Below are 55,029 nucleotides of genomic sequence, written 5' to 3'. Positions count from 1 at the left end.
CCTGAAGGGAGTCGCCGGGCCGGACGTGGAGGACACGGCGGGTGCCGGCGTGGGCCGGGGCGGCCGCCGCGAGGGCGAGTCCCGCACCGGCGGCCATGAAGGTCCGTCTGCGCATCTCAGCACGTCTCCTTCCACGGCTGCCAGTCGCCGAGGTAGGTTTCCCGGGTCGCGGACTCGGCCTGCTCGCTGGTGAGTTGGGGCCGGTTCTCCGGGACGGTGATCCGGGCGCCGGGGCCGGTGTCGCGGTACTCGGCGAAGCGCTGGTTCTGCCAGGGGAAGGCGTCCGACATGTTGGTGTAGGGAGCGGCCGCGTCGATACCGGGGCCCAGCCAGGTGTCCCGCACCACGAGCGAGGGCCGGGCGGTGGTGTCGGAGCTCGGGACCCACGGGCGGGCCAGCTTGTAGAAGGCGTCGGGTGCTTCGCTGCTGACACGGCTCCTGGTCACGAGGTGTCCGCGCGGGTTGGCGCCCGCCGTGGAGGGCGCGAAGACGAAGCCGTACGGAGCAGCGGCCAGGTCGGTCCGGTTCAGGGTCCGGAAGTGGCAGTGCTCGTGGACGGCCGTGGCCCGGCCGAACACGAAGTCGACGTCTCCCTCGGTGTAGCAGTGCGAGAAGTACTGGCGGGCGAAGGAGGTGAGGGCGATCGAGTCGGCGTAGAGGGTGTCCTGGTGGCCGAGGAAGCGGCAGTGGTGGAAGGCGGAGCGGTCGCCCTGGACCTTGAGGGCGACGGCCTGGGTGCCGGTGATGTCGGGGTGGTCGGCGCGCAGCCAGTCGTTGGCGAAGGTGATCCAGCGGGCGGTGAAGCCGTCGGCCTGGACCGTGGTGGTGGCGGAGCCGGTGGTGCCGTAGGTGCCGCCGCCGGGCTTGGGGGTGCCGGCCGCGTTGTCGTACACGATCACGACGTCCCGTGGGTCCTCGGAGGCGCCGATCCAGGTGGCCTCGGTGCGGGTGACGTCGACGGCGACGGTCTCCCGGTAGGTGCCGGGGGCGAGGACCAGGGTCCGGCCGCTGCCGGTGGCCGCGGTCACGGCGTCCCTCACGGTGGTGTGGTCGCCCCGGCCCCGGGAGTCGACGTAGAGGGTCCCCGGGGTGAGCCGGGCGGCGGGTGATCCGAAGCGGCCGAAGGGGCGCCTGCCGGCGGCGGTCTGGGCCCGCGCGGGGGCCGGGGACACGGCGAGCGCGGCTGCCGCCGCGGTGCCGGCGAGCAGGAACCCCCTTCTGGACAGGGGGAGTCGGGTGTCGTGCGAGGACATGCGGGTGCTCCTTGGAAACGCGGCTCAGGGGTGGGTTCCTCGCGTGGGGGGTGAGGTGGCCGGGGCGGCCGCTGGATTCCGCCCCGGCCGGTCAGGGGGTGGCCTCAGCAGACGTTGCCGGCGCCCGCGCCCCGGTCGACGATCCCCGGCACCTTCTTGGCCGGGTCGACCTTCGTGCGCAGGGTGGGTGTCCAGCCCGCGCCGGATTGCAGGGTCTCGGCGGGGATCTCGGCGTTGTGGACGGCGATCAGGTCGGTGAGCTCGCCGTTGACGTAGTTGTCGGCGGCGGTGAGCGGGGAGACGTTCCACCGCTTGAGCACCTTGGCCGCGCTGACTCCCTGCGGCAGCGTGAACGCGTTGTGCTCGGCGACCAGTTGGGACTCCTTGCCGATGCCGAAGCTGTAGGCGTAGTCGTCGTTCGCCATGAAGTGGTTGTTGTAGGAGTCGACCTGTCCGAAGCGCACGCGGGGTGCGCGCTCGACGAGGTTCGAGAACAGGTTGTGGTGGAAGGTGACCTTGAGCTTGCCCCGGTCCCCGGCCGCCGTGGACTCGCTGTCGCTGTTGCCGATCAGGATCGTCTTGTCGTGCTCGGTGAAGACGTTCCAGGAGGCCGTGACGTAGTTCGCCCCGCGGACGATGTCGAGTTCGCCGTCGTGCTGCTGGTAGAGCATGCCGAAGTAGGCCGGCGCGGCGCTGTCGGGGTGGCTGCCGTCGGTGAAGGTGTTGTGGTCCAGCCAGACATGGGTGGAGCCGTAGACGACGGCGGTGTCGTACTCGGAGTTCCAGTTGCCCTTGTCGCCGTCCGTCGGGTCCCACTGCGGGAAGCAGTCGATGGGGCTCTCGAAGGTGAGGTTGCGGACGATGACGTTGTCGACGGCCTTGATCTGGAGGCTGGCGCCCTTGAACCCGGCGTTCTTGCCGACGCCGACGATCGTGGTGTTGGCGGGGACGTTCGCCTTGATGGTCTGGTCCTGCTGGGCGGCGGAGGCGCGGCGCAGGCCCTCGGGGCTGTCGTCGGGCTCGGCGCTCAGGTCGGTGTCCAGGCCCCAGGCCTCGGGCGAGTACTTCGCCAGGTAGGCGTCGAAGTCGTACCCGGGCGCGGCGAGCGAGTCACAGCCCTCGGAGACCGCGTCGATGGTCCCCTTCACCTTGATGATCTTCGGGGCGGTCCCGCCCGCGGCGAGGGCACCCTTGAAGCCGGCCCAGTCGGTGACGGTGTACACGTGCGCGGCGTCGGCGGCCGCGCCGCCCGTGGTGCCGGTGCCGTCGGAGGCCCAGCCGTCGCCGGCGGCGAGGGTCTCGCGGGCCGTGTCGTGTCCCTTGGCCTGGGCGGTGGTGCCGGTGACCGCGAGGACCAGGGCGGCGCAGCCCGCCACCGCCATCACCTTGGTAATGACATGATCATGACATTGACGTGCGTTCATTGTGCGGCTCTCTTCTGGAAGACGGGGAGGGTCAGGCGGTGGCCGAGGACGGCCAGGTGATCCAGGACTCCGGGATCCGTTCGTCGAGCCGGCGCACGTCCCGGGGCGCCAGCACGCGGTGCCGCAGCAGTTCACCGGCGACCAGACGCGCCACCGCGATGGCACCGGGCGGATTGAAGTGCGTGTTGTCCTGCTCGGTCGCGGTCCAGTTGAAGTACTTCTTGGTCTCCTCGACGCCGAGCCTCTGCCACAGAGCGAGCGACAGGGCCTGGATGTCGAGCAGGGCGACGCGTTCGTCCTGGGCGAGGGCACGCATGGCGGCCGGATACTCGCCGTGACTGGTGACGGCGTTTCCCTGCGCGTCGAACCGCCGCCGCTCGACGGGCGTGGCCAGCACGGGCCGGGCACCCTTGGCGCGGGCTCCGTCGAGGTACCGGCGCAGGTAGTCCTGGTACGTCGTCCACGGCTCGGTGTACCGCGTCGGATCCTCGGACTTCTCGTCGTTGTGCGCGAACTGGACGAGAAGGACGTCTCCGGGCCTGATCAGCCCGAGAATCACGTCGAGCCGCCCTTCGTCGACGAAGCTCTTCGAACTCCGTCCGTTCACCGCGTGATTGGCGACCGGCAGGTCCTTGCACAGAAAGAAGGGCAGTGCCATACCCCACCCGGTCTCGGGAGCGGCGTCGGCGTATTTCTGGGCGGCGGTGGAATCACCGGCGATGTAGAGGGTGCGCTGTTCCTTGGCTTGAGCGGTACCGGTCGCACAGAAGGCAACAGGCACGGCGGCAAGCGCCGCCACGGTTACCTGTCTACGAGTGAGTGACAACGTACGTGACCTTTCCTACTGGGGGCGCGGGGAACTGCGCGACCAGCCACGACGGACCCGCAGCTCCCCACGACAACAACCACCCGAGTTCTCAGCCGTTCTGTTCCTTCCACTCCGCCTGGGCCTTGTTCAGCTGGTCGGCCATGGTGTTCAGGAAGTCCTTGGCGCTCATGTCGCCCAGCAGCACCTTCTGGAAGTTGGGCTCGTTGTCCGCCTTGGAGATGGTGTTCCAGTCGGGCAGGTAGTACGGCAACTGCACGATGGTCGTGGAACCGTCGGTCAGCGCGGCCGCCGCCAGCTTCGTGGGCTCCGCCTCGGAGACCCACGCGTCCCCCGCCGCCTCGTTGTTGGACGGCACCTGCCCGGCGGCCTTGTTGAACTTCGAGTTCTCCGCGTGCGAGGTGGCGAACTCGATGAACTTCCAGGCGGCGTCCTTGTTCTTCGAGCTCTTGAACACCCCGAGCCCGTCGACGGGGTTGGACACCTGCACCCGCTTGCCCGCGGCACCGATCGGCTGCGGAATGCCCCGGAACTTGTCGACCCCGAGCGCCTTCACATGGTCCTGGTACGACCCCAGGTTGTGGTTCAGCATGCCGATCGTGCCGGAGTCCCACTGCGCGACCATCTTGGTGAAGTCGTTGTTGAGGTCGGCCGCGGGGGTGTCCTTCTTGTACAGCGCCGCGTACTTCTCCAGCGCCGCCACGTTCTTCGGGTCGTTGACCGTGGTCTTGTCGCCGTTCCAGAACGAGGTGATCCCGCTCTGCCCGTACATCGCGTCCAGGGCCTGCGCGATGGACCCGGCACCGCCGCGGATGGTGTAACCGAACTCGTTCTTCTTGGCCGCGGTGAGCTTCTGGGCGGCCTCGTAGAACTTGTCCCAGGTCGTCGGCTCGTCCAGGCCGGCCTTCTTGAACAGGTCGGTCCGGTAGTACAGCACCCCGTTGTTGGCGGAGGTCGGGACCGAGTACAGGGTTCCGTCACCGCCCCCGGCCGCCTTCAGCGAGGCGACCATGTCCTCGTTGAGCTTGCCGCTCAGCGAGGACTTGGCGAGCCGGTCGTCCAGCGGCTCCAGCGCCTTCTGCGCGGAGAACCCGGCGAGCATGGCGGCCCCGACACCACCGACGTCCGGCAGGCCGCCGCCCTGGATGGCGGTGTCGACCTTGGACTGGTACTCGGTGGACGCGATGCCGACGTACTCGACCTTGACGTCGGGGTTCGCCTTCTGGAAGTCGGCGATGATCTCCTTCCAGATGTCGGTGCGCACACCGCCGTTGTTGTCCCAGAAGACGATCTTGCCCTTGCCGCTGCCCTCGCCGCCCTTGTCACCGCCGGCGCCACTGCCGTCGTCACCGCAGGCGGTGGCGGTCAGCGCCAGGACGGATCCGAGGGCGACGGCTATGGCCGCGCGCCTGCTTCTGCGGATACTGATCTTCATTGATCGGCTCTCTTCTTCTTCTGATTCCAGCGGAGACATGAAGTCGTGGGGGGAAGTCAGTGGCGGGCGTGGGGGGCCCAGCCGTCCGTGCCCTTGAGGTAGTTCGCGACGGTGTACGTCCGCGCGTCGGCGGCGTCGAGCTGCGGCCGGTCGGCGCTCGGGGCCGCGCCCGGCCCGGCGTTGCGGTACTCGGCGAACCGCGCGTCCCTCCAGGAGAACCCGCTCATGTCGGTCCACGGCGAGCTCTTCACCGCGGCCGGCAGTACGGTGTCGCGGATCACCACCTGGGCCACGGCGGCGGGTTCGCCGCCCGGGTGCCACGGCCGCCCCAGGTGGAAGGTCCGGTCGGGGGCGTCGCTCACGATCTTCGACCGGGTGATCAGGAACCCGTACGGGTTGCCCGTCCAGGTCGAAGCGGCCGTGATGTAGCCGTTGTTGGAGTCCGAGCCCCGGCTCAGCGCCCGGATCACGGACCGCTCGATCACGGTCGTCGCCCGGCCGTAGACGAAGTCGACATCGCCCTCGATGTACGCGTCGCGGAGGTAGACCCGGCTGATGACGTCCAGCTTGGGGCTGTCGGTCATCAGGGTGTCCTGGTTGCCCAGGAAGGCGGTGTCCTCGAAGACGATCCGGTCGCCGGTCGTCTTCATCGCGAGGGCCTGCTCCCCCTTCAGCTCGACCGCGGCCTCGTCGAAGTCGTTGCTGAAGGTGAGGTGGCGGGCGGTGACGTCGTTCGCGGCGATCCGGACCGTCGCGCTGCCCGTCGAACCGCCGTACTCGGCGGGGGTGTCGTAGACGATGACGGTGTCGGACCGGTCCTGTCCAGTCCCCTGGAGCACGATCTTCGGCTTGGTCGCCGGGATGTACACCTTGGCGCGGTAGGTACCCGGCGCGACGGCGATCGTCACCGGCAGGGCGTTCCCGTCGGGCACGGCGTCCACGGCGGCCTGCACGGCCGGGTAGTCGCCGGGGACGTGCAGGGTCACCCCGATCCGCTGCTGCGGGCCGGAGAACCTCGACACCAGCGAGGGCACCGCGCCGGCCGGGTCCAGCCGGTAGGCGTAGAAGGACCGCGGGTCGAATGCCGTACCCCACTCGTCCGTTCGCCCGGTCGTGTTCTTCAGGACGGACCCGCGCTGCACCAACTCAGCGGTGGTGTCCGCCTGGTAGGGATGCCGGACCCCGTCGTAGTAGCTGCTCTCGATGACCATCTTCGTCCGGCCGCGCGACCAGTTCCCGTACGTCCACACCGGGTCCCCGTCGGCCACCTGCGCCGAGAGGTAGTTGTTGTAGAGGTGGGCGTAGGCGCAGTTGTCGGCGGACGGGTTGCGCTGCTTGGTCCCGGTGAACCAGTTGTGGTCGATGGTGATCTGGGTCAGCGCATTGGTGGTCCAGCCGATCCCGAATGCCTTGTTGTGGTTGCGGAACTGGTTGTACGAGACGGTGATGTACTGGCTGTCCTTGCGGATGTCGAGCAGCCCGTCGCCCATGTGCTCGAAGCGGTTGTGGTCGATCCAGACGTGGTCGGCCGTGTCCATCTGGATCGCGTCGAAGTCGGTCGTCTTGCCGTCCCAGTCGCCCTCGACGTACGAGTCGCGGATGGTCAGGTTGCGGATGATCACGTTGTGCGTGCCGGGGTCGAGATGCAGCTCGCCGTGGACGATCTCGCCGGTGTCGCCGACGCCGATGATCGTCTTGTCGGAGCCGACCACGATGTCCGAGCCGAAGGGCTGGACGGCGATCGCGCCTGAGACCCGTATGACGTACGGCTCCTCGGCCGCCGCGTAGGCGGCCAGCGAGGCCTGGTCGGTGACGGTGACGACCTTGCCGCCGGCCCCTCCGGTGGTGCCGCCGGCGAGGGAGGCGAAGCCGTGGGCCGCGTCGCTCCAGCGGTCGACCGGGGCCTTCTCGGCGGCGACGGCCTTGGCCTGCCCGATCACTCCGAGGCTCAGCGCGGCCACCAGGCCGAGCACAGCGGCCAGGACCGTGCCGTGTCCCGGTCTCTGCAAGCGCTTGCTATGGAGGTGCTGCGTCATTGCGGCTCCCAACAGGCTTACGGGTGCGGTGCGTTACAGGGGGTCGATCCTGAAGTGCGAGAAGGTTGCCGCGCCGGCGTGTCCTCCTCCGACGGGCGCGAGCGCGAACAGTCCGAGCAGGGCTCCGACCCAGCGCCAGGGGGTGGCGGCGAAGACGGGTCCGGAGGGCCGCGGGCCGTCGCCGAGGTCGTGGAGGAACCGGCAGCGCGCGCCCGCGCCGATCTCGATCCGCAGCCGTACCTTTTCGGCGGGGGCGGGTCGCGGATGCTCGGCGTCCCGTTCCCGCTCGGCGACGCCCTCGGCGAACCGGTGCACGAGCTGGACGCTCCCGTCGGCCCCGCGCTGGAGCCCGATCCAGCTGAAGGCGTCCCCGAGGACGGCGAGACCGGCCCGCGCCCCCGGTTCCTCGCTGTGCAGTCGCAGCTCCACCTCGACCGCCGAGGGCGTGCCGGGCAGCCGCTGGGTGAGGACGTTCGGCAGTGTGCGCAGGTCGTGCGCGTCGGCCGAGCGGACGCAGGTGAGCCGCAGTCCGTCCCCGGAGTGGTGGGTGGCCCAACCGGGCTGCGGATTGGCGGTCCACTGCCACTGGCGGCCGAAGCGTCCGCCGGGGAAGTCGTCGCCGGTGGCGGGCGCGGCCTGCGACTGCGGTGGCAGATCGGGCTTCTCGTGCACGGCGACGGGGGCGCCCTCATCGCCGAGCACCGGCCAGCCGTCCTCCCCCCAGCGCATCGGCTGGAGGTGGACGACCCTGCCGTAGGCGCCCTTCTGCTGGAAGTGCAGGAACCAGTCCTGGCCGGCCGGCGTGCGCACCCAGCCGCCCTGGTGCGGGCCGTTGACGTCGGTGTCCTGCTGCTCCAGGACGGCCTTCTCCTCGTACGGGCCGAAGAACCCGCGCGAGCGGAAGGCGCCCTGCCAGCCGGTCTCCACGCCCCCGGCGGGCGCGAAGATCCAGAACCAGCCGTCGTGCCGGTACAGCTTGGGGCCTTCGAGGGTGAACCAGCCCGGTATCCGGTCGCCGTCGATGATCACCTTGCCCTCGTCGAGGAGTTCGCGGCCGTCGAGGTCCATCCGGTGCCCGGTGAGGCGGTTCTTGACGCCCGAGCGGGACTTGGCCCAGGCGTGCACGAGGTAGGCCTCGCCGCTCTCCTCGTCCCACAGGGGGCACGGGTCGATCAGGCCCTTGCCGGACTTGAGGAGGTGCGGGCGGGTCCAAGGGCCCCTGATCCCGGGGGCGTTGATCTGGACGATGCCCTGGTCGGGGTCGCCCCAGAAGATCCAGAACCGCTCGTCGTGGTACCGGAGAGACGGTGCCCAGACCCCGCAGTCGTGCCGCGGCTTGGTGAACTCCCCGGCCGGTTCCAGGCGTTCGAGGGCGTGGCCGATCAGGGTCCAGTTGACGAGGTCGCGGGAGTGCAGCAGCGGCAGGCCGGGGACCCGCCCGAAGCTGGAGGCGGTGAGGTAGAAGTCGTCGCCGACGCGGACGACATCGGGGTCGGACCAGTCGGCGTTCAGGACGGGGTTCGTGTACGTCACTGGCTGACCGCCTTCCGTACCAGGGCCGCCACTTCGAGCCGGGACAGCCGCCCGTCGGCGACGACGGTGACGATCCGCCGTACGACGGTCTCGCCGGGCGGGATCGGCAGCCTCGCGTCGTGGGCGAGCGAGGAGCCGACCCCCGGGTACTCCTCGGCGCGCACGAACCACGGGTCACGGCGGGTCCGGTCGGTGGCGCCGGCGAAGACGAGGGTCCAGCCGGCGCCGGAGAGGGCGACCCAGGCGGCGCGGGTGCCGTGGACCGCGGCCTCGCCCTCGCGGTCGACGGTGAAGACGTCCGGCGTGTGCTGTTCCTTGCGGGCCCGCCAGAAGAAGCCGCCGTAGGCCGCGCCCGGGCGGCCGTTGGTGGCCGGGCTGCCGATCGACAGGGGTTCCCGGGTCACGTTGGTGAGGGAGAAGGTGAAGTCCAACGCCCAGGCCGAGCCGGTCAGTTCGGTGGCCGCGACCGTGCGTCGCTCGCGCAGCAGCTCAGCTCCCGAGGCTACCCAGCGCAACTCCTCCACGAAGCCGTCCGGGTCGCGGAGCTGGAAGGAGTGGTGGCGCTGGGCGCCGTGGTTGTCGAGCTCGGTCGGGCCCCGGTCGCGCACATGGGTGCGGCCGCCCCAGAAGTTGTGCCCCTCGACGTCGGGAACAGCGACACCGACGCCGAGGTGGTGGATGTGGTCGGCGGGGCCGAGTTCGGTGACCGCGGTGCCGGCCAGGGTGGTGACAGGGTGCAGATAGGGGCGCGGGGAGAGCCGGGCGGGCAGCTCGGGCCGGGTGACGTAGCGGCCGACCGGGCGGCCCGCGACACGCAGGACCGGGGAATCGGGGGTCGTCATGTACTCACCTCGTTCGCGACGTGTGGCCGGGCCCAGTCGGCGCCCAGCTCGGAGTAGAGGGCGAGGTTGTCGGCGGCGGCCGCGACGAGTCCGTCGATGCCGGGGACGACCCTGCGCTCCTCGTCGGGCAGCAGGTGCCAGGCCGTGGCCGGGAGCGGGGTCGGGTCCGGGGCCAGCCGGATCGCCTCGACGACCTTCATGAAGGCGCCCGTCACCTCCGGGACCACCAGCAGGTCGTCGCCGTCGGTGACGTGGTCGACCAGGTTCTCCAGCAGGTCGGTACGGCCGTACTCGTACTCCTCGGGGCCGTGGCCGGCCCGCTGGAGCAGCACGCGGTCCTGCTTGTACCAGTAGGTGATCCGGCCGTGGCTGCCGTGCGCGACGACATACGGCTCGTCGGGGTCCTCGGCGCACAGGGTCGCGGCGACGACGACCGGGATGCCGTTCGCGGTGGTGAGGCGGACGCAGGAGGTGTCGTCGGACTCGATGTCGTTGGCGCGCAGCAGCTCGGTCTCGATACGGCTGACGTCCTGGGCGCGGGTGGTGCCGTTCAGGGCGAGCGCGGTGGCGACGGCGTGCGCGAGGGGGTTGGTCAGCACGCCGTCGATCACGTCGACGCCGTTCATCCGCCGCTTGCCCGCCCAGGGCGCCCGCCGGTAGTACGCCTCGGCGCGCGCCCAGGCACCGGCCCCGCCGATCCCGGTCACCTCGCCGATCGCGCCCTCCTCGACCAGCTCACGGATCGCGGGCACCGCGTGCGAGCCCAGCGACTGGAAGCCGATCTGGCAGGCGACCCCGGCCGCGGCGACCCCGTCGGCCATCCGGCTGAACTCGGCGTACGAGGGCGCCGGGGGCTTCTCCAGCAGGATGTGCACGCCCCGCCGGGCCGCTTCGAGCGCGAGGTCCGTATGGGTCGGGATCGGGGTGCAGATCACCGCGATCCGGGCGCCCGTGGAGTCGAGGAGCGCGCCGAAGTCGGCGGACTGCTCGGGTGCGCCCAGGCCTTCGGGGATCTCGTCGCCGGTCAGCGGGGTCAGCTCGCAGATCCCCGCCAGCCGTACGATCCCCTTGTCCTGCAGCCGACGGATGTTCTCCAGGTGCCAGCGGCCGTGGCCGCGCGCGCCCGCCAGGACGATGTCTGCGGTGCTCATGGGATCCTCCCTGCGCCCGCGCCGCGCGCCACCTGTCGGTCGGCCGCCTCGGCGCTGTCGATCTTTGTGTGCAGGGTAGGCGGCCGGTCGGCGTCCGCCGCGAGGTCACGCTCGCTGCCGAGGGTGCCGCTCTGGTGCGGGGCACTGCTGTTCCAGCTCTTGATCGGCTCCCGACCACCCACGCCGGACGCGGAGACCGACGGCTCCCGACCACCCACGCCGGACGCGGAGACCGACGGCTCCCGACCACCCACGCCGGAACCGAAGACAGGCTGGATCCGATCACCCCCGCCGGGGGTTGAGACGGACGGCTCCCGGCCACTCACACTGGACGCTGGGACAGGGTGGACCCGACCACCCCCGCCGGAACCGGCGACGTGCCCCTCCCGGGGACCCGCGTCGGACGCGGTGACGCGCTGTTCCCGCGCGCCCGCGGAACGCCCGGCGGCCGTCTCGGTGCGAGCCCGGCCGGCCGCCGCGGCAGGGGTACCGGACACCCCGGCGTCGTTCTTCCTCAGGAGCACACGGCCCACGGCCCGCCCCTCGGCCCGCACGACGACACCCACCAGGCCCAGCACCGCGCCCCCCATCGCGATCCGACGGATTCTCACTTCGACGTCACCTCCCCGCCGGACACGACGGCCGAGGCGCGCCAGGGGAGGATCGGGCCCCGGCAGACCGACGCGACGCCCCGACCGATGTCAGCGGCCCACGGCCACCGACCGGCGACCGAGCGGGCGCGGAATCCCATGGCCCCATGACCGGCCCCGAGCCCCTTCCCGCTCCACGTGCACCGCCGGCCTCGTGCCCCGGCGCCGGTCCACCCTGGCGCGGCGCTCACCGGCGCGGCCCCGGACGGTCCCGGCACCCCGGTCCGGCAGGCAACCGTGTGGACATGGCCGTCACCCGTCGGCCCAGGGGCGCCCGACGCGTTCGTTCCGCTGATCCGACGGAGTCTCATCCCTTCACCGCCCCCGCGCTGAAGCCCGTGATCAGCCACTTCTGGATGAAGGCGAACACGATCACGACGGGTACCGCCGCGATGATGCCGCCGGCGGCCAGCGCGCCGAGGTCGACGCTGTCGGCGCTCATCAGGGTGTTGAGACCGACCGGGATCGTCTGCTTGTCCTGGTTGTTGAGGAACATCAGGGCGAACAGGAAGTGGTTCCAGGAGTGCACGAAGGCGAAGGAGCCGACGGCGATCAGGCCGGGACGGAGCAGCGGAAGGACGACGATCCTGAAGGCCGTCATCCGGTTGCAGCCGTCGACCCAGGCCGCCTCCTCCAGGGAGTACGGCACGTTCTTGATGAAGTTGCTGATCAGGATCATCGACAGCGGCAGCTGGAAGACCGTCTCGGCGATGATGACACTGCCCAGCGAGTTGATCATCTTCAGCTCGGCGAAGATCTCGAACAACGGCACCAGCAGCAGCGCACCCGGCACGAACTGCGAGCACAGCAGCGCCAGCATGAACGCGTTCTTGACCTTGAAGTCGAACCGGGCCAGGGCGTAGCCGCCGGCCAGCGCGACGAGGGTCGTCATCACCAGGGTGGCGAGGCCGACGTACACGCTGTTCTCGAAGTAGGTGCCGAAGGCCCGCTCCGTCCACACCTTCTCGAAGTGGTCGAAGGTGATCGGCCAGGGCACGAGCGAGGTCGAGCCGGCCGGGCGCAGCGCGAAGAGGAGGATCCAGTAGAAGGGGATGAGCGTGAAGACGAGGTAGATCGACAGCGGCAGGTAGATGTGCCGGCGCGGGACCTCGTCCCAGGAGCGGCGGCGCTTGGCGGGACGCGGCGGCTCCGGCTCGTGGCGCACGGGTGCGGGCGCGGTCTCGGTGGCTTCCTCGGTGATCACTTGGAACCGCCTCCGAACTTGCTCAGCCGCAGATACACCATCGAGCAGAAGAGCAGGATCACGAACGCGACCGTGGTCAGGGCGGACGCGTAGCCGAAGTTGTGGGCGTCGACGCTGGTGTTGGCGATATAGAGCGGGAGGGTGGTCGTCTCCCCCGCGGGTCCGCCGCCCGTCAGGGTGTAGAGCAGGTCGACGTTGTTGAACTCCCACACCGCGCGCAGCAGGGTGGACAGGATGATCGCGTCCTTCAGATGGGGCAGCGTGATGTGCCAGAACTGCTTGATCCGGCTGGCCCCGTCGACCTCGGCGGCCTCGTACAGGTCCTTCGAGACGGACTGGAGGTCGGCGAGGATGAGGATCGCGAAGAAGGGGACACCGCGCCACAGGTCGGCGACGACCGCCGCCGAGAAGACGGTGGAGGTGTCCGACAGCCAGCTGGTGCCGTAGGAGCCGATGCCCATGTCGGCGAGGTAACGGGTGACGCCGGTCTGGGAGTTGTAGAGCAGCACCCAGATCGCGGAGGTCAGCACGCCGGAGACGGCCCACGGGGAGAAGACGAGCGCGCGGCCCACCGCCCGGCCCACGAAGGTCTGGTTGACGATCAGCGCGAGCGCCAGGCCGAAGAGCAGCTGGAGGCCGACCTCGACGAAGACCCACTTGGCGCTGAAGGTCAGCGTGTCCCAGAACTGGGGGTCCTTGGTGAAGATCTGGACGAAGTTGTCGAAGCCCGCGTAGCCGTTCCGCCATGGCTTGGTGGGGTTGTAGTTCTGGAGGCTGTAGTAGAAGACGCTGATCACCGGGTAGGCGATGAAGCCCAGCATCAGCAGGGCCGCCGGCGCGATCAGCAGGTACGGCAGCCTGCGCGGCGTGGCGGAGGCACGGCGCCGCCGCCGGGGTGGCGCGGGCGGTTTCGCCACGGCTGCGGCTTGGGCCATGACAGGGTCTCCGTTCTCGGTACGGCTTGCGTTCGTGGTTCGGTAAGCGCTTTCTCGCTATGCGTGGGATACCACTTGCTGTTTGCGTGGCTGGTGCGGGTGCGTTGTGGCTTGTCGCGCAGTTCCCCGCGCCCCTAAAGGTGGGTCAAGTCACCCTGCGTAAGGGTCTGGGACCTTGCCCTGCCCGGCCAGGAAATCGAAGTCACAGCCGGTGTTCGCCTGGGTGATCTGGTCGTTGTAGAGGGCGCCGTAGCCGCGCTCGTAGCGGGTGGGCGGCGCCGTCCACTCCGTGCGTCGGCGTTCCAACTCCTCGTCGTCGACGTTGAGTCGGAGGGAGCGTGCCTCGACGTCGAGGGTGATGCTGTCCCCCGTCCGGACGAGGGCCAGCGGGCCGCCGACGTACGACTCGGGCGCCACGTGCAGCACGCATGTGCCGTAGCTCGTGCCGCTCATCCGGGCGTCGGAGATGCGGACCATGTCGCGTACACCCTGCTTGAGCAGGTGGTCGGGGATGGGGAGCATGCCGTACTCGGGCATGCCGGGGCCACCCTTGGGCCCGGCGTTGCGCAGCACCAGCACGCTGTCCGCGGTGATGTTCAACTCCGGGTCGTTGATGGTGCGTTGCATGGACTTGTAGTCGTCGAAGACGACCGCGGGACCGGTGTGCTTGAGCAGGTGCGGTTCGGCGGAGATGTGCTTGATGACGGCGCCGTCCGGGCAGAGGTTGCCGCGCAGGACGGCGACCCCGCCCTCGCCCGCGACCGGGTTGTCGCGGGTGCGGACGACGTCGTCGTTGTGGACGACCGCACCCTCCAACTGCTCGCCCAGGGTGCCGTTCACGGTCGGCCGGTCCAGATGGAGCAGGTCGGTGATCCGGGAGAGGAAGCCGGGCAGGCCGCCGGCGAAGTGGAAGTCCTCCATGAGGTACGTCTGTCCGCCGGGCCGCACGTTCGCCAGCACCGGAACCGTGCGGGCGATGCGGTCGAAGTCGTCGAGGGTGAGCGTGACCCCGCAGCGTCCCGCCATCGCGATCAGGTGGATGACCGCGTTGGTGGAGCCGCCGAGTCCGAGCACCGTGGTGACGGCGTCCTCGAAGGCCTCGCGGGTGAGGATCTCGGACGGCCTGAGCCCGGTCCAGGCGAGCTCCACCGCGCGGCGCCCGGAGGCCGCGGCCATCCGCTCGTGCGCGGAGTCGACGGCCGGGATCGAGGAGGCACCCGGCAGGGTCATGCCGAGGGTCTCCGCCGCGGCGGTCATCGTGGACGCGGTCCCCATGGTCATGCAGTGGCCCGGAGAACGCGCCAACCCGCCCTGGAGATCCCGCAGTTCACAGTCCGTCAGGTTGCCGGCGCGGTGCTCGTCCCAGTACTTCCACATGTCGGTGCCGGACCCGAGGGTCTCGCCGCGCCAGTGCCCCGGCAGCATCGGCCCCGCGGGCACGAAGAGCGAGGCGACATCGGCCGAGGCCGCGCCCATGAGCAGCGCCGGCGTCGACTTGTCGCAGCCGCCGAGCAGCACCGCCGCGTCGATGGGGTACGACCGCAGCAGCTCCTCCGTCTCCATCGCGAGCAGGTTGCGGTAGAGCATGGGGGTGGGCTTCTGGTAGGTCTCCGAGAGGGTGGCGACCGGGAATTCCAGCGGGAAGCCGCCGGCCTGCCACACTCCCCGCTTGACCGCCTCCGCGCGCTCGCGCAGATGGACGTGGCAGGGGTTGATGTCGGACCAGGTGTTGAGGACGGCGATCACCGGGCGGCCCTGGTACTCCTCGGCCTCGTAACCGAGCTGGCGCATCCGGGCGTTGTGCGACCAGGTGCGCAACTGGCCCTCGGTGCCGTACCACTGGTGGCTCCGCAGGTCCTTGGGCCGCATGCGCTCTCTGTCCGTCATATCGACCACCCGGCGGCTATCGCGGCGACCTCGGCACGCTCGGTCTCGGGCAGCTCGCGGCTCGGCGGGCGTACGTCACGGCGGCACAGACCGAGGGAGGCGAGGGCCTCCTTGACGACGGTGACGTTGTCGGCGGAGCCGTTGGCCGCGCGGAGTTCCTCGAAGCGGCGGATCTGCTCCCAGACCTTCATGGCGGCGGGGTAGTCGCCGGATCGAAGCGCTTCGATCATGTTCAGCGAGACGGCGGGGGCGACGTTCACGAGCCCGGAGGTGAAGCCGGTGGCGCCCGCCGAGAAGTAGGAGGGCGCGTAGGGCTCGGCGAGCCCGGCGACCCACACGAAGCGTTCGAGGCCCGCGTCCCGGGCGAAGGCGGCGAACTTGGCCGCGTCCGGGACGGCGTACTTCACGCCGATCACGTTCGGGCAGGCGTCGGCGAGTTCGGCGAGGCGGTCACCGCTGAGCTGGGCGTTGCGGATGTACGGGACGACCCCGAGTTCCGGGACGGCCGTGGCGATCGTGCGGTGGTAGTCGATCCAGCCGCCCTGCGAGACATAGGGGTGGACGGGCTGGTGGACCATGACCATCCCGGCACCGAGCTCGCGGGCGTGGCGGGCGGAGGCCACGGCGGTGGGGACGTCGTGGCCGACGCCGACGAGGACGTTCGCCCGCTCCCCGGCCTCCTCGACGGTCAACTCCGTGATCAGGCGCCGCTCTTCGGGGCTCAGGGCGTAGAACTCGCCGGTGTTCCCGTTGGGGGTGAGGGTGGTGATCCCTCCGTCGAGCAGCCGACGCAGCAGGGCCCGGTGGGTGTCCTGGTCGACGGTGCCGTCCTCGGCGAACGGGGTCACCGGGATCGCCACCACGTCGGCCAGGGCAGCCCGCCGGGTCTCGAACGTCTCGCTGCTCATTCCTGGCCTTCCTCGTCCAGCACTCCGGGGAACGCTCGTTCCACGAAGGACGCGATGTGGGCGTGCAGGGCGCGGGCCGCTCCGTCCGCGTCGCCCTCCAGGGCGAGCCGCAAAATCTCCCGGTGCTCGCCGGCCTCCCGGTCCCAGGAGGGCGAGGCGGCCCAGGCGACCGCGGAGACCAGGGCGGCCTGGTCGCGGACCTCGTCGAGCATCCGGCCGAGCAGCGGATTGCCGCAGGGCAGGTAGAGGGCGCGGTGGAACTCCCGGTTGGCGAGGGAGCGTTCGGCGGTGTCGGTGGCGTCGTCGGCCTTGGTCAGGGCGTCGCGTGCGGCGTCGAGGGAGGCCCCGCGCCGTACGGACCGCTTCAGCGCCTCGGGTTCGAGGAGCAGCCGGACGTCGTAGACCTCGCGCGCCATGTCCGCGTCCACCATGCGCACCGTGACGCCCTTGTACTGGCTCATCACGACGAGCCCGGTCCCGGCCAGGGTCTTGAGCGCCTCGCGCACCGGGGTCTTGGAGACCCCGAACTGTGCGGCGAGTTCGGTCTCGACCAGGGCCTGACCAGGCGTCAGGCGCCCGGTGAGGATGCGGCGTTTGATCTCTTCCAGCACGTACTGCGTGCGGGAGGGGATCGGCGTGGGCACAGAGGTCATGCGCGCCTCTCGGATCTCGCGTATCGGATCTTGCGTATCTGATCTCGCGTATCGCGTCTCATATATGACGTACGAAGTACGACGCGTTGAAGGTAGGGAGGGCCGCAATGTTTCGTCAATGCTTCTGGCAAAGGAAGTTGAAGTTGCGGTGAGGACGAGCGTCAGACGAGCCGGGTGGCACCCTCGAAGGCCGTACTGGTGCGCCCGGCGAACGCGGCGGCCGCACGTGTGGTCGCCGCCTCCCTGGTGAGCGTGGGTCCGACGTGGGTGACGAGCAGCTCGCGCGCCCCGGCCTTGCGGGCGATGTCGCCGGCGTCCTCGGGGGTCAGATGGACCTGTTCGCCTTCGCGATGCCGGTCGATGTCCGCCTCGCACAGGAACACGTCGGATTCCGCGGCGAGTTCGACGAGGGCGGCGCAGGGTCCGCTGTCCCCGGAGTACGCGAGCACGCGTCCGGCGCACTCGGCGCGCAGCCCGTACGCCTCGACGTCGTGCGCCACGGTCCGCGCGGCGAGCCGCAGGTTCCAGTGCCGGACCTCGTGGCCGTCGTACAGGGGATGGAAGGCGAGGATGCCGTCGAGGAAGCGCACGTCGGACCGGCCGAAGAACCCGGCGAGCCGGTGGGCGCAGCCGGGCGGCGCGTACACCGGGATCGGGGCCGGCGGGGTGAGTCCGCCGAACGCGAAGGCGTAGACGGCGGACAGCAGGTCAGCGCTGTGGTCGGCGTGCAGGTGGGAGATCCAGATCGCCGTGAGCCGGGAGGGGTCCGTGTGCCGCTGCAATTCCGCGAAGGTGCCGGGCCCGGCGTCCACCCACACCTCGGCGCCCCCGCCGCGCAGCAGATAGCCGGAGCAGGGGCGGCCCGGCGCCGGGTGCGGGGAGGCGGTACCGAGGACGGTGAGACTGAGGGGCGGCATGGTCGGGAGCGTACGGTCCGGGCCTGCCGCCCGCCGCCCTTTTCCGTGCCTCTACGGCACTCTCGTACCGGCGTCTACGGAGTCCAGCCCGGGTTCCGCCCGCTCAGGCCCAGGGCCCGGTCCAGCAGCGACGCGTCCTCGGGCACCGGGACGATCGGGCCGAAGATGGCGTCCCGGCTCGGGTCCTCGGCGGAGGCATGGAGGAAGTCGTACGACGCCCGGAGCGCGGCGGGGTCCGGGTCGTACGGCTGTCCGGTGCCGCGGGCCAGGTCCCAGCCGTGGATGACCAGTTCGTCCACGGCGACGGCGGCGGCGATCTCTGCGGGCAGGTCCACACCGCCCGCGCGGGTCATGCCGGTCCAGGCGGCCGGGTCGCGCCAGGCTTCGGCGAGTTCGTCGAGGACCTTCGGGAGTTCCTCGCGCCGGCCGGGGCCGATGTCCGGGACGGAGTCGGTCGGCGGGGTGTCGGTCGTCGCGCCGAGGTCCTTGCGGGCGGCGTCACGGAACGCGGTGGCGAGGCCGAGCAGGTGGCCGAGCATGTTGCGCACCGCGTACTCCGGACACGGGGTGGCGTTCTCCAGCTGGTCGTCGGTGACGGCTTCGGCCAGCCGGGCGATGACCTGGGTCTGCGGTCCGAAGTCCAGGGGCGGGACAGTCATGCGGTGCTCCTAGGGGTTCGCGATGTCGTGAAGGGTGGACCGTCGCCGCTGCGAAAACTCATCGCTCGACATCGCTCGACATCACTCGACATCGCTCGACAAGTAGGGAACCTGCCCCATCCCACCGCGGGGGCCTTAGACCCACGATGTCCAGGCATGACGAAGACATGGGCGGTGCTCCACGACCGCAACGCGAGGCTGTGTCTCACGGGAGTGCTCGTCTCCGGCCTCGGCACCTCGGCCCTGTGGCTGGTGTCCGGCGTCTGGGTCAAGGACCTCACCGGCTCGAACGGCCTTGCGGCGCTGTGCATGCTCGCGATGTGGGCACCGACCCTGGCGGGCCCGCTGCTCGGCACGATCGCCGACCGGCTCCGCCGCAAGCCGCTGCTCACCTCCTGCAACCTGCTGCTGGCGGCCCTGCTGCCGGTTCTCCTCACCGAGCGGGTCGCGGTCGTCCTCACGGTCCTCTTCGTGTACGGCGCCGTGGGCGTGGTCCAGGACGCGGCGGAGTCGGCCCTGGTCGCCGGCGCCGTCGCCCCGGCCCTGCTCGGCGACTTCAACGGGCTGCGGACCGCGCTCACCGAGGGCATGAAGCTGGTGGCACCGCTGGCCGGAGCGGGCCTCTACGCCCTCTACGGCGGCCCCGCCGTGGCACTCCTGGACGCGGCCACGTTCGTGCTCGCCGCGCTGGTCTCCTGCGCTCTGCGCGTCCGGGAGGACGGCCCCGAGCCGTCCCGCCGCACCCCGTTCGTCGAAGGCGCCCGCCACCTGTGGGCCCACCCCGCGCTCCGCCCCCTGATCCTGGCCGGCGGCACCACCATGCTGCTCGCCGGGCTCAACGGCGCGCTTCTGTACGCCGTGATCGACGGCCTCGGCCACTCCCCCGCCTACGCCGGTGCGCTGTACGCCGTCCAGGGCGCCGGTTCCGTGGCGGTGGGGCTGGTCTCCGGGCCCGCCCTGCGCCGACTGGGCGAGCGCCGGTTCGCCACGTACGGCATCGCCCTGACGGCCGTGGCCGCCGGACTGCGGGCGATCCCCTCCGACCCGCTGGCCCTGGCCTGCAGCGCGGCCGTCGGCGCGGGTCTGCCCTGTGTGCTGATCGCCGCGCTCACCGCCGTGCAGCGCGCGACCCCGGACTCGCTGCTGGGCCGTACGGTCGCCACCGCCAACACCCTGGTGTACACCCCGAACGTGCTCGGTCTCGCGGCGGGCGCGGCGCTGGTCGGACCGGTCGACCAGCGGCCGCTGTCGGCCGTCCTCGGCGTGGTCTGGCTCGCCGCGGCGGTCCCGCTGTTTCAGAGGCCGGTCAGCGCCGAGCGGATCGCCTCCAGGTCGCCGTCCGACGCCAACCCGGCGTGATACAGCCGGACTTCGCTCGCCCCGGACTCCTTCGCGCGGGCCACGTCCGCGGTGAGCGTGCCCGGGCTGCCGCCCATCGCCGAGACGACGGGGAAGTTGGCGGCGACGACCGCGTCCGCACGGGCCCGGGCGAAGGGCGTGAGCAGGTCGGGTCCGCCCGCGCAGGGCACGACGACACCGTCCGCGACGGACAGGATGTGCTCGGGGTCGACGCCCGGATTGGCCCCGACGTGATACGTCACGGGGTCGGCGTGCAGCAGGATCTGGAAGCCCTCGGGAGCGGCCGCGCGGACCGCCCGCACCGCCGTCTCCTGGAGCGTGCGGGCGGTGTCGTCACGCCACGCGCGCGTGGCCGCCGCCGTCCCGGCGCCGAGCAGCTTCTCGACCCCGGCCCAGCCCCCGTCGTCCGGCGCGCCCCGCCACAGCGGCTCCAGCGCGGCCCGTACGGCGGCGGCGAGCGCGTCGGGGTCCAGCCCCTGGTCGCCGTACCCCTCGCGGCACGTCCCGCAGAAGCAGAGCGCCATGAGGTACATCCCGGCGTCGCCGAGCGGGACCCCGCCGGTCTTGTCGTGGGCGTGCAGGTGCTGGAGGCCGTACCAGCCGAGGGACTCCAGCTCGGTGCCGGCCGCGCCCGGGCGCAGTGCCGCCTCGACGGCGAGGTCGACGAGGTACGCGCGCGTGGCGGGCTGTGCGATGCACGGGGCCCACGGGTAGCGGTCGCCGTAGGCGTTGACGACGGAGGTGTCCGGCTGCTCGGCGCCCAGGCGGGAGTTGTGCGCGAGGACGACCCAGGTGTGCACTTCGAGGCCCGCCCCCGTCAGGGCCTCGGCCGCCTCGCCGAAGGCGTCGCCGGGCGCCCAGTCGCCGGCCGCGTAGGGGCGCAGCGCACGCCCGTCCCAACGGGAGTCCGTCGGGTACAGCACGGCCGCGTGCTCGGCGGTGACGATGCGGTGGCGCGGGTGGCGGGGGGTCAGGGCGCGTGTGGAGTGGTAGGCGGCGGCGAGGGTCGCCTGCTGCACGCTGAGCCCCGCGATACGGGCCGCGGCCTCCGGGTCCCCGTTGACGTCCCAGGGGTAGACGAACGTCGACGCCTTCACTGTGCCTCCTCCAGCAGCGCGTGTCCGCGCTCGATGATCTCCGCGAGCTGCTTCACATGATCCCCGTCCGGCTCGTGCAGCGGCGGCCGGACCTCCCCCACGTCGAGGCCGCGCATCCGGACACCGGCCTTGACGAGGGAGACGGCGTACCCGCGGCCCCGCGCGCGCAGTTCGACGAAGGGACGGTAGAAGCCGTCGAGCAGACGGTCGGCCGTCGCCCGGTCGCCGTCGCTGAGCGCGCGGTGGAAGGCGAGGGCGATCTCGGGGGCGAAGCAGAAGACGGCGGACGAGTACAGGGGGACGCCGATGGCCTGGTAGGCGAGCTGGGTCTGCTCGGCGGTCGGCAGTCCGTTGAAATAGAGGAAGTCTCCGAGTCCCTCGGTGCGCACCGCGCTGACGATCCGCTGCATGAGGTCGAGGTCGCCGAGGCCGTCCTTGAGGCCGATGATCCCCTCGCTGCGGGCCAGTTCGACGACGGTCTCCGGGGTGAAGACGGCGTTGTCGCGCTGGTAGACGATCACCGGGAGCGTGGTCGCGGCGGCCACCTCGCGGTAGTGCCGCAGCAGCCCCTCCTGCGCGGCCACGACGAGGTAGGGCGGCATGGCGAGCAGCCCGTCGGCGCCGGCCGCCTCGGCGAGCCGTGCGTACCGTACGGCGAGCGCGGTGCCGTATCCGGCGCCCGCGACCACCGGGACGCGCCCCGCCGTCTCCTCGACGGCCGCCCGGACGCAGTCCTCGAACTCCTCGGGCGTGAGCGCGTGGAACTCCCCGGTGCCGCAGCACGCGAACACGGCCGCGGCCCCGGCGTCCACGCCCCGGCGTACGTGCGCGCGATACACGGCAAGGTCGACGGATCCGTCCGGGCCGTAGGCGGTGACGGGGAAGAACAGCGGCCCGCTGGGGATGCCGAGTCGATGGGCGAGGTCGGCGGACGGCGTCACAGGCTCTCCCTAGAGTGGCATGCAGAATACTGATCAGAGTTTATATTTATGAACTCTCATCGCGCCACCCTTGACGAAGCCAAGACACGATCCCTAACTTGTCCACGAATGTGAATACCGTACTCATGAGGCCCTTCAAGGAGACCCACGGATGCCCGCTCCCCGTACCGTTCTGCTCACCGGTGCCGCCGGCGGGCTCGGCACCCTGATGCGGGATCTGCTCCCGGCCTACGGCTACGACCTGCGCCTGCTCGATCTGCGCCCCGTCGAGGGCGAGCCGGACGCGATCGTCGCCGACCTCGCCGACAAGGACGCGGTACGCGAGGCGGTACGAGGTGTCGACGCGATCATCCACCTGGCGGGCATCTCCCTGGAAGCCCCCTTCGAGAAGATCCTCAAGGCGAACATCGAGGGCACCTACCACCTGTACGAGGCCGCGCACGCGGAGGGCGTCGGACGGATCGTCTTCGCCTCCTCCAACCACGCCGTCGGCTACACCCCGCGACCCCTGGGCGACGACCCGCTCATCCCGATCGACACCCCGCGCCGCCCGGACACCTTCTACGGCCTGTCCAAGTCCTTCGGCGAGGACCTCGCGCAGTTCTACTGGGACAAGCACGGCCTGGAGACCGTCTCGGTGCGCATCGGCTCGTGCTTCCCCGAGCCCACCAGCGTGCGCATGCTCTCGGTGTGGATGAGCCCGGCCGACGGCGCCCGTCTCTTCCACGCGGCCCTGACCGCCGAGCAGGTCGGCCACACCGTGGTCTACGGCTCCTCGGCCAACACCCGCCTGTGGTGGGACCTGACCACCGCCCGCGCCCTCGGCTACGACCCGCAGGACGACTCGGAACCGTACGCGGAGAAGCTGATCGCCGAGCAGGGTGAGCTCCAGGAGGGCAACGAGGGGCACGCCTACCTGGGCGGCCAGTTCGTGACGGACCCGCCGATCTGGCCGCACTGAGAGACCCCTGACAACGGCGGGCGGGCACCGAACGGGCCCGCCCGCGGGTGCATCCGGGCACGGGGAGATCTCTGAGTGCAGGCGCGACAGCGCCGCACTCAGGGGCGCGGGGAACTGCGCGACCAGCCACATCGCACCCGCGGCCGCCACACAACCGCACCACCCGAACTCATGGGCCCGCCCCGCCCGAACGGGCACACGCGGGCACTATCACTCCCGTAACAGACCTGGTCACCACACCCCACCCGCTGTAGAACTTCCCCCAGACGGCCCGAACGGGCAGACAGCACAGCAAGGCGGGTGACCGAATGACCAGTACCGCGGAAGAACGCCAGCGGGAGATCGTACGGACCGCCCGCACCACCGGCTCCGTCGACGTCAACGCCCTCGCCACCCAACTCGGCGTGGCGAAGGAAACCGTGCGCCGAGACCTCCGTGCCCTGGAGGACCACGGTCTGGTCCGCCGTACGCACGGCGGGGCCTACCCCGTGGAGAGCGCGGGGTTCGAGACCACGCTCGCCTTCCGGGCCACCAGCCATGTGCCCGAGAAACGACGGGTCGCGGCCGCCGCGGCCGAGCTGCTCGGGGACGCCGAGACGGTCTTCGTCGACGAGGGCTTCACCCCGCAGCTCATCGCCGAGGCCCTGCCCCGGGACCGGCCGCTGACCGTGGTCACCGCGTCCCTTCCGGTCGCCGGCGCCCTCGCCGAGGCCGAGAACACCTCCGTCCTGCTGCTCGGGGGCCGGGTCCGCCCCGGCACCCTCGCGACCGTCGACCACTGGACGACCAAGATGCTGGCCGGCTTCGTCCTCGACCTCGCCTACATCGGCGCCAACGGCATCTCCCGCGAGCACGGCCTCACCACCCCCGACCCCGCCGTCAGCGAGGTCAAGGCGCAGGCCGTCCGGGCCGCGCGCCGCACGGTCTTCGCCGGTGTGCACACCAAGTTCGGCGCGGTCAGCTTCTGCCGGTTCGCGGAGATCGGCGCGCTGGAGGCGATCGTGACGAGCACCCTGCTGCCCTCTTCCGAGGCGCACCGGTACTCACTGCTGGGACCACAGGTCATCCGGGTCTGACGTCCCGACCGACCTGATCCGTGGGCCTTTTCGCCGCAAGGCGCCCTTTATATCCCTCTATGTCCAGGAGCGATCCATGCGAACCCAGAGCCGACGACGGCCACCGCGAGCCACGCTCGCCATGGCCGCCGCAGGGACGCTGCTCGCCCCGCTGCTCTCCGGCTGCTGGGTCGGAGCGGGCGGGGCGGGGTCGGGCGGTGACGCCATCAACGTCCTGATGGTCAACAACCCCCAGATGACCGAGCTGCAGAAGCTGACCAGGGCCCACTTCACCAAGGAGACCGGGATCAAGGTCAACTTCACCGTCCTGCCCGAGAACGACGTCCGCGACAAGATCAGCCAGGACTTCGCCAACCAGGCCGGCCAGTACGACGTGGCGACCCTGTCGAACTACGAGATCCCGATCTACGCCCGCAACGGCTGGCTGCACGGGATGGACGCGTACGTGGCCAAGGACCCGTCGTACGACGAGAAGGACGTCCTGGCGCCGATGCGCCAGTCGCTGACCGGCGACGACGGCAAGCTCTACGGTCAGCCCTTCTACGGCGAGTCGTCCTTCCTGATGTACCGCAAGGACGTCTTCGAGCAGAAGGGCCTGACGATGCCGGCCCGTCCCACCTGGCAGCAGGTGGCCGACCTGGCGGCGAAGGCCGACGGGGCGCAGCCCGGCATGAAGGGCATCTGTCTGCGCGGCCTGCCGGGCTGGGGCGAGGTCATGGCCCCGCTCACCACGGTCGTGAACACCTTCGGCGGCACCTGGTTCGACAAGAGCTGGAAGGCCCGGCTCGACTCGCCCGCCTTCGAGAAGGCCACGAAGTTCTACGTCGACCTCGTGCGCGAGCACGGTGAGTCCGGCGCCGCCCAGTCCGGGTTCGCCGAGTGCCTCAACAACATGACCCAGGGCAAGGTCGCCATGTGGTATGACGCCACCTCAGCGGCCGGTTCCCTGGAGGCGAAGGGCTCCCCGGTCAAGGGCAAGGTGGGGTACGCCCCCGCTCCCGTCCAGGAGACCCGGTCCTCCGGCTGGCTCTACACCTGGGCCTGGGGCATCCAGGACGCCTCCCGCAACCCCGACAAGGCCTGGAAGTTCGTCTCCTGGGCCTCCAGCAAGGAGTACGAGCAGCTGGTCGGCGACCGGATCGGCTGGTCCAACGTTCCGGCGGGCAAGCGGGCGTCGACGTACACGAATCCGGCGTACGTCAAGGAGGCCGCCGCCTTCCAGGAGATGACCAAGCAGGCCATCGAGCAGGCCCGGCCGAACGACCCGGGTGTGCAGCCGCGCCCGGCGCCCGGCATCCAGTTCGTCGGCATCCCCGAGTTCACCGATCTCGGCACCAGGGTCTCCCAGGAGATCAGCGCGGCCATCGCCGGACGCCAGTCCGTGGAGTCGGCCCTGAAGAAGTCCCAGCAGATCGCCGAGAAGATCTCCGAGGAGTACGAGGGACGATGACCACGACCACCACGGCCCCGCTGGCCACCACTCCCGTACGCACCGCGCGGCAGCCCTCGGGCCGACTGCGCGCCTGGGCCACCCGCGCCCCGTTGCTCCCCGCCCTGATCTTCATGATCGTGGTCACCCAACTGCCCTTCGTGGCCACGGTGGTGATCTCCTTCTTCGACTGGAACTCCCTCTATCCCAAGGCCCGTCACTTCACCGGCGTCGACAACTACCGGGACGTCCTCACCGACGCCGACCTGCGCCACTCGGTGTGGACGACGGTCCTGCTGACGGTGACGGTGGTCCTGGTCAGCCTGGTCCTCGGACTGCTCCTGGCCCTGCTCCTCGACCGTCGCTTCAAGGGCCGGGGCGTGGTCCGCACCCTGCTGATCGCCCCCTTCCTGGTGGTCCCGGTGGCAGCGGCGCTGCTCTGGAAACACGTGCTCTACAACCCTGAATACGGCCTGCTCAATGGGTTGTTGCACTATGTGGGCGGCCCACAGCCGGACTGGATATCCAACACCCCGCTGCTCGCGGTCGAGGCGTCCCTGGTCTGGCAGTGGACCCCGTTCATGATGCTCATCCTGCTGGCCGGCCTCCAGAGCCGCGACCAGCAGCAGATGGAGGCCGCGCGGGTGGACGGCGCGAGCGACTGGCAGATCTTCCGCTATCTGACACTCCCGCATCTGCGCAGGTATCTGGAGCTGGGCGCTCTGCTGGGCTCGATCTACATCGTCCAGAACTTCGACGCCGTCTTCACGATCACCTCCGGCGGCCTCGGGACCGCCAACCTTCCCTACACCGTCTACCAGAGCTTCTACCAGGCCCACGAGAACGGCCTCGCCTCGGCCGCCGGCGTCCTGGTCGTCATCGGCTCGATCATCATCGCGACCTTCGCCCTGCGCGTGGTGTCGTCCCTGTTCCGTGAGGAGGTCGGCCGCGCATGAGCAGCACCATCGCCGTGAAACGCAAGGGACTTGGCCTGGGTCTGGTGGCCTGGCTGCTGGGGATCGTCTTCTTCCTGCCGATCGCGTGGATGGCCCTGACGTCCTTCCACTCGGAGACGGACGCGGCCACCAACCCGCCCTCCTTCGGCGCCGCCCTCACCCTGGACGGCTACCGCGAGTTCTTCGGCACGGGCGGCGGCGCGAGCCCCTGGCCGGCGCTGATCAACTCGACGGTCGCCTCGCTGGCCTCGACCCTCTTCGTCCTGCTCCTGGCCCTCCCGGCGGCGTACGCGCTCTCCATCCGCCCGGTCAGGAAGTGGACGGACGTCCTGTTCTTCTTCCTGTCCACCAAGATGCTCCCGGTGGTGGCGGGCCTGCTGCCCATCTACCTGTTCGCGAAGAACACGGACATGCTCGACAACATCTGGCTGCTGGTCATCCTCTACACGTCGATGAACCTGCCGATCGCGGTCTGGATGATGCAGTCCTTCCTCGCCGAGGTCCCGGTCGCGGTGATCGAGGCCGCGCGCGTGGACGGCGCCCGCCTGCCGACGATCCTCGCGCGCGTGGTCGCCCCGATCGCCCTGCCCGGCATCGCCGCCACGGCCCTGATCTGCTTCATCTTCAGCTGGAACGAGCTGCTGTTCGCGAGAGTGCTCACCGGGGTGGTGGCCGAGACCGCCCCCGTCTTCCTGACCGGCTTCATCACCAGCCAGGGTCTGTTCCTGGCGAAGGTGTGCGCCGCGTCGCTCGTCATCTCCCTGCCGGTGCTCGCCGCGGGGTTCGCCGCCCAGGACAAACTGGTCCAGGGCCTGTCCCTTGGAGCCGTGAAATGAAGGCCGCCGTCATCGAGTCCGTGGGCCGTGCCGTCGTCGCCGAGGTCCCCGACCCGACGCCGGGTCCGCGCGAGGTCGTCGTCGAGGTCGCCGCGTGCGGCCTGTGCGGCACCGACCTGCACATCCTCCAGGGCGAGTTCGCCCCGAAGCTGCCCATCGTGCCGGGCCACGAGTTCGCGGGCGAGGTGGTCGGGGTCGGCTCCCGGGTCACCGAGCTCGCGGTCGGCGACCGGGTGGCAGTGGACCCGTCCCTGTACTGCCACGAGTGCCGGTACTGCCGTACGGGCCACAACAACCTCTGCGAACGCTGGGCCGCGATCGGCGTGACCACGGCAGGAGGCGCGGCGCAGTTCGCCGTCGCACCCGTGGCCAACTGCGTACGGCTGCCCGAACACGTCCGCACCCAGGACGCGGCACTGGTGGAGCCCTTGTCCTGCGCGGTCCGGGGTTACGACGTCCTCCAGTCCCGCCTGGGCGCCCATGTGCTGATCTACGGCTCGGGGACCATGGGCCTGATGATGCTGGAGCTGGCCAAGCGGACCGGCGCGGCGAGCGTGGACATGGTCGACGTGAACCCGGCCCGACTGGAGACGGCCCGCAAGCTCGGCGTCTCGGCCTCGGCCGCGAACCCGGACGAGCTGGACCGTCCGCAGGGCTGGGACCTGGTCATCGACGCGACGGGCAACGCGGCGGCGATCCAGGACGGCTTGGACCGGGTGGCCAAGGCGGGCACCTTCCTCCAGTTCGGTGTGGCCGACTACGCGACGCGGGTGACGATCGACCCCTACCGCATCTACAACCAGGAGATCACCATCACCGGCTCCATGGCGGTCCTGCACAGCTTCGAGCGGGCGGCCGAACTGTTCGCGACGGGGGTACTGGACCCCGGCGTCTTCATCAGCGACCGCCTGCCGCTGGACCGGTATCCGCAGGCGCTGGACCAGTTCGCGGCGGGGGTGGGCCGCAAGATCGTGGTGGTGCCGTAGGCCCTGCGGAACGGGGGGCGGCCGACTCGCCCCCCATTTGGCCCTCGGGTAAGGGAACGGCAAAGTGGGCCCGATCGTTCACGGAGCATGACAGCTATGACCCCCGGCTCGAACATCCCCCTCTCCGCCGCCCGCGTGACGGTGGACGTCGCCGCGCCCGTGCGGCTCGACGTATCGGGCCTGCTGCTCACCGCCGACGGCAAGGTGCGCTCCGACGACGACTTCATCTTCTACAACCAGCCCTCCGGCCCGGGGGTGACGTACCGCTCGGGCGGCGGTACGGCCCCCGACGCGATCACCGTCGACACGTCGGCCGTGCCGCCCGGCATCGAGAAGATCGTCGTCACCGCGAGCCCGGACGCCGCGGGCCAGACCTTCCAGGGCATCGAGCCGACGGCCACGATCCGCAACGCGGACGACAACAGCGTGCTGGCCACGTTCACCCCGCCGCAGCTCGGCAGCGAGACGGCCCTGGTGATCGTGGAGGTCTACCTGCGCAACGGCGCCTGGAAGGCCCGGGCCGTGGGACAGGGATACGCCAACGGGCTGGCGGGCATCGCGACGGACTTCGGTGTGACGGTGGAGGAACCGGCGGCCACGCCCGCCCCGGCGCCCGTGGCCGCGCCGGTCCCGCCCCCCGTGCAGACGCCGGTGGCCCCACCCGCCCCGGCCATGGACCCCCGGATCGCCGTGCCGCCGGCGCCCCCCGCTCCCCCGGCCCCGCCCGCTCCCGGTGCCGGCAAGATCAACCTCGACAAGGGCCGGGTCAGCCTCCAGAAGAACCAGACCGTGTCTCTGGTCAAGGGCGGGCGTCCGCTGCTCTCCCAGGTCAAGATGGGTCTCGGCTGGGAGCCCGCGTACCGCGGCAAGGACATCGACCTCGACGCGTCGGTCATCGCCTACGGCCCGCAGCGCAACCACATCGACAGCTGCTACTTCGGCAAACTGTCCATCGTCGGCGGCGCGATCAAGCACTCCGGCGACAACCTCACGGGTGAGGGCGGGGGTGACGACGAGGTGATCGTCGTGGACCTCGGCCGGCTCCCCCAGGAGGTCACCGGCCTCGTCTTCACGGTCAACTCCTTCTCCGGCCAGAAGTTCACGGAGGTGGCCAAGGCGTACTGCCGCCTCATCGACGCCGCGAGCGGAGAGGAACTGGTCCGCTTCGACCTCACCAACGCGGAGGCGCAGACGGGCGTGATGATGGCCAAGCTGATCAAGCAGTTCTCCGGCGAGTGGGAGATGACCGCGATCGGCGACTTCGTGAAGTCCCGCACGGTGCGGGGGATGGTGAAGCCGGCGGCGCAGGCGCTGTAGCTGTGAGCGGCCGGGGGGTAGTCGGTCGGCTGCGGGCCGGTGGGGGCTGGTCGCGCAGTTCCCCACGCCCCTGAGCGGGTGCGGTCAGGGCATGCCCAGCTGTACCCGCCTAGGGGCGCGGGGCTGTGACATCAGCGGCTCCGCCGCGGGGCGCGACCAGCCACGACGCTCCTGCGGCCGCAAACGCCCTACCCCCGCAGCCCCTCCGTCAGCAGCGTCAGATACCGCCGGATGGACTCGCCCCCACCGTCGGCCAACTCCGCCGCCCCCGCCACGCCATGGGCCAGCCGAAGCAGCTCGATCGGCTCGACATCACCCCGCAGCGAGCCTTCCTCCCGCGCCGCCGACACCAACCGCTCCGCCGCCCCCCGCACATGCGTCCCGCAGACCGTGAGCACCGCGTTGCTCCCGTCCGTGACGGCGGAACCCAGCAGCGTCTTCATGCCCCGCACCTGAATCGTCCCGACACACAGCTCGTACAACCACTCCGTCAGCGCCCGCCCCGGCGGCAGCTCCCGCGCGAGCTCGTCGGCGCGCCGCGCGAACCCCTCGACGCGGTCCACGTACGCCGCCTCCAGCAGGGCCTGCCGGGTCGGGAAGTGCCGGTAGAGCGTCCCGGACCCCACCCCCGCCCGCTTGGCGATGTCGTCGAGGGACGCACCCTCCCCATGCTCGGCGAACGCCTCCGCGGCCACCTTCAGCAGCCGCTCATAGTTGCGCCGAGCGTCCGCGCGCATGGGCCTGACCTGCGTCATCCAGATACTCCTTGCGAACCGGGGACTCTCTCCGTATGTTATCGAACACTAAACGGAGACAGTCCCCGCTTATCGTGCCCAGCCGTCGCCACGGGTCGTTCCGTGCTGCCCGCGCACCTGGGACGAGGGGCGGCGCGAGCGGGGACGCGAGAACGGGAGAACTCCATGTCCACCCCGTCCACGACCGCCGCCTCACCCTCCGCTCCACCGGACCGCTCCGCCCGCCTCGGCGCGACCCTCCTCGTCGTCGTGACCGCCTACCTGATGGTCGGCGTCGACTCCACGGTCGTCAACGTAGCGCTCCCCGACATCCAGCGGGACCTCGGATTCACACCGACCGGGCTGTCCTGGGTCCTCAACTCCTACACCCTCGCCTTCGGCGGGCTGCTGCTGCTCGGCGGCCGCGTCGGAGACATCGTCGGCCGCCGCCGTACGCTCATGACCGGCGCCCTCCTCTTCGCCGGCTCCTCCCTGCTCGGCGGACTGGCCACCGACAGCGCATGGCTGCTAGCCGCCCGCGCGCTCCAGGGCGTCGGCGCCGCCCTCACCGCTCCCAGCACCCTCGCCCTGATCACCACCAGCTTTCCCGAAGGCCCGCGCCGGCACCACGCGCTGAGCGTCTACTCCTCCATGGCCGGCATCGGAGCCTCGGTCGGTTTGGTGCTCGGCGGGATGCTCACCGACTGGGCGTCCTGGCGCTGGGCCCTGCTCATCAACGTGCCGATCGGCATCGCGGTGGCCGTCGCCCTGCCCCGCTTCGTCGCCGAGACCCCGCGCCACGCCGGCCGGTTCGACGTGGCGGGCGCGCTCACCGGCACGGCCGGGACGACCTCGCTGGTGTACGCGTTCATCCGGGTGTCGGAGGCCGGCTGGAGCGATGCCCGGACGCTGCTCGGCTTCAGTACGGCGGCCGCGCTGCTGACCGGCTTCACGCTGGTCGAGTCCCGGGCCGGGCAACCGGTCCTCCCGCTGCGGCTGTTCGCCGACCGCGACCGGGCCGGGGCGTACGCGGGGGTCATGCTGCTACCCGCGGGCATGTTCGGCGCGTTCTACTTCCTCACGCTGATCAGTCAACAGGTCCTGGAGTACAGCCCGTTGCGCGCGGGCCTGGCCTTCCTGCCGATGACTCTGGCCATGTTCAGCACCGTGCGTCTGGTGCCCCGGCTGCTCCGACGCCTGGGCGCCAAACCGGTGTTGCTCACCGGAACGGTCCTGGTGGTCGGCGCCTCCGTGTGGCTGTGGCGTCTCGACGCGGATGCCGGCTACCTCTCCGGCCTGCTCGGCCCGCTGCTCCTGCTGGGGGTCGGGATCGGCCTGAGCCTCATGCCGCTCAACGCGACGATCCTCGCCCACGTCCAGCCCCGCGAGGCCGGCGCCGCCTCCGGGCTGCTCCAGACCCTCCAGTGGCTCGGCGGCACCCTCGGCCTGTCCGTCCTGGTCACGGTGTACGGCACGGCCACCCGGTACGCCACCGGGTCACCGTCCGAGATCCTGGTCCACGGCGCGGCCCGCGCGTTCGGCGTCGGCGCCCTGATCGCCGTGACCGCGCTGCTGGTGTGCGGGACGGTGATCAGGGGCAACCGGCCGAAGCGGCCCGCCTGAAGACCGCCGACCGTGACACCGCGCGCGGCTAGAACAGCGCGCTGTACCCGTTGAGCGCCGGCTGCCCGCCGAGGTGGGCGTAGAGCACCGTGGAGTCGGCGCCGATCTCCCCGCGCCGGACGAGGTCGATCATCCCGGCCATGGACTTGCCCTCGTACACGGGGTCGGTGACCATCCCCTCGGTGCGGGCGGCGAGGCGCATCGCCTCCAGCGTGGTCTCGTCGGGGATGCCGTAGATCCCGGCGTGGTACCGCTCGTCCAGCTCCACGTCCTCCTCGGTCAACTCCTTCTGCACACCAATGAGTTGACCAGTGCTGTGGGCGATTCGCGCGATCTGCTCCCGGGTCGTGACGGGCTTGGCCGAGGCATCGATGCCGAGGACACGTCGAGGCCGGCCGCCCGCCTCCTGAAGCGCCCGGAACCCGGCGACCATGCCGGCCTGGGTGGAGCCGGTCACCGAGCAGACCACGACGGTGTCGAAGAAGACACCCAACTCCCGCTCCTGGTCGGCGACTTCGTACGCCCACGCGGCGAAGCCCAGCCCGCCGAGCGGGTGGTCGGAGGCGCCGGCCGGGATGGCGTACGGCTTCCCGCCCGACTCCTCGACATCCCTGAGCGCCTGCTCCCAGCTCTCCTTGAACCCGATCCCGAACCCGGCCTTCACCAGCCGTACGTCGGCCCCGGCGAGCCGGCTGATCAGGATGTTGCCGACCTTGTCGTACACGGCGTCCGGCCAGTCCACCCAACTCTCCTGGACCAGCACGCACTTGAGCCCGGCCCGGGCGGCGCAGGCCGCGACCTGGCGGGTGTGGTTGGACTGGACGCCGCCGATCGAGACGAGGGTGTCGCAGCCCTTCGCGAGCGCGTCGGCGATCAGGTACTCCAGCTTGCGGGTCTTGTTGCCGCCGTACGCGATCCCGGAATTGCAGTCCTCGCGCTTGGCCCACAGGGCGGCGCCGCCGAGGTGTGCGGTGAGGCGTTCCAGGCGGTGGACGGGGGACGGCCCGAAGAGGAGGGGGTAGCGGTCGTAGGACGAAAGGGGCATGAGGACCTCCCGGGTGGGTCGCTGTGGGCTCAGTCGCTGTCGGCGAGTTCGGCCAGTCCCCGCCAGATCTCCGCCGTGACCCGGACCGCCTCGTCCACGTCACCGGCCGCGCAGGCCGCGATCAGCCGGTCGTGCAGGCCTGCCGAGCGGCAGTTGCCGCCCTCGCCGAAGCGCCGGCGCTCCAGGCGGCGGATGAGCGGGGTGTAGCGGGCGGTGGTGGCGGCGGCCGCGCGGTTGCCGCTGACGCGGACGAGGACGTCGTGGAGTTGGTCGTCGGCGCGCAGGGCCTCGTCCACGTCACCGGCGGTGACGGCGGCCGCGAAGCGTTCGTTGGCCGCGCGCATGGTCTCGATGTCGGCGGCGAACAGCCGGGGCACCGCGACCCGTGTGACCAGTTCGTGCATGGCCCCGACCACGGCGGCGGCGTCCCGCACGTCGGCGGCGACGACCTGGGTCACCCGGGTGTAGCTCTGCGGCTTGCTCTCCAGCAGTCCCTCGTCGACGAGACGCGCGAAGGCCTCCCGCACCGGCGCCCGCGACAGCCCGAGCCGCTCGGCGAGCTCGCCGTCCCGCACCACCGCCCCGGGCTCGATCTCCCCGACCACGATGGCGTCCCGGATGGACGCGTACGCACGGTCCCGGAGCAGGATGCGGGCGAGCGGGCGTATGGCTTCCATGGACTGAAATGTTAGATGTCAGTCAGGGACGCGGGCAAGGGCGTGACCCGCACCCTCGTGCGGTGCGGGCCACGCTCGGGGCTCGGACGGCCCGGGGCCAGTCGGCGTCCCGGGACGCGTTCAGCCGCGCTTCTGCCGCTTCCACGGCCCCGTGATCGCCAGCATGATCCCCGGAGTCTGGATGTTGGCGTACAGCGTCCTGCCGTCGGGTGAGAAAGTGACGCCGGTGAACTCGCTGTACTCCGGCTCCTCTTCGGTGCCCTGGTTCAGTTCGTTGCGGGCGATCGGGTAGGTGCGGCCGCTCTCCGTCGCGCCGAACAGGTGCTGGACACCCTCGCCGTCCTCGGCGATGACGAGGCCGCCGTACGGGGAGACGGTGATGTTGTCCGGGCCGTCGAAGGCGCCGTCCTTGGACGGGTCCGGGTTCACGCCGAGGAGGACCTTGAGCGTGAGGGTGCGGCGCTTGGGGTCGTAGAACCAGACCTGGCCGTCGTGCTGGACGGGGCTCTCCTCACGGGCGTACGAGGAGACGACGTATGCGCCGCCGTCGCCCCACCACATGCCCTCGAGCTTGCGGGCGCGGGTGACCTGGCCGTCGGTGAACTGCTTGCGGACGGACACCGTCTTGGCGTCGCGGTCGGGCACGTCGACCCAGTCGACGCCGTACACCGTGCCGATCTTCGTGGCGCGGGAGAGGTCGTCGACGAACTTGCCGCCGGAGTCGAAGCATTTGAAGGCCTGCAGGACCCCCGCGTTGTCCGCGAGGGTGCGCAGCTTGCCGCGGCCGTGGTGGAAGCCGGCCGGCGGGGTCCAGCGGAAGAGCAGGCCGTTGGGGCCGGAAGCGTCCTCGGTCAGGTAGGCGTGGCCGCGCTTGGGGTCGATGACGACCGCCTCGTGGGCGTACCGGCCGAACGCCTTGACGGGCTTGGGGTCGCGGTTGGCGCGGCGGTCCTCGGGGTCGACCTCGAAGATGTAGCCGTGGTCCTTGGTCATGCCGTTCTGGCCGGCCTTGTCCTCGGTCTCCTCGCCGGTGAGCCAGGTGCCCCAAGGGGTGCTGCCGCCCGCGCAGTTGGTGGAGGTGCCGGCGATGCCCACCCACTCGGCGACATGCCCGTGGCGGACCTCGACGACCGTGCAACCGCCGGAGGCGGCGGGGTCGTAGACGAGGCCCTCGGTGAGCGGCACGGGGTGCGGCCAGTTGGCACGCGGGCCCTTGAGCTCGTGGTTGTTGACCAGGAGGGTCGCGCCGCGGGGGCCGCAGAAGGTGGCCGTACCGTCGTGGTTGGACGGGGTGAACTCGCCGGACTCCAGCTTGGTCCTGCCGCTGTAGGTGATGACCTTGTACGTGAACCCGGCGGGCAGCGCGAGCAGGCCCTCGGGGTCGGGGATCAGCGGCCCGTAGCCGACGCCGCCGTGGGCGCCTGCGGTCTCCGCGTCCGCGCTCTCGACATCGGTGGACGCAAGGGCGTTCGGCGCGGTGGCAAGGGCGCCTACAGTGCCCGCCAGCGCCACACCGGCTCCGGTGAGCGCGGATTTCGCGGCAAAGTCCCTACGGGTGAGCGACATGGTGTCTCCTGAGACGGTGGGTATGCCGTGGAGGGTGGGGGACCTCGGGTCGGCGCTACGGTCCCGCCCACATCTGAACACCGGTTGAACGCCAGGAGACTTCAGCGCACCCGGTTCCATGAATCAACAAAGGGCCAGGAAAGCGCCCCTTTAGGGGCGCGGGGAACGGCGCGACCAGCCACGGCGGGCCCGCACCCGCCAAACCGCCTCAACCCCCCTGCTGCGACCGCGCCTTGAACGCGGCCTTCCGCGCCTTTTTGGCCACCTTCTTGTCGGGATGCAACCGCCCCATCGCCTCCAGCACATCGGCCGTGGCGGGGTGATCGACCTTCCAGGCAGCCGCGAAGAAACCCCCGTGCTGCTGGGCCAGCCCCTCCACCAGTCCCTGAAGTTCCTCGGAGTTCCCTTCGGCGGCCAGTTGCGCGGCGATCGTGTCGACGGTCAGCCAGAACACCATGTCCTCGGAGGGCGCGGGCACATCCCCGAACCCCCGCTCGACGAGCCAGACCCGGGCGAGTCCACCCAGCTCCGGATCGTCCAGCACCTCCCGCAGCGCCTGCTCCGCGACGACACCGACCAGCGACAGAGCCTGCTGACACCGCAGCCTGCGCAGCGGCGCCCCCGTGTCGCTCCCCCGCGCCGCCGCCAGCAACTCCCGTGCCGCCGCGAGGGGTTCGCGCCGATCCAGCCACTGCTCGGTCTCGGCCTGGGCGGCAGCGGGAGGGAACGCCGAGGTTCCGTCCAGCAGCGCGTCCGCCCCCTTGTCGGCGAGGTCGCCGACGGCCGGTGCCGCGATTCCCGCCTCCAGCAGCCGCGACCGCAGCCCGTACAGGCCGAGCGGGGTCAGCCGCACCATGCCGTACCGGGAGACGTCGGTCTCGTCGACGACCGCGGCGGGCTCCTCGTCGGCGTCGGCCATCAGCGCCTCGTCGACGGGCCGGTACTCGACGATCCCCACCGGCTCCAGGATCCGGAACTGGTCGTCCAGCCGCATCATCGCGTCGGACACCTGCTCCAGGACGTCGTTGGTCGGCTCGCCCATGTCGCTCGGCACGATCATCGACGCGGCGAGGGCGGGCAGCGGCACGGGTCCGTCGCCGGGACCGTCCTCGCTGACCGTGAGCAGGTAGAGGTTGCCGAGCACCCCGTCGAGGAACTCCTGCTCGGCCTCCGGGTCCCAGTCCAGGGAGGCGAAGTCGATCTGGCCCCCGTCGTCCATGGCGTCGACGAGGTCGTCCAGATCCGGCACGCTCGCGTCGGCCAGCGCCGTCTCCAGGGCCGTCAGCCATACGCCGAGCACGTCCTGCGGGGATCCGGACAGCAGGGCGATGTCCTCGCCCGTGGCGACGGTGCCCTCCTCCTCGTCGACGATCTCGACGAGCCCGGTGTCGACGGCGACCCGCCAGGCCTCGCTCGCGTGGGCCGCCGCCTCGTCCCCGGTCAGTCCGAGGTGCGCGGCCGCCGCGGGCAGCTGCTCCTCGACGAGTCCGCCCCCGGCGTCGACGCGCGTGTCCTCGCCGGCCCAGCGGGCGAGCCGGGCGGCCCGGGCGAGCAGCGGCGTGGACAGGGCGTCGCGCGCCAGCTCCGCTTCGGGGTGCAGCCGCACCGGCGGCAGGGAGGAGCTGTCTGACATCGGCTGGTTCTCCTAGGACGCCTCTGAAGGCCGTACCACCGAGTACGGCCGAAGAACGACGGCGGGCCGTACGGCCATCCGGACGCCGTACGACTCCTTCGCTCAGCCTAGACGGATATCCACCCATGCCGCCCGGTTCATCTCCCCGACCGCTTCCGTCCATGGCTGAAACCTTGACAACTGGACTGACCAGGCAGGAGATTGACGCGCGTAGAAATCCGGCGGACATCTGTTCACTGTATTTTCTACGCGCGTCGCCACCGCCCCACAGGTCGCGGCTCCCACCGTTCCACGTTCACCCTCGTCCCGGCGCCTACGTTCGTCCCCGGAGGGATCCCGTTGCCGAGCAAGAAGTCCGCGCGTCTCGCCGCGCTCACCGTCGCCGCCCTGTCGGCGGCCTCCACCGTCGTCCTCGTCTCGCCCGCGCACGCGGCCGCCGTGAGCATCCACGACATCCAGGGCGCGACCCGGATATCCCCGTACGCCGGTCAGAAGGTCACGGATGTGGCCGGAATCGTCACCGGTGTGCGCACCTACGGCTCCTCCAAGGGTTTCTGGATCCAGGATCCGAACCCCGATGCCGACCCGGCCACCAGTGAGGGCGTCTTCGTCTTCACCAGCTCCGCCCCGAAGGTCGCCGTCGGTGACGCCGTCACGGTCACCGGCACCGTCTCGGAGTACGTCCCGGGCGGCACGTCGTCCGGCAACCAGTCGGTGACCGAGATCACCAAGCCGACGGTCACGGTCGTCTCCAGCGGCAACGCGGTCCCGGCGGCCACGGTGATCGACGCGAAGTCGGTGCCGGCGGCCTACGCCCCGGCGGGCGACCCGGCCGCGGGCAACTCGGTCAACGGCCTGACGCTGGAGCCGAAGAAGTACGCCCTGGACTTCTACGAGTCCCTGGAGGGCATGAACGTCAAGGTCGCCGACACCCGTGTGGTCGGCGCGACCGACCCGTACACCGAGCTGTGGGTGACGGTGAAGCCGCGCGAGAACGCCACCGGGCGCGGCGGCACGCTCTACGGCTCGTACGGCTCGCAGAACACCGGCCGGCTCCAGATCCAGTCGCTGGGTGCGACCGCCGCCTTCCCCGTCGCGAACGTCGGTGACGTGCTCACCGGCTCCACCGCGGGCCCGCTGGACTTCAACCAGTTCGGCGGTTACACGCTGGTCGCGGGCGAGATCGGCACCCTGAAGGGCGCCGGTCTCGAGCGGGAGACCACGCAGAAGCAGAAGAACGGCGAGCTCGCGGTCGCGACCTACAACGTCGAGAACCTCGACCCGTCCGACGCCACCTTCGAGGAGCACGCCTCCGCGATCGTGAACAACCTGAAGTCGCCCGACATCGTGTCCCTGGAGGAGATCCAGGACAACAACGGCGCGAAGGACGACGGCACGACCGCCGCCGACGTCACGGTGACCAAGCTGATCGACGCGATCGTCGCGGCGGGCGGCCCGAAGTACGACTGGCGCTCGATCGACCCGGCCAACGACACCGACGGCGGCGAGCCGGGCGGCAACATCCGCCAGGTGTTCCTCTTCAACCCGGAGCGGGTCTCCTTCACCGACCGCGCGGGCGGCGACGCCACCACGGCGGTGGGTGTCACCAAGGTCCACGGCAAGGCGCAGCTCACGGCCTCCCCGGGCCGCATCGCCCCCACCGACGACGCCTGGAAGTCCAGCCGCAAGCCGCTGGCCGGCGAGTTCGTCTTCCGTGGCCGCACGGTCTTCGTGATCGCCAACCACTTCAACTCCAAGGGCGGCGACTACGGTCTGACCTCGGCGACCCAGCCGGTGCCGCGCAGCTCGGAGATCCAGCGGCACCAGCAGGCGACCCTGGTCAACGCCTTCGTCAAGGACATCCTCGGCACCCAGAAGAACGCGGACGTCATCGCGCTCGGTGACATCAACGACTTCGAGTTCTCCGACACGGCGAAGATCCTGGAGGGTGACGGCGAGCTCTGGTCGGCGATCAAGTCGCTGCCCAGGAGCGAGCGTTACACCTACGACTACCAGGGCAACCAGCAGGTCCTGGACCAGATCCTGGTCAGCCCGTCGATCCGGCGCGGCTGCGACTTCGAGTACGACAGCGTGCACATCAACTCGGAGTTCCACGACCAGATCAGCGACCACGACCCGCAGGTGCTGCGCTTCAAGCCGTAACCGGCGGTGGGTCAGGCCTGGTCGAACACGCCGTTCAGCCAGGCCTGCCACTCGCTCTCGCACTGCTTGATGTCGGAGTCGGGGGCGAAGTCGTGCAGGGAGATGCCGACCGGGTGGCCCCAGTGGTTGCGCCCGAAGACGCGGGTGAGGCCCCGGTCGGTGCGCAGTCCGATGAAGTAGGGGTTGCGGAAGTCGACGACGGCCTCGAAGGTGTCGGGCCCGTGGACCGTCACGCGCGTGCCCGCGGCCACGTCCTCGCCGACGCCGAGCGCCTGGCCTACGACGGCGAGGGCGTCCGGTGCCTTGGACGCCTCGGGTCCGTCGAAGGTCGCGAAGGCGGCCGGGCGGGGCGCGAAGTGGGTCAGGTACTCGCGCAGGGTGTGCAGATAGAAGTCGGTGTGCTTGGCGGCGCCGTCGTACTGGTTGTCCCAGTCGTCGACGAAGATCCCGCTGTGGACGTAGCGCACCCAGGCGCGTCGGCCCTCGTCACGGGGTTCGACGGTGTAGTCGAGCTGGTTCAGGGTCTGCTGGGAGATGCCCTCGACGTCCTCGACGCGGTTGGTGTACCGGTGCGGTGGGTCCCAGGCGACCACCTTGGACCCGAAGGGGCCGGTGCCGCCGACGCGGGGCTCGGGCGGCTCCATCGGCCACAGATAGCCGCCGGTTCCGGTGGTGATCGCCTCCCACACCTGCTCGGGGGTGGCGTCGACCTCGAACTCGCGGGCGATCTCGAATTCCTTGGACATCGTTCTACTCCAACTCGGTCCGGGTGGGGGCGGGTTCGGTCTCTTTGAGGGTCGGATGGACCGCCAGGACGATCCGGTGGTCACGACCGCCCTCGGTGTCCGGGGCGTCGTACTTGCGGATCAGGGCGGTGACCCCCGCTGTCAACTCCTGGATGAACGCGGCCCGTTCGGCGGCGGAGGCGAAGCGCACCTCGCCGTCCAGCGCGTAGGTCGCCAGCCGTTTGCGGGCCTTCGCCGCGCCGGTGATCAACTGGCCGACGTCCCGCACCAGCCGGGCCCCCAGCGCCAGCAGCCAGCGCGCGGAGAGCTGGTCGCGGAAGCGGTCGGGGTCGGGCTGCACGGCGGCGAGGGCGAGCGGCGAGATCACGTACGACGCCGCGGTCGCCCGCATCAGCCGCTCGGTGACATTGCCCTTGCGGCGCTCCCCCGCGAGCTCGACCAGGCCGTGCCGCTCCAGGGCCTTGAGGTGGTAGTTCACCTTCTGCCGGGGCAGCCCGACATGGCCGGCCAGCATGGCGGCCGACGCGGGGCCCGCCGCCAGCTCGGCCAGCAGCCTCGCCCTTATGGGGTCCAGGGAGACGGCTGCGGCCTCGGGGTCCTCGATGACGGTGACATCCAGCATGGGTCCACCGTCTCACCGAACACTTTTTTTGTCCAGACGGTTCGAGTTTTCGGTAGAGGCGGGCGCGGGCTCAGTCGGGAACGAGGCCCAGGGCATGGTCGTACCGGCTGACCACGCTGCTCTTCAGCCCCGGCCAGGTCTGCACGCGCTCCCAGCGGTCCGAGGCCGAGCCGATCCCGTCCCCCGGCGCGGCGAGCGCGTCAAGGTGGGCCTGGGCGCTCTCCCACTCGGCGTAGTTGAGGACACGGGTGCCGTCGGTGCTGAGGTGGAAGTGGCCGCTGATGCCACCGGGGTGCGGGTTCGGCTCGCTGTCCAGCGCTTCGAGGACGGCGTCCGTCCAGGCCCGCTGCCGGTCGGGGTCGGGGCCCTCGAACTCGATGTCGACGACCACGATGCAGCCAGGAACCCGCTGGTCACCGTCCCGGACCGCGCTGCGGTAGTGCCGGTAGCGGCCGAGCCCCGACCGCTCGATGTGGGGCACGGCGGTGTCGATCTCGTCGACCCGCTCCAGCCGCTGTGTCCGCGCGAAGGCCTCGTACGCCTGCTCGTCGGTCCACTGCGAGTAGTGCAGGAGGCCGGCGGTGTCGTGTCCGGTGTAGACGTGGTAACCGAGCAGTCCGTCGGCGGGCCACGGCCGGCGTTCCCAGGCGTCGGCGATGGCGTCGACGGTCTGCCGCTGCCGCAGCGGGTTGCCCACCCGCCAGGTGCTGAAGAGGGACGCACCCACCTCGGGCCGGGTGAGGTCGGGATGGATGTCGGTACGGCGGGTCATACGAGGCCTCCTCGGATCGCTGCTCGATGCGCTCGTCAGCCACCCTCCGACCTCAACCACGATTCAGGTCAAGTGGGCGGTTCGGGCGGTGGTTTCGGGAGACCCGCATCGGCATGGAATCGCAGGCCGACGACCAGCCCAGCAGCCCCTCCAAGTTGCCCGCGCGAGCCTGGCGCGCGGTGCTGCGGCGCACGGCGAAGGAGTTGCTGGACGACGAACTCGCCGACCGCGCGGCGGCGTTGACGTACTACGGCGTCCTGTCGCTGTTTCCCGCCCTGCTGGTGATGGTCTCCCTGCTGGGCGTGGTGGGACAGCGCGCCACGGACAAGATCCTGGGCAACATCGGGGACCTCGCGCCGGGTCCGGCCCGGGACATCCTGCGGGACGCGGTCGTCCAGCTCGGCGACAGCGGCGGCACCGGCAGCGTCCTGGCGATCGTCGGCCTGCTCGCCGCGCTGTGGTCCGCCTCCGGGTACGTCGCCGCGTTCATCCGTGCGTCCAACGCGGTGTACGACCTTCCCGAGGGGCGCCCGGTGTGGAAGCTGACCCCGTTGCGGCTGGCGCTGACCGTGACGCTGATGCTGATGCTGGCGGTGAGCGCGCTGATCGTGGTGGTCACCGGTCCGCTCGCCGAACGGGCGGGCCGGGCGGTGGGGTTCGGCGACGCGGCGATCGCGCTCTGGGGCGTGACCAAGTGGCCGGTGCTGCTGCTCCTGGTCGTCGTGATGATCGGCCTGCTGTACTGGGCCGCCCCCAACGTCCGTGGCCGCGGCTTCCGTTGGATCTCGCCGGGCAGTGTCGTCGCCACCCTGGTCTGGGTCGCCGCCTCCGCGGGTTTCGCCCTCTACGCCGCCAACTTCGGTTCGTACAACAAGACGTACGGCACCCTCGCCGGCGCCATCGTCTTCCTGGTGTGGCTCTGGCTGACGAACCTGGCGATCCTGCTGGGCCTGGAGTTCGACGCGGAGCTGGCCCGGGAACGGGCGATCGCCTCCGGTGCGGCCGAGTCGACGGAGGAGCCGTACGTGGAGCCCCGGGACACCCGGAAGTGGCCGCCGAGGTTGCGGGCGTCACGGGCGTCGAGGGCGTTTCGGGGAAGGTGACGCGCCCCCCACAGCCGGAGGACCGCACACACAGATGTGGGCGGCACCCTGTCTCCGAGGGTGCCGCCCACATCCGGCCTTCGGCCTGTCGCGGCCTACTTCTTCGGGTACCGCCACGACACGACGACGACCGCGGCCAGGGCCGCGCCGACGATCAGCGCCGGTCGCGGATGCCGTATCGCCGCCATGACCAGCGGCCGGACCGGCTGGGGCACGCTGTGCTGCGCCCTGCGCTCCAGCGCGGTACCCGTCTCCGAGGCCTTGCCCTGGGTGATCTCGCCCGCCCGCTGCGTCCGGTCCTGGACCTTGTGGCCGGCCTGCGTGGCCCGGTCCTGGACTTTGTGGCCGGCCTGCGTGGCCCGGTCCTGGACCTTGTGGCCGGCCTGAGTGGCCTTGTCGTGCACGGTGTGACCGGCCTGCGCCGCGCTGCTGCGCAGCTGCACGGTCATCGCTCCCGCCTTGTCCCTGAGATCTGCCGCACGGGCCCTCGCCCGGCCCTTGACGTCCATCTTTCCTGCCAACTCCTCCACTGTGTCGCCGAGTTCGCTGCGGGTGCGCTCGATCTGCCGCCGCAGTTCATCGGGCCCCTTGGCCCCCGTCATGGGGGGCTCGCTCCCCGTCCTGTCCGTCATCGGTGCGCCCTTTCCCTGATCTCCTCGACGTCCGCCTTGACGCTGCCGAGTGCCTCCTCGGGCGTCGGGGGTGTGGCACGGCGCAGCTGGGAGCGGCCGACAGCGGCGAGCACTCCCGCGATCACGAACAGCACAGCCGTCACGATCAGTGCCGAGGCCCACACCGACAGCACCAGGGAGAGCGCGGCGGTGGCCGTTCCGGCCAGGGCGAGCAGTCCCGCGTAGGCGAAGGCGCCGGCGGCACCGAGCAACCCGCCGCCCTTCCCGGCCCGCCGGCCCTTCTCGGCCAGCTCCTCCTTCGCGAGGGCGACTTCCTGCCGCACCAGCCTGGAGACCTGTTCGGTGGCCTGTCCGACGAGTTCGCCCACCGAGTGATGTTCGTCGTGCACCGGCCTGGGGGCCGTGGTTCCGGTCACGGTGTTCCGCCTCCTCTCGGTCGGAACACCCGGGTACCCGGCCCGGCCACGGGCTACCCCACTTGCGGACCGCCGTCCGATCCGCCCTGTCCGAGCCGGGCCAACTGGCTCTGGAACCAGTCGAGCCGGGCCTGCAACAGGGCTGCCTCGGCGGCGAGTTCGGGCACCCCGAGCCCTTCGGGCAGGCCGGGATCGCCTGGCGCGGGCACGGCGGCCGGGCGTGCCACCACCCGCAGCCCCTCACCGGCCAGCCGGGCGAACCCGGCGAGCGAGACGGCCGTACGTCCGCGCAGGCAGCCCGTGCAGGAGGGGGCCAGGGCCCGCCAGCCGGGTCTGCCCCAGCCGGCGTCGGCGAGCGCCGCCGCGACCGTGCCGCAGGAACACGCGCCGACGGTGGCGGTCCGCACCCGCTGACGGGCGTAGCGGAAGCCGAGCTCGAAGCGGAGGTAGCGGCCGAGGACCGTGACGTCGAGCAGGACGGCCGTGCGGTGCTCGGCCGTGCACAGCAGCGCCTCGGCCGCCGCGCGATCGTGCACGCAGTGGAAGCCGCAGTCGCAGCGGCGGTTCGGTGCCCGGTGCCGCAGACCGTAGACGCAGGACGCGTCGGCCAGGACGCCGTACGGCAGCGCGCCGCCGAGCGACACACCGGTGAACCCGGCCCGGGTGCCGTCCTGGGACAGCACCGGGTGGGCGATCTTGTATCCGGTCGGCGGCTCCGTCGGGCGTTCCTCCGGAAGCCGCAGTCTCATCGGGCCGCCGGAACCTCTTCGGGAACCTTCAGCTCTTTGAGCTCCTCCGGAAGTTCGAGCTCTTCCTCGTGGATCTCCGGCCGCTCTTCCGCGACGCCGGTGGCGAGTGCCTTGCCGAGCTTCATGACGCCTCCAGGACCAGTGGTCGTGCACCGTCCCGACCATGGTGACCCATGGGGGCCCGATTTGGACATAGGACCTCTTCGCAGCATCCCTTACCGATACACCGTAGGAGAATTAAGTGGAGCTTCACGGTTGGTCGGCCGAGACTACGCGTATGACGACCACCGCCCCGCCCTTCGGCCGCGCCCTCTGCGCCATGATCACGCCCTTCGACGAGGCCGGCGCCCTCGACCTCGACGGCGCGCAGACGCTCGCCGACCACCTGGTGGCGGAGGGCTGCGACGGGCTCGTCCTGTCCGGCACGACGGGCGAGTCGCCGACCACGACCGACGCGGAGAAGTCCGCGCTCGTGAGGGCGGTGCGGGAGGCGGTGGGCGCGCGGGCCACGGTCGTGACAGGGGTGGGCACCTTCGACACCCGGCACACCGTCGAGCTGGCCCTCGGCGCCGAAAAGGCGGGCGCGGACGGGGTGTTGGTGGTCAGCCCCTACTACAGCAGGCCGCCGCAGGACGCGCTGGAGTCGCACTTCCGGGAGATCGCCGACGCCTCGGCACTGCCCGTCATGCTCTACGACATCCCGGGCCGCACCGGCACCCGCATCGAACCGGAGACGATGATCCGGCTCGCCGAGCACCCCCGGATCGTCGCGGTCAAGGACTGCTCCTACGACCTTCTCGGCGCCCAGAAGGTCCTGCACCGCACGGAGTTGGCGTACTACGCGGGCTGCGACGAGCACGTCCTCGCCCTGTACGCGGTCGGCGGAGCGGGGTACGTCAGCACGGTGGCCAACGTGGTCCCCGCTCAACTCCGGGCGGTCCTCGACACGTTCGAGGCGGGCGACACCCCCGTGTCCGCCCGCCTCCAACAGCGGGCCACGCCGTTGATCGAGGCGATGATGTCGGCGGGCCTGCCCGGCACGGTCACTGCCAAGGCCCTCCTGAACGCGCTCGGTCTGCCGGCGGGCCCGGTCCGCGCCCCGCTGCGCCCCGCCGGCCGGGAGGCGGCCGACGGGCTGCTGGCGGAGTACGAACGTCTCGTGGCCGCCCCTTGATCAGGGCTGCGCGAAGAGCGGGTCCCAGCGTCCGGCGTCTCCGTCGCTGCCCTCGCGGAAGCCGCTGAGCGGGACCTCCTTGTCGCTGCCGAGGGTGACGAGCACGAGCCGCTGATGGAACTCGTTCTTGTCGTTCTTTCCGATGTCCCAGGCGATGAGCCGGCTTTCGCCCACCCAGGCGAGCAGCTGCTGTCCGCGTTCCTCGGTCTTGGCGCCGGTCAGGGCGTTGACAACATAGGACGAGGTCTGCCACTTGTTCCCGGCGAACGAACTGGCGACGAGCCCGCCGTTCGGCGACCTGCCCGCTTCGACGGACCAGTCCAGGAACTTGTAGCCCGCCGGCACGGGGACCACTTTGCCCGTGAGGTCGTAGAACACATAGCCGGGCTCCATGGGGCGGCCCTCCCAGACGTACCGGCCGTCGTCGGTGAGGGCGAAGTCCTGGCGGCTGTTGACCATGGTGCCCATCGGGTCGTGCGGGTCGGCCGCGAGCTTGATCTCGGTCCAGTCGCCGTTCCCGGAGGCCACGTCGAGGACGTAGAAGCCGGTGCGGCTCGACGTCTGCGGCTGGCCCCACTCGACGTTGCCCTCCACCTTGACCAGCCGGTCAGGGTTCTGGCTGTACGTCGTCGCGACCAGCTTGCGGCCGTCGTGGGAGAAGGCGAGGCCGCCGACGCCGTGGTCGACCGGGATCCAGCGCGCGACCTTGCCCGTGGCCAGGTCGAGCAGGCCGATCCGGGAGGCGGGCAGATCCCGTTCGAGAACGGCGGCGGTCCCCCCGCCGGGGGCGACCGCGACCCAGGACCAGTCGGCGGCCTTGGCGTACTTTCCGGTCTTCGGGTTCAGCAGGTGGTAGGTGCGTTCGTAGACGGCGCTGTCCGCACTCTTCTTGACCCGCTCCGGGATGGAGTAGCCGACCATGGTCGTGCCCCCGGCCGAGATCTCGTCGCGCGGCGGCGACTGGTCGGGGTGGGCCTTCGTCTTCTTCTCCACCACGATGCCGCCGGAGGGCCGTACGTCCCCCTTGCCTGAGTCCAGCAGTGGCACCGCCACCGCGACGGCGACCGCGGCGGCCATGGCCGCGGCGGCAACCGCGATCCTGCGGGTACGGCGGCGCCGGCGCAGGGACAGCACCCGGTCGGTGAACCCGCCTGCCGCGGGGGCCTGTCGGGCGGCCTGCTCGCGCAGGGCGTCGCGCACGAGATCGTCGACGTTCACGAACGCACCTCCACGGGCGAGTAGTCACGGGACGCGAAGCGCTCGGCGTCGGCCTCGCCGAGAGCGGCCAGTTCGGGGGCCAGCGAACGCAGCCGGGCCAGCGAGCGGTGGGTGGTGGACCGTACGGTGCCGACCGAGCAGCCCAGCAGCCGGGCCACGTCGGCCTCGGGCAGGTCCTCGAAGTAGCGCAGCACCAGCACGGAGCGCTGGCGTGCGGTGAGCCGGGACAGCGCCTGGCGCATCACCAGGCGCAGTTCGGCCGCGGCTGCCGTGTCGGCGCCGGGCTCGCCGGTGCCCGGTGGTTCGGGCAGTTCGGCGACACTGACCTCCCGCCGGGGCCACTTCAGCCGCCAGCGGCTGACCTGCTGGCGGTAGAGGACGCGCCGTACGTAGGCCTCGGGTTCGTCGATCCGCTGCCAGCGCCCGGCCGCCTTGACGAGGGCGTTCTGGAGCAGGTCCTCACCGGCGTGCTGGTCTCCCCCGCACAGCAGCACAGCGGTCTTCAGCAGGGCGGACGACCTGCTGTCGACGAAGTCCCGGAAACTCTCCAGCCCTTCGGCATTCATCGTCACCTTCTCTTCCCCGGCGACGCCTGTGCGTCACCCCTCCGCCTCTTGTGACGCGTGCGGGGCACCGCCGCTATGCCACCCCGACGAAAAAAGTCGCCGCGAGAGGCGACGTCCTCTCGCGGCGACTTCTGTGAACGCGCGTCAGCGGGCTCAGTTGTGGCTGTGCAGGACGTCGTTGAGGCCGCCCCAGACCGCGTTGTTCGGGCGGGCCTCGACGGTGCCGGTGACCGAGTTGCGGCGGTAGAGGATGTTCGAGGCGCCGCTCAGCTCGCGGGCCTTGACGATCTGGCCGTCGGGCATGGTGACCCTGGTGCCCGCGGTGACGTAGAGACCGGCCTCGACGACGCACTCGTCGCCGAGCGCGATGCCGACGCCTGCCTCGGCGCCGATCAGGCAGCGCTCGCCGATGGTGATCCGGACGTTGCCGCCGCCGGAGAGCGTGCCCATGGTGGAGGCGCCGCCGCCGATGTCCGAGCCGTCGCCGACCACGACACCGGCGGAGATGCGGCCCTCGACCATCGAGGTGCCGAGGGTGCCCGCGTTGAAGTTGACGAAGCCCTCGTGCATCACGGTGGTGCCCGCGGCGAGGTGCGCGCCGAGCCGGACCCGGTCGGCGTCGGCGATGCGGACGCCCTGGGGGGCCACGTAGTCCGTCATGCGCGGGAACTTGTCGACGCTGGTCACGGCGAGGTGCAGACCCTCGGCGCGCGCGTTGAGGCGCACCTTCTCGATGTCGTCGACGGCGACGGGGCCGAGCGAGGTCCAGGCGACGTTGGGCAGGAGGCCGAAGATGCCGTCCAGGCTCTGGCCGTGCGGCTGGACCAGCCGGTGCGAGAGCAGGTGCAGCCGCAGGTAGGTGTCATGGGTGTCGAGCGGCTTGTCGTCGAGGGAGGCGATGACCGTGCGGACCGCGATCACCTCGACGCCACGGCGGGCGTCCGGGCCGATCGCCTTGTCGGCGCCGTCGCCGAGCAGTTCCACGGCCCGCTCGGCGGAGAGCCGCTCGGTGCCGGCCGGACCGGGTTCGGCGGAGAGCTCGGGAGCGGGGAACCAGGTGTCGAGAACGGTGCCGTCGGCGGCGACGGTGGCGAGGCCTGCGGCGATGGCGCCGGTGGTGCGCGGAGCAGTCGTGTCGGTCATGAGGGAAACCTAACCGGCACAGGGCGCGGGACGCGAACCCGTACGGGGGCCGTCTCGGGTGGTGGGCGGCCCCTCCACGCACCGGCTACGGCCGGACGGGGATCACCCGCCCCAGCACCTCCCGCGCATACCCCTCGTCGTACGGCGCCCCCGTCAGCAGCACCTGGAGGCAGATTCCGTCCATCAGCGCGACCAGGGCCCGGGCCGTGACCGGGTCGGTGCGGTGGGCGAGGCGTTGGGCGAGGTCGTCGGCCCATTCGGCGGCGACGGGGCGCAGGGCGGGGCGGCGCAGGGCGGCGAGGTAGAGCTCGTACTCCAGCTCGACGCCGGTGCGGTCGCCGCCGAGCCAGTCGCCGAGGACGCGGGCGAGGCCGGCGGGCAGGTCACCGCCGGCCTCGTCGAGGGCGCCGTGCGCGGCGACCGCCTTGGCGAAGCCCTCGCTGGCCTGGCGCAGCGCGGCGACCACCAGCTCGTCGAGGCTCTTGAAGTGGTACGTCGTCGATCCGAGCGGTACGTCGGCCTCGGCGGCGGCGCTGCGGTGGCTGAGCCCCGCGAGCCCCTTGCGCCCCACCACCCGGATGGCCGCGTCGATGATCCGCTGCCGGCGCTCGGGGTCGTGCCGTCGGGGCATCAGTGCGCCCCGCCCAGGTTCAGGACCACGACGCCCACGATGATCAGCGCGATCCCGGCGGCCTTGGTGGGCGTCATCGCCTCCCCGAGGAAGAGCATCCCGATGGTGACGATGGCCGCGGTGCCCACTCCGGCCCAGATCGCGTAGGCGGTGCCGACCGACACCGTCTTCAGCGTCTGGGCGAGCAGCGCGAAGGAGAGGACGTATCCGAGCACGGTCAGCAGCGAGGGCCCGAGCCGGCTGAAGCCCTCGGTGTACTTCATGGCCGTGGTCGCTCCGACCTCGGCGGCGATGGCTCCGGCGAGCAGCAGGTATCCCATGTGTACGAGCGTACATAACGGCGGGCGAGAAGGCCGTACGGGACAAGCGGGTGCAGAGGTGATCACATCGCCCCTCCCGTAGCCCGACGAGGCGCGCCCGAGACCCAACTGAGCGCGGAATGTGGAAACCAGCCGGTTCAAAGGGATGCTCGGGACCGCCGGCAACCACTAGTGTTCCCCCGGAACCACTTGTGTTTCACCATTCACACACCGCGCCACCACAGCAGCCGCACGTCGCCTCGCGCCGCGCCGGAGGAACAGCGCATGCCCGAAGACAAGACCCGGCCGCCCCAGGACCGCCCCTGGGAGAACGGCTGGACGTTGGACACCTCCCGTACACCCGGCACCAGGCGTCTCTATCTCGCCGGGGCACTGGCGGTGGCCACGATCATCGCCTGCGTCGCGGCAATAGCCGCCACCGACAACGAAGGTGACGATTCATCAAAAACCGCGCGGGACGAGGGAGGTCTGATCTCCTTCTCCTCGCAGCCCGCGACGACCACGGCGCCCCGGGGCGACAGCGGCCTCTCGTCGGTGTCCCCCTCTCCCCGGGGCCCCCGGCAGCAGGGCACCGGCCCCACCGTCGCGGTCTCGGAGACCCCGAAGCCGCCCGAGCCCAAGCCCACGGCCTCCAAGGGCAGTTCGTCGAAGCCGAAGCCCTCCGTGACCTACCGTTCGGTGCACTCGGTCAACTTCCCCGACCGCTTCTGGCACGTGGACGACGGCTATGTGGGCCTCGACCCCGTCAGCGGCTCGGAGTCCCGCGAGGACGCCACCTTCAAACAGGTCAAGGGCCTGGCGAACGCCTCCTGTTACTCCTTCGCCACCCATGACGGAAAGTACCTGCGCCACCGCAACTTCGTCCTGCGGGCCGACCGCAACGACGGCTCGTCCCTGTTCAAGCAGGACGCCACGTTCTGCCCCCGGGACGCCGCCTACACCAGCGCGACGATGCTGGAGTCGGTGAACTACCCCGGCTACTTCCTGCGCCACAGGAATTTCGTGATCCGTCTGGAACGCTTCGAGTACAGCTCGCAGTTCCTGTCGGACTCGTCGTTCCAGCTGGTGCACGGCCTGGCCTGAGCCGCGTCCGAGCACGCGGAAGCGGCGGCACCCGGAAGGTGCCGCCGCTTTCGCGTGTACGCGTCTGTCAGACGTTGAACCCGAGCGCCCGAAGCTGCTCGCGTCCGTCGTCCGTGATCTTGTCCGGGCCCCACGGCGGCATCCACACCCAGTTGATGCGGAGTTCGCTGACGAGGCCGTCCGTGGCGGACTTGGCCTGGTCCTCGATGACGTCCGTCAGCGGACAGGCCGCCGAGGTCAGGGTCATGTCGAGGGTCGCGATGTTCGCGTCGTCGACGTGGATGCCGTAGATCAGGCCGAGGTTGACGACGTCGATGCCCAGCTCGGGGTCGACGACGTCGTACAGCGCCTCGCGGATCTCTTCCTCCGAGGCCGGCTTCATCTCAACGGTCTCGCTCATGCCGTCTTCCTTTCGGCGTCGGCTCCGGCGTCCAGCGCCTGGGCCGTCGCGTCCTTCCATGCCATCCAGCTGAGGAGGGCGCACTTGACCCGGGCCGGGTACTTGGAGACACCGGCGAACGCGACCGCGTCCTCCAGCACCTCCTCCATCGCGTCGTCGGGCTCGATCCTGCCCTTCGACTGCATCAGCTCCAGGAAGGTCTCCTGGATCCGCTGCGCGTCCGCCAGGTCCTTGCCCACCAGCAGATCGTTCAGGACGGACGCGCTGGCCTGGCTGATCGAACAGCCCTGGCCCTCGTAGGAGACGTCCTCGATCCTCGTGCCGTCGTACTTCACGCGGAGGGTGATCTCGTCGCCGCACGTCGGGTTCACGTGGTGCACCTCGGCGTCGCCGTCCCGGAGACCACGCCCGTGCGGGTGCTTGTAGTGGTCCAGGATGACTTCCTGGTACATCGAGTCCAGCTTCATGCGATAGCCCGTTCCCGTCAGCCGAAGAAGTTCCGTACGTGCTCCAGCCCTTCGATCAGTGCGTCGATCTCGGCGGGAGTGGAGTACAGATAGAACGACGCTCGCGTGGTCGCGGGAATTCCGTACCGCAGGCAGACCGGCCGCGCGCAGTGGTGGCCGACCCGGACCGCGATGCCCTGCTCGTCGAGGACCTGGCCCACGTCGTGCGGGTGGATGTCACCGAGCGTGAAGGAGATCGCCGCGCCCCGGTCCTCGGCCGTGGTCGGGCCGATGATCCTGAGGTCCGGTACCTCCGCCAGGCGCTGGACCGCGTACTCGGTCAGCGCGTGCTCATGGGCGAGGATCTTGTCCATGCCGATCGACTGGAGATAGTCGATGGCCGCGCCCAGACCGACCGCCTGCGCGACCGGGGGGGTGCCCGCCTCGAACTTGTGCGGCGCCGGGGCGTACGTCGACGAGTGCATCGACACGGTCTCGATCATCTCGCCGCCGCCGAGGAACGGGGGCAGGTCCTCCAGGAGCTCCTGCCGTCCCCACAGGACGCCGATTCCGGTCGGGCCGCACATCTTGTGGCCGGTGAAGGCCACGAAGTCGGCCTGGAGCGCCTGCACGTCCACCGGCATGTGCGGGGCGGCCTGGGAGGCGTCGATGCAGACCAGCGCGCCGACTTCCTGCGCGCGCCGGACGATCGCCTCGACCGGGTTGACCGTGCCCAGGATGTTGGAGACCAGCACGAAGGAGACGATCTTCGTCTTCTCGGTGATGACCTCCTCGATGTTGGAGAGGTCGAGGCGGCCGTCGTCGGTCAGCCCGAACCACTTCAGCTTCGCCCCCGTGCGCTGCGCCAGCAGCTGCCAGGGCACGATGTTGGAGTGGTGCTCCATCTCCGTGATGACGATCTCGGTCTCGGAGTCCACGCGGTAGGGCTCGTCGGCCCAGCCCAGCATGTTCGCCACGAGGTTGAGCGACTCGGAGGCGTTCTTGGTGAAGATCACCTCGTTGCGCGAGGGCGCGTTGATGAACTCGGCGACCTTGTCGCGCGCGCCCTCGTACAGCGCCGTGGCCTCCTCGGCGAGCACATGCACACCGCGGTGGACGTTGGCGTTGTAGCGCTCGTAGTACTCGCTCAGGGCGTCCAGTACCTGGCGCGGCTTCTGCGAGGTCGCCGCGTTGTCCAGGTAGACGAGCTTCCGGTCGTCGTGGACCAGGCGGTCCAGGATCGGGAAGTCCTTGCGGATCGCCTCGGTGTCGAGGAGGCCCGGCAGCTGTGTCACGCGGATACGCCACCCTTCGTGTATGCCTCGTAGCCCTCGTTCTCCAGCTTGTCGGCGAGCTCGGCGCCGCCGGACTCGACGATCCGGCCGCCGGAGAAGACGTGGACGAAGTCGGGCTTGATGTAGCGCAGGATGCGCGTGTAGTGCGTGATCAGCAGGGTGCCGACCTCGCCGGTCTCGCGGACACGGTTGACGCCCTCGGAGACGACCCGCAGCGCGTCGACGTCGAGGCCGGAGTCGGTCTCGTCGAGGATCGCGATCTTGGGCTTGAGCAGTTCGAGCTGGAGGATCTCGTGGCGCTTCTTCTCACCGCCGGAGAAGCCCTCGTTGACGTTGCGCTCGGCGAAGGACGGGTCCATGGAGAGGCGCTCCATGGTCTCCTTGACCTCCTTCACCCAGGTACGCAGCTTGGGGGCCTCGCCGCGGATCGCGGTGGCGGACGTACGGAGGAAGTTCGAGACCGACACACCCGGGACCTCGACCGGGTACTGCATCGCCAGGAACAGGCCCGCGCGGGCGCGCTCGTCGACGGACATCTCCAGGACGTCCTCGCCGTCGAGGGTGACGGTGCCGCCGGTGATCGTGTACTTCGGGTGACCGGCGAGGGAGTAGGCGAGCGTCGACTTGCCGGAGCCGTTGGGGCCCATGATGGCGTGCGTCTCGCCCTGCTTCACGGTCAGGTCTACGCCCTTGAGGATCTCCTTCGTGGCGTTGTCGGCCTCGACGGTGACGTGCAGGTCGCGGATTTCAAGCGTTGCCATGGGTGCCTCAGGACTCCTGGTTGAGGGAGACGAGCACGTCGTCCCCTTCGATCTTTACGGGGTATACGGGGACGGGGCGCGTCGCGGGAAGGCCGGACGGTTTGCCGGTGCGCAGGTCGAAGCTGGAGCCGTGCAGCCAGCACTCGATCTGGCAGTCCTCCACCTCGCCCTCGGAGAGCGAGACGTTGGCGTGGGAGCAGATGTCGTGAATGGCGAACACCTCTCCCTCGGTCTTCACGACCGAGACCGGCGTGCCGTCGAGTTCCACCCGCTTCGGGGTGTTCTCCTCCAGCTCGCTCAGCCCGCAGGCGCGTAGGAAGGCCATCAGACGGTGGCCTCCAGCTCCTCGTCGATCTTCACAAGGAGGCGCTCCTCGATGTCGTCGACACCGATCTGCTGGACCAGCTCGGCGAAGAAGCCGCGGACCACCAGGCGCCGGGCCTCGTCGGCCGGGATGCCACGGGCCATCAGGTAGAAGAGCTGCTCGTCGTCGAAGCGGCCGGTCGCCGAGGCGTGGCCGGCACCGACGATCTCGCCGGTCTCGATCTCCAGGTTCGGCACCGAGTCGACCCGCGCGCCGTCGGTGAGGACGAGGTTGCGGTTCATCTCGTAGGTGTCGGTGCCCTCGGCCTTGGCCTCGATGAGCACGTCACCGATCCACACCGCGTGGGCGCCCTCGCCCTGGAGCGCGCCCTTGTAGGCGACGTTCGACTTGCAGTGCGGGGTGTTGTGGTCGACGAGGAGGCGGTGCTCCTGGTGCTGGCCGGCGTCGGTGAAGTACAGGCCGAACAGTTCGGCCTCGCCGCCGGGGCCGGCGTAGGCGACGCGCGGGTGCAGACGGACGAGGTCGCCGCCGAAGGTGACCACGAACGACTTGAAGGTGGCGTCCCGGCCGATCAGCGCGTTGTGCTGGGCCACGTGCACGGCCTTGTCGTCCCAGTCCTGGACGGAGACGACGGTCAGCTTGGCGCCGTCCCCGAGGACGTAGTCGACGTTGGCCGCGAGCACCGCGTCACCGGTGTGGTCGATGACCACGACGGCCTCGGCGAAGGCGCCCAGCTCGATCACCTGGTGGGCGAAGGCGGTGCCGCCCTCGCCGTGCACGGCGATCCGGACGGGCTCGGTGAGGACCGTCTCCTTGGGGACGGTGATCACGCCGGCCTTCTCGAACGAGGAGTACGCCTGGGCGGCGATGCGGTCCACCGGGGTGCCCGCCCTGCCGATCCGGGCGTCGCCGCGGTCGACGGTCTCCACGGTGACGCCCTCGGGGGCCTCCACGGCGACCTTCACGCCCTCGTCGGTCGCGACGGCGGTGCCGTCGTGCAGCCCGCGCAGGCGCTCCAGCGGGGTGAACCGCCACTCCTCCTCGCGGCCGTGCGGGACCGGGAAGTCCGCGACGTCGAAGGACGGGGGCGCGCTCATGCGCGTGGCGACGGTCGACTCGGCGGCCACCGCGATCTGGCCGGCGGTCGTGCTGCCCACCGGGATGTTCTGAGCCTCAGCCATGGCTGTCGGTCTGCTCTCTTCCTACGTCAGAAATGTGCCGCTGCTTCTTGAAGGACCGGTCAGCCGACCGCGCCTTCCATCTGCAGCTCGATCAGCCGGTTGAGCTCGAGGGCGTACTCCATGGGCAGCTCCTTCGCGATGGGCTCGACGAAGCCGCGCACGATCATCGCCATCGCCTCGAACTCGGAGAGACCACGGCTCATCAGGTAGAAGAGCTGGTCCTCGGAGACCTTGGAGACGGTGGCCTCGTGGCCCATGGACACGTCGTCCTCGCGGACGTCCACGTACGGGTACGTGTCGGAGCGGGAGATGGTGTCGACGAGCAGCGCGTCGCACAGCACGTTCGACTTGGAGCCGTGGGCGCCCTCGCCGATCTCGACGAGACCGCGGTAGGACGTACGACCGCCACCGCGCGCCACCGACTTGGAGACGATGTTGGAGGAGGTGTTCGGCGCCATGTGGACCATCTTGGAGCCGGCGTCCTGGTGCTGGCCCTCGCCCGCGAAGGCGATGGACAGGGTCTCGCCCTTGGCGTGCTCGCCCATCAGGTAGACGGCCGGGTACTTCATGGTGACCTTGGAGCCGATGTTGCCGTCGATCCACTCCATGGTCGCGCCCTCGTACGCCACGGCGCGCTTGGTGACCAGGTTGTAGACGTTGTTCGACCAGTTCTGGATGGTCGTGTAACGGCAGCGGGCGTTCTTCTTGACGATGATCTCGACGACCGCGGAGTG

At 70.6% G+C, this 55,029-nt stretch carries 56 protein-coding genes (2 of these 56 only partly in view); 13 read left to right on the top strand and 43 right to left on the bottom strand.

The window, feature by feature from the left end:
* The 17 genes from RKD20_RS33900 to RKD20_RS33820 all read right to left on the bottom strand — a co-directional run.
* A protein-coding gene (locus RKD20_RS33900; protein ID WP_424881037.1) for a pectinesterase family protein crosses the window boundary here: on the bottom strand, positions 1-115 show its start. 914 nt of this gene lie to the left of the window's left edge; 115 of the gene's 1,029 nt are visible here — the first part of the coding sequence; it begins with the start codon at positions 113-115; the stop codon falls past the left edge of the window.
* Between the two features lies 1 nt (position 116).
* Positions 117-1,253 carry a pectinesterase family protein gene (locus tag RKD20_RS33895; protein WP_424881036.1) on the bottom strand — a complete coding sequence of 379 codons (1,137 nt, stop codon included), beginning with the start codon at positions 1,251-1,253 and terminating at the stop codon, positions 117-119.
* A 104-nt stretch (positions 1,254-1,357) separates the two neighbouring features.
* Positions 1,358-2,677, bottom strand: a complete 1,320-nt coding sequence (locus RKD20_RS33890; protein ID WP_424881035.1) for a pectate lyase family protein — start codon at positions 2,675-2,677, stop codon at positions 1,358-1,360.
* A gap of 31 nt (positions 2,678-2,708) precedes the next feature.
* Positions 2,709-3,503 carry a rhamnogalacturonan acetylesterase gene (locus RKD20_RS33885; protein WP_424881034.1) on the bottom strand — a complete coding sequence of 265 codons (795 nt, stop codon included), beginning with the start codon at positions 3,501-3,503 and terminating at the stop codon, positions 2,709-2,711.
* Positions 3,504-3,594: 91 nt separating this feature from the next.
* Entirely contained in the window at positions 3,595-4,938 is a 1,344-nt protein-coding gene (locus RKD20_RS33880) for an ABC transporter substrate-binding protein (RefSeq protein WP_424881033.1), read from the bottom strand.
* Between the two features lie 56 nt (positions 4,939-4,994).
* Positions 4,995-6,974, bottom strand: a complete 1,980-nt coding sequence (locus RKD20_RS33875) for a pectinesterase family protein (RefSeq protein ID WP_424881032.1) — start codon at positions 6,972-6,974, stop codon at positions 4,995-4,997.
* 33 nt (positions 6,975-7,007) lie between these two features.
* Entirely contained in the window at positions 7,008-8,507 is a 1,500-nt protein-coding gene (locus tag RKD20_RS33870; protein ID WP_424881031.1) for a family 43 glycosylhydrolase, read from the bottom strand.
* Positions 8,504-9,349 carry a PmoA family protein gene (locus tag RKD20_RS33865; RefSeq protein WP_424881030.1) on the bottom strand — a complete coding sequence of 282 codons (846 nt, stop codon included), beginning with the start codon at positions 9,347-9,349 and terminating at the stop codon, positions 8,504-8,506. Before RKD20_RS33865 ends, RKD20_RS33870 begins: the two co-directional genes overlap by 4 nt.
* Positions 9,346-10,500 carry a Gfo/Idh/MocA family protein gene (locus RKD20_RS33860; protein ID WP_424881029.1) on the bottom strand — a complete coding sequence of 385 codons (1,155 nt, stop codon included), beginning with the start codon at positions 10,498-10,500 and terminating at the stop codon, positions 9,346-9,348. The genes RKD20_RS33865 and RKD20_RS33860 overlap by 4 nt, the downstream gene beginning before the upstream one ends.
* The gene (locus tag RKD20_RS33855; protein ID WP_424881028.1) at positions 10,497-11,111 is read right to left on the bottom strand and encodes a hypothetical protein; all 615 of its coding nucleotides are present in this window, start codon (positions 11,109-11,111) and stop codon (positions 10,497-10,499) included. Before RKD20_RS33855 ends, RKD20_RS33860 begins: the two co-directional genes overlap by 4 nt.
* Positions 11,112-11,457: 346 nt before the next feature.
* Positions 11,458-12,354: a carbohydrate ABC transporter permease gene (locus tag RKD20_RS33850; RefSeq protein WP_424881027.1), complete on the bottom strand. Its 897-nt coding sequence runs from the start codon at positions 12,352-12,354 to the stop codon at positions 11,458-11,460.
* On the bottom strand, positions 12,351-13,289 hold the full coding sequence (locus RKD20_RS33845) for a carbohydrate ABC transporter permease (protein ID WP_020121424.1): 939 nt from the start codon (positions 13,287-13,289) through the stop codon (positions 12,351-12,353). The genes RKD20_RS33850 and RKD20_RS33845 overlap by 4 nt, the downstream gene beginning before the upstream one ends.
* Before the next feature lie 150 nt (positions 13,290-13,439).
* Entirely contained in the window at positions 13,440-15,176 is a 1,737-nt protein-coding gene (araD, locus tag RKD20_RS33840) for an L-arabinonate dehydratase (RefSeq protein ID WP_424881026.1), read from the bottom strand.
* A complete protein-coding gene (locus tag RKD20_RS33835) occupies positions 15,173-16,084 on the bottom strand; it encodes a dihydrodipicolinate synthase family protein (RefSeq protein ID WP_424881025.1) in 912 nt (303 codons plus the stop codon). The genes araD and RKD20_RS33835 overlap by 4 nt, the downstream gene beginning before the upstream one ends.
* Positions 16,081-16,737: a GntR family transcriptional regulator gene (locus RKD20_RS33830; RefSeq protein WP_424881024.1), complete on the bottom strand. Its 657-nt coding sequence runs from the start codon at positions 16,735-16,737 to the stop codon at positions 16,081-16,083. The genes RKD20_RS33835 and RKD20_RS33830 overlap by 4 nt, the downstream gene beginning before the upstream one ends.
* Before the next feature lie 161 nt (positions 16,738-16,898).
* Positions 16,899-17,654 carry an MBL fold metallo-hydrolase gene (locus tag RKD20_RS33825; RefSeq protein WP_424881023.1) on the bottom strand — a complete coding sequence of 252 codons (756 nt, stop codon included), beginning with the start codon at positions 17,652-17,654 and terminating at the stop codon, positions 16,899-16,901.
* A 74-nt stretch (positions 17,655-17,728) separates the two neighbouring features.
* A complete protein-coding gene (locus RKD20_RS33820; RefSeq protein WP_424881022.1) occupies positions 17,729-18,313 on the bottom strand; it encodes a TIGR03086 family metal-binding protein in 585 nt (194 codons plus the stop codon).
* A 156-nt stretch (positions 18,314-18,469) separates the two neighbouring features.
* On the opposite strand from RKD20_RS33820, the gene RKD20_RS33815 reads away from it, so the two are divergent.
* The gene (locus RKD20_RS33815; protein WP_424881021.1) at positions 18,470-19,672 is read left to right on the top strand and encodes an MFS transporter; all 1,203 of its coding nucleotides are present in this window, start codon (positions 18,470-18,472) and stop codon (positions 19,670-19,672) included.
* Here the strand turns inward: RKD20_RS33815 and RKD20_RS33810 are convergent.
* On the bottom strand, positions 19,609-20,769 hold the full coding sequence (locus tag RKD20_RS33810; RefSeq protein ID WP_424881020.1) for a hypothetical protein: 1,161 nt from the start codon (positions 20,767-20,769) through the stop codon (positions 19,609-19,611). The two genes, RKD20_RS33815 and RKD20_RS33810, sit on opposite strands and share 64 nt — an antisense overlap.
* The gene (locus tag RKD20_RS33805; RefSeq protein WP_424881019.1) at positions 20,766-21,710 is read right to left on the bottom strand and encodes a 5-dehydro-4-deoxyglucarate dehydratase; all 945 of its coding nucleotides are present in this window, start codon (positions 21,708-21,710) and stop codon (positions 20,766-20,768) included. Before RKD20_RS33805 ends, RKD20_RS33810 begins: the two co-directional genes overlap by 4 nt.
* Before the next feature lie 151 nt (positions 21,711-21,861).
* Between RKD20_RS33805 and RKD20_RS33800 the strand changes: the two genes are divergently transcribed.
* From RKD20_RS33800 to RKD20_RS33770, 7 genes are all read left to right on the top strand, one after another.
* Positions 21,862-22,671, top strand: coding sequence for an NAD-dependent epimerase/dehydratase family protein (locus tag RKD20_RS33800; RefSeq protein ID WP_424881018.1), 810 nt, complete (start codon positions 21,862-21,864; stop codon positions 22,669-22,671).
* Positions 22,672-22,979: 308 nt separating this feature from the next.
* Positions 22,980-23,747: a DeoR/GlpR family DNA-binding transcription regulator gene (locus tag RKD20_RS33795; RefSeq protein ID WP_424881017.1), complete on the top strand. Its 768-nt coding sequence runs from the start codon at positions 22,980-22,982 to the stop codon at positions 23,745-23,747.
* Between the two features lie 76 nt (positions 23,748-23,823).
* Positions 23,824-25,197, top strand: a complete 1,374-nt coding sequence (locus RKD20_RS33790; RefSeq protein ID WP_424881016.1) for an ABC transporter substrate-binding protein — start codon at positions 23,824-23,826, stop codon at positions 25,195-25,197.
* Positions 25,194-26,132 carry a carbohydrate ABC transporter permease gene (locus RKD20_RS33785; RefSeq protein WP_424881015.1) on the top strand — a complete coding sequence of 313 codons (939 nt, stop codon included), beginning with the start codon at positions 25,194-25,196 and terminating at the stop codon, positions 26,130-26,132. The genes RKD20_RS33790 and RKD20_RS33785 overlap by 4 nt, the downstream gene beginning before the upstream one ends.
* Complete coding sequence (locus RKD20_RS33780) at positions 26,129-26,968, top strand: carbohydrate ABC transporter permease (protein WP_424881014.1); 840 nt, start codon at positions 26,129-26,131, stop codon at positions 26,966-26,968. The genes RKD20_RS33785 and RKD20_RS33780 overlap by 4 nt, the downstream gene beginning before the upstream one ends.
* Complete coding sequence (locus tag RKD20_RS33775) at positions 26,965-27,954, top strand: zinc-dependent alcohol dehydrogenase family protein (RefSeq protein ID WP_424881013.1); 990 nt, start codon at positions 26,965-26,967, stop codon at positions 27,952-27,954. Before RKD20_RS33780 ends, RKD20_RS33775 begins: the two co-directional genes overlap by 4 nt.
* Positions 27,955-28,050: 96 nt before the next feature.
* Positions 28,051-29,271, top strand: a complete 1,221-nt coding sequence (locus RKD20_RS33770) for a TerD family protein (protein ID WP_424883382.1) — start codon at positions 28,051-28,053, stop codon at positions 29,269-29,271.
* 188 nt (positions 29,272-29,459) lie between these two features.
* On the opposite strand, the gene RKD20_RS33765 is transcribed toward RKD20_RS33770, so the two are convergent.
* Positions 29,460-30,026, bottom strand: coding sequence for a TetR/AcrR family transcriptional regulator (locus RKD20_RS33765; protein WP_424881012.1), 567 nt, complete (start codon positions 30,024-30,026; stop codon positions 29,460-29,462).
* 165 nt (positions 30,027-30,191) lie between these two features.
* On the opposite strand from RKD20_RS33765, the gene RKD20_RS33760 reads away from it, so the two are divergent.
* A complete protein-coding gene (locus RKD20_RS33760; protein ID WP_424881011.1) occupies positions 30,192-31,628 on the top strand; it encodes an MFS transporter in 1,437 nt (478 codons plus the stop codon).
* 28 nt (positions 31,629-31,656) lie between these two features.
* Here RKD20_RS33760 and RKD20_RS33755 read toward each other — a convergent pair whose 3' ends face one another.
* From RKD20_RS33755 to RKD20_RS33740, 4 genes are all read right to left on the bottom strand, one after another.
* Positions 31,657-32,673, bottom strand: coding sequence for a 1-aminocyclopropane-1-carboxylate deaminase (locus RKD20_RS33755; RefSeq protein WP_424881010.1), 1,017 nt, complete (start codon positions 32,671-32,673; stop codon positions 31,657-31,659).
* Between the two features lie 29 nt (positions 32,674-32,702).
* Positions 32,703-33,350 carry a GntR family transcriptional regulator gene (locus RKD20_RS33750; protein WP_424881009.1) on the bottom strand — a complete coding sequence of 216 codons (648 nt, stop codon included), beginning with the start codon at positions 33,348-33,350 and terminating at the stop codon, positions 32,703-32,705.
* A gap of 120 nt (positions 33,351-33,470) precedes the next feature.
* Entirely contained in the window at positions 33,471-34,916 is a 1,446-nt protein-coding gene (locus RKD20_RS33745) for an alkaline phosphatase PhoX (protein WP_424881008.1), read from the bottom strand.
* Between the two features lie 208 nt (positions 34,917-35,124).
* Positions 35,125-36,549, bottom strand: coding sequence for a hypothetical protein (locus RKD20_RS33740; protein WP_424881007.1), 1,425 nt, complete (start codon positions 36,547-36,549; stop codon positions 35,125-35,127).
* Between the two features lie 339 nt (positions 36,550-36,888).
* Between RKD20_RS33740 and RKD20_RS33735 the strand changes: the two genes are divergently transcribed.
* The gene (locus RKD20_RS33735) at positions 36,889-38,712 is read left to right on the top strand and encodes an endonuclease/exonuclease/phosphatase family protein (protein ID WP_424881006.1); all 1,824 of its coding nucleotides are present in this window, start codon (positions 36,889-36,891) and stop codon (positions 38,710-38,712) included.
* 11 nt (positions 38,713-38,723) lie between these two features.
* Here RKD20_RS33735 and RKD20_RS33730 read toward each other — a convergent pair whose 3' ends face one another.
* The 3 genes from RKD20_RS33730 to RKD20_RS33720 form a co-directional block, all read right to left on the bottom strand.
* On the bottom strand, positions 38,724-39,458 hold the full coding sequence (locus RKD20_RS33730; protein WP_424881005.1) for an SRPBCC family protein: 735 nt from the start codon (positions 39,456-39,458) through the stop codon (positions 38,724-38,726).
* A 4-nt stretch (positions 39,459-39,462) separates the two neighbouring features.
* Positions 39,463-40,080, bottom strand: a complete 618-nt coding sequence (locus RKD20_RS33725; protein ID WP_424881004.1) for an ArsR/SmtB family transcription factor — start codon at positions 40,078-40,080, stop codon at positions 39,463-39,465.
* A 70-nt stretch (positions 40,081-40,150) separates the two neighbouring features.
* On the bottom strand, positions 40,151-40,852 hold the full coding sequence (locus tag RKD20_RS33720) for an antibiotic biosynthesis monooxygenase (protein WP_424881003.1): 702 nt from the start codon (positions 40,850-40,852) through the stop codon (positions 40,151-40,153).
* Between the two features lie 113 nt (positions 40,853-40,965).
* Between RKD20_RS33720 and RKD20_RS33715 the strand changes: the two genes are divergently transcribed.
* Positions 40,966-41,955 (top strand): YihY/virulence factor BrkB family protein, encoded by a 990-nt coding sequence (locus RKD20_RS33715; protein WP_424881002.1) that lies wholly within the window; start codon positions 40,966-40,968, stop codon positions 41,953-41,955.
* 95 nt (positions 41,956-42,050) lie between these two features.
* Here RKD20_RS33715 and RKD20_RS33710 read toward each other — a convergent pair whose 3' ends face one another.
* The 4 genes from RKD20_RS33710 to RKD20_RS33695 are packed head-to-tail and all read right to left on the bottom strand — an operon-like array spanning position 42,051 to position 43,877.
* Positions 42,051-42,587, bottom strand: coding sequence for a DUF3618 domain-containing protein (locus RKD20_RS33710; protein WP_424881001.1), 537 nt, complete (start codon positions 42,585-42,587; stop codon positions 42,051-42,053).
* The gene (locus RKD20_RS33705; protein ID WP_424881000.1) at positions 42,584-43,003 is read right to left on the bottom strand and encodes a phage holin family protein; all 420 of its coding nucleotides are present in this window, start codon (positions 43,001-43,003) and stop codon (positions 42,584-42,586) included. Before RKD20_RS33705 ends, RKD20_RS33710 begins: the two co-directional genes overlap by 4 nt.
* Before the next feature lie 53 nt (positions 43,004-43,056).
* Positions 43,057-43,752, bottom strand: a complete 696-nt coding sequence (locus RKD20_RS33700; protein ID WP_424880999.1) for a hypothetical protein — start codon at positions 43,750-43,752, stop codon at positions 43,057-43,059.
* Positions 43,749-43,877 (bottom strand): hypothetical protein, encoded by a 129-nt coding sequence (locus tag RKD20_RS33695; RefSeq protein ID WP_020121453.1) that lies wholly within the window; start codon positions 43,875-43,877, stop codon positions 43,749-43,751. Before RKD20_RS33695 ends, RKD20_RS33700 begins: the two co-directional genes overlap by 4 nt.
* Positions 43,878-44,029: 152 nt before the next feature.
* Between RKD20_RS33695 and dapA the strand changes: the two genes are divergently transcribed.
* Positions 44,030-44,926 carry a 4-hydroxy-tetrahydrodipicolinate synthase gene (gene dapA / locus RKD20_RS33690; RefSeq protein WP_424880998.1) on the top strand — a complete coding sequence of 299 codons (897 nt, stop codon included), beginning with the start codon at positions 44,030-44,032 and terminating at the stop codon, positions 44,924-44,926.
* Here the strand turns inward: dapA and RKD20_RS33685 are convergent, their stop codons facing one another.
* The 5 genes from RKD20_RS33685 to RKD20_RS33665 all read right to left on the bottom strand — a co-directional run bounded on the left by RKD20_RS33685 (position 44,927) and on the right by RKD20_RS33665 (position 48,804).
* On the bottom strand, positions 44,927-46,144 hold the full coding sequence (locus tag RKD20_RS33685) for a YncE family protein (RefSeq protein ID WP_424880997.1): 1,218 nt from the start codon (positions 46,142-46,144) through the stop codon (positions 44,927-44,929).
* The gene (locus RKD20_RS33680; RefSeq protein WP_424880996.1) at positions 46,141-46,710 is read right to left on the bottom strand and encodes a SigE family RNA polymerase sigma factor; all 570 of its coding nucleotides are present in this window, start codon (positions 46,708-46,710) and stop codon (positions 46,141-46,143) included. The genes RKD20_RS33685 and RKD20_RS33680 overlap by 4 nt, the downstream gene beginning before the upstream one ends.
* Before the next feature lie 153 nt (positions 46,711-46,863).
* Positions 46,864-47,853 (bottom strand): 2,3,4,5-tetrahydropyridine-2,6-dicarboxylate N-succinyltransferase, encoded by a 990-nt coding sequence (gene dapD, locus RKD20_RS33675; RefSeq protein ID WP_424880995.1) that lies wholly within the window; start codon positions 47,851-47,853, stop codon positions 46,864-46,866.
* An 85-nt stretch (positions 47,854-47,938) separates the two neighbouring features.
* Positions 47,939-48,484, bottom strand: a complete 546-nt coding sequence (locus RKD20_RS33670) for a TetR/AcrR family transcriptional regulator (RefSeq protein ID WP_424880994.1) — start codon at positions 48,482-48,484, stop codon at positions 47,939-47,941.
* The gene (locus tag RKD20_RS33665) at positions 48,484-48,804 is read right to left on the bottom strand and encodes a DMT family transporter (RefSeq protein ID WP_424880993.1); all 321 of its coding nucleotides are present in this window, start codon (positions 48,802-48,804) and stop codon (positions 48,484-48,486) included. The genes RKD20_RS33670 and RKD20_RS33665 overlap by 1 nt, the downstream gene beginning before the upstream one ends.
* A gap of 264 nt (positions 48,805-49,068) precedes the next feature.
* On the opposite strand from RKD20_RS33665, the gene RKD20_RS33660 reads away from it, so the two are divergent.
* Positions 49,069-49,887, top strand: a complete 819-nt coding sequence (locus RKD20_RS33660; RefSeq protein WP_424880992.1) for an AbfB domain-containing protein — start codon at positions 49,069-49,071, stop codon at positions 49,885-49,887.
* Between the two features lie 67 nt (positions 49,888-49,954).
* Here RKD20_RS33660 and RKD20_RS33655 read toward each other — a convergent pair whose 3' ends face one another.
* The 7 genes in view from RKD20_RS33655 to sufB are tightly spaced (at most 59 nt apart) and all read right to left on the bottom strand, a layout consistent with a single transcriptional unit that may run on beyond the window.
* The gene (locus RKD20_RS33655) at positions 49,955-50,287 is read right to left on the bottom strand and encodes a metal-sulfur cluster assembly factor (RefSeq protein WP_007381214.1); all 333 of its coding nucleotides are present in this window, start codon (positions 50,285-50,287) and stop codon (positions 49,955-49,957) included.
* Positions 50,284-50,754, bottom strand: a complete 471-nt coding sequence (gene sufU / locus RKD20_RS33650; protein WP_020121462.1) for a Fe-S cluster assembly sulfur transfer protein SufU — start codon at positions 50,752-50,754, stop codon at positions 50,284-50,286. Before sufU ends, RKD20_RS33655 begins: the two co-directional genes overlap by 4 nt.
* Before the next feature lie 17 nt (positions 50,755-50,771).
* Positions 50,772-52,028 (bottom strand): cysteine desulfurase, encoded by a 1,257-nt coding sequence (locus RKD20_RS33645; RefSeq protein WP_020121463.1) that lies wholly within the window; start codon positions 52,026-52,028, stop codon positions 50,772-50,774.
* Positions 52,025-52,789, bottom strand: a complete 765-nt coding sequence (sufC, locus tag RKD20_RS33640; protein ID WP_020121464.1) for a Fe-S cluster assembly ATPase SufC — start codon at positions 52,787-52,789, stop codon at positions 52,025-52,027. The genes RKD20_RS33645 and sufC overlap by 4 nt, the downstream gene beginning before the upstream one ends.
* Before the next feature lie 7 nt (positions 52,790-52,796).
* Positions 52,797-53,114: a non-heme iron oxygenase ferredoxin subunit gene (locus RKD20_RS33635; RefSeq protein ID WP_424880991.1), complete on the bottom strand. Its 318-nt coding sequence runs from the start codon at positions 53,112-53,114 to the stop codon at positions 52,797-52,799.
* Positions 53,114-54,295 (bottom strand): Fe-S cluster assembly protein SufD, encoded by a 1,182-nt coding sequence (sufD, locus tag RKD20_RS33630; RefSeq protein ID WP_424880990.1) that lies wholly within the window; start codon positions 54,293-54,295, stop codon positions 53,114-53,116. Before sufD ends, RKD20_RS33635 begins: the two co-directional genes overlap by 1 nt.
* A 59-nt stretch (positions 54,296-54,354) precedes the next feature.
* Positions 54,355-55,029, bottom strand: the 3' end of a protein-coding gene (sufB, locus tag RKD20_RS33625) for a Fe-S cluster assembly protein SufB (RefSeq protein WP_020121467.1). The gene runs 747 nt beyond the window's last position; 675 of the gene's 1,422 nt are visible here — the last part of the coding sequence; its start codon lies beyond the right edge, outside the window; it ends in the stop codon at positions 54,355-54,357.

It is taken from the genome of Streptomyces sp. SLBN-8D4 (genome assembly GCF_049739545.1).
In the GTDB taxonomy this organism is placed as follows: Bacteria; Actinomycetota; Actinomycetes; order Streptomycetales; family Streptomycetaceae; genus Streptomyces; species Streptomyces canus_C.
Note: the sequence above shows the minus strand (reverse complement) of the source record. Positions and strands in the feature narration are given on the sequence as shown.

Excerpts from the sequence above, each read along its gene's own strand:
- RKD20_RS33895 (WP_424881036.1), bottom strand. The coding sequence starts at position 1,253 with ATGTCCTCGCACGACACCCGACTCCCCCTGTCCAGAAGGGGGTTCCTG.
- RKD20_RS33890 (WP_424881035.1), bottom strand. The coding sequence starts at position 2,677 with ATGAACGCACGTCAATGTCATGATCATGTCATTACCAAGGTGATGGCG.
- RKD20_RS33880 (WP_424881033.1), bottom strand. The coding sequence starts at position 4,938 with ATGAAGATCAGTATCCGCAGAAGCAGGCGCGCGGCCATAGCCGTCGCC.
- RKD20_RS33875 (WP_424881032.1), bottom strand. The coding sequence starts at position 6,974 with ATGACGCAGCACCTCCATAGCAAGCGCTTGCAGAGACCGGGACACGGC.
- RKD20_RS33865 (WP_424881030.1), bottom strand. The coding sequence starts at position 9,349 with ATGACGACCCCCGATTCCCCGGTCCTGCGTGTCGCGGGCCGCCCGGTC.
- RKD20_RS33860 (WP_424881029.1), bottom strand. The coding sequence starts at position 10,500 with ATGAGCACCGCAGACATCGTCCTGGCGGGCGCGCGCGGCCACGGCCGC.
- RKD20_RS33845 (WP_020121424.1), bottom strand. The coding sequence starts at position 13,289 with ATGGCCCAAGCCGCAGCCGTGGCGAAACCGCCCGCGCCACCCCGGCGG.
- araD (WP_424881026.1), bottom strand. The coding sequence starts at position 15,176 with ATGACGGACAGAGAGCGCATGCGGCCCAAGGACCTGCGGAGCCACCAG.
- RKD20_RS33835 (WP_424881025.1), bottom strand. The coding sequence starts at position 16,084 with ATGAGCAGCGAGACGTTCGAGACCCGGCGGGCTGCCCTGGCCGACGTG.
- RKD20_RS33830 (WP_424881024.1), bottom strand. The coding sequence starts at position 16,737 with ATGACCTCTGTGCCCACGCCGATCCCCTCCCGCACGCAGTACGTGCTG.
- RKD20_RS33825 (WP_424881023.1), bottom strand. The coding sequence starts at position 17,654 with ATGCCGCCCCTCAGTCTCACCGTCCTCGGTACCGCCTCCCCGCACCCG.
- RKD20_RS33820 (WP_424881022.1), bottom strand. The coding sequence starts at position 18,313 with ATGACTGTCCCGCCCCTGGACTTCGGACCGCAGACCCAGGTCATCGCC.
- RKD20_RS33815 (WP_424881021.1), top strand. The coding sequence starts at position 18,470 with ATGACGAAGACATGGGCGGTGCTCCACGACCGCAACGCGAGGCTGTGT.
- RKD20_RS33800 (WP_424881018.1), top strand. The coding sequence starts at position 21,862 with ATGCCCGCTCCCCGTACCGTTCTGCTCACCGGTGCCGCCGGCGGGCTC.
- RKD20_RS33795 (WP_424881017.1), top strand. The coding sequence starts at position 22,980 with ATGACCAGTACCGCGGAAGAACGCCAGCGGGAGATCGTACGGACCGCC.
- RKD20_RS33790 (WP_424881016.1), top strand. The coding sequence starts at position 23,824 with ATGCGAACCCAGAGCCGACGACGGCCACCGCGAGCCACGCTCGCCATG.
- RKD20_RS33785 (WP_424881015.1), top strand. The coding sequence starts at position 25,194 with ATGACCACGACCACCACGGCCCCGCTGGCCACCACTCCCGTACGCACC.
- RKD20_RS33780 (WP_424881014.1), top strand. The coding sequence starts at position 26,129 with ATGAGCAGCACCATCGCCGTGAAACGCAAGGGACTTGGCCTGGGTCTG.
- RKD20_RS33775 (WP_424881013.1), top strand. The coding sequence starts at position 26,965 with ATGAAGGCCGCCGTCATCGAGTCCGTGGGCCGTGCCGTCGTCGCCGAG.
- RKD20_RS33770 (WP_424883382.1), top strand. The coding sequence starts at position 28,051 with ATGACCCCCGGCTCGAACATCCCCCTCTCCGCCGCCCGCGTGACGGTG.
- RKD20_RS33765 (WP_424881012.1), bottom strand. The coding sequence starts at position 30,026 with ATGACGCAGGTCAGGCCCATGCGCGCGGACGCTCGGCGCAACTATGAG.
- RKD20_RS33760 (WP_424881011.1), top strand. The coding sequence starts at position 30,192 with ATGTCCACCCCGTCCACGACCGCCGCCTCACCCTCCGCTCCACCGGAC.
- RKD20_RS33755 (WP_424881010.1), bottom strand. The coding sequence starts at position 32,673 with ATGCCCCTTTCGTCCTACGACCGCTACCCCCTCCTCTTCGGGCCGTCC.
- RKD20_RS33750 (WP_424881009.1), bottom strand. The coding sequence starts at position 33,350 with ATGGAAGCCATACGCCCGCTCGCCCGCATCCTGCTCCGGGACCGTGCG.
- RKD20_RS33745 (WP_424881008.1), bottom strand. The coding sequence starts at position 34,916 with ATGTCGCTCACCCGTAGGGACTTTGCCGCGAAATCCGCGCTCACCGGA.
- RKD20_RS33740 (WP_424881007.1), bottom strand. The coding sequence starts at position 36,549 with ATGTCAGACAGCTCCTCCCTGCCGCCGGTGCGGCTGCACCCCGAAGCG.
- RKD20_RS33730 (WP_424881005.1), bottom strand. The coding sequence starts at position 39,458 with ATGTCCAAGGAATTCGAGATCGCCCGCGAGTTCGAGGTCGACGCCACC.
- RKD20_RS33725 (WP_424881004.1), bottom strand. The coding sequence starts at position 40,080 with ATGCTGGATGTCACCGTCATCGAGGACCCCGAGGCCGCAGCCGTCTCC.
- RKD20_RS33720 (WP_424881003.1), bottom strand. The coding sequence starts at position 40,852 with ATGACCCGCCGTACCGACATCCATCCCGACCTCACCCGGCCCGAGGTG.
- RKD20_RS33715 (WP_424881002.1), top strand. The coding sequence starts at position 40,966 with ATGGAATCGCAGGCCGACGACCAGCCCAGCAGCCCCTCCAAGTTGCCC.
- RKD20_RS33710 (WP_424881001.1), bottom strand. The coding sequence starts at position 42,587 with ATGACGGACAGGACGGGGAGCGAGCCCCCCATGACGGGGGCCAAGGGG.
- RKD20_RS33700 (WP_424880999.1), bottom strand. The coding sequence starts at position 43,752 with ATGAGACTGCGGCTTCCGGAGGAACGCCCGACGGAGCCGCCGACCGGA.
- RKD20_RS33695 (WP_020121453.1), bottom strand. The coding sequence starts at position 43,877 with ATGAAGCTCGGCAAGGCACTCGCCACCGGCGTCGCGGAAGAGCGGCCG.
- dapA (WP_424880998.1), top strand. The coding sequence starts at position 44,030 with ATGACGACCACCGCCCCGCCCTTCGGCCGCGCCCTCTGCGCCATGATC.
- RKD20_RS33680 (WP_424880996.1), bottom strand. The coding sequence starts at position 46,710 with ATGAATGCCGAAGGGCTGGAGAGTTTCCGGGACTTCGTCGACAGCAGG.
- dapD (WP_424880995.1), bottom strand. The coding sequence starts at position 47,853 with ATGACCGACACGACTGCTCCGCGCACCACCGGCGCCATCGCCGCAGGC.
- RKD20_RS33670 (WP_424880994.1), bottom strand. The coding sequence starts at position 48,484 with ATGCCCCGACGGCACGACCCCGAGCGCCGGCAGCGGATCATCGACGCG.
- RKD20_RS33665 (WP_424880993.1), bottom strand. The coding sequence starts at position 48,804 with ATGGGATACCTGCTGCTCGCCGGAGCCATCGCCGCCGAGGTCGGAGCG.
- RKD20_RS33660 (WP_424880992.1), top strand. The coding sequence starts at position 49,069 with ATGCCCGAAGACAAGACCCGGCCGCCCCAGGACCGCCCCTGGGAGAAC.
- RKD20_RS33655 (WP_007381214.1), bottom strand. The coding sequence starts at position 50,287 with ATGAGCGAGACCGTTGAGATGAAGCCGGCCTCGGAGGAAGAGATCCGC.
- sufU (WP_020121462.1), bottom strand. The coding sequence starts at position 50,754 with ATGAAGCTGGACTCGATGTACCAGGAAGTCATCCTGGACCACTACAAG.
- sufC (WP_020121464.1), bottom strand. The coding sequence starts at position 52,789 with ATGGCAACGCTTGAAATCCGCGACCTGCACGTCACCGTCGAGGCCGAC.
- RKD20_RS33635 (WP_424880991.1), bottom strand. The coding sequence starts at position 53,114 with ATGGCCTTCCTACGCGCCTGCGGGCTGAGCGAGCTGGAGGAGAACACC.
- sufD (WP_424880990.1), bottom strand. The coding sequence starts at position 54,295 with ATGGCTGAGGCTCAGAACATCCCGGTGGGCAGCACGACCGCCGGCCAG.